The 55,719-nt window shown below is 71.0% G+C and carries 56 protein-coding genes (1 of these 56 cut by a window edge); 33 read left to right on the top strand and 23 right to left on the bottom strand.

The genetic code is table 11. The features are described 5' to 3' along the window. The first annotated feature begins 154 nt into the window (after window positions 1–154). Both ACP7BP_RS20340 and ACP7BP_RS20335 read left to right on the top strand, forming a co-directional pair. On the top strand, window positions 155–1,492 hold the full coding sequence (locus ACP7BP_RS20340; RefSeq protein ID WP_426247364.1) for a DUF2088 domain-containing protein: 1,338 nt from the start codon (window positions 155–157) through the stop codon (window positions 1,490–1,492). After that, window positions 1,489–2,178: a GntR family transcriptional regulator gene (locus tag ACP7BP_RS20335; RefSeq protein WP_426247362.1), complete on the top strand. Its 690-nt coding sequence runs from the start codon at window positions 1,489–1,491 to the stop codon at window positions 2,176–2,178. Before ACP7BP_RS20340 ends, ACP7BP_RS20335 begins: the two co-directional genes overlap by 4 nt. Before the next feature lie 28 nt (window positions 2,179–2,206). Here the strand turns inward: ACP7BP_RS20335 and ACP7BP_RS20330 are convergent, their stop codons facing one another. Next, on the bottom strand, window positions 2,207–3,880 hold the full coding sequence (locus ACP7BP_RS20330; protein WP_426247361.1) for a dihydroxy-acid dehydratase: 1,674 nt from the start codon (window positions 3,878–3,880) through the stop codon (window positions 2,207–2,209). A gap of 95 nt (window positions 3,881–3,975) precedes the next feature. Between ACP7BP_RS20330 and ACP7BP_RS20325 the strand changes: the two genes are divergently transcribed. Then, window positions 3,976–4,653, top strand: coding sequence for a DUF402 domain-containing protein (locus ACP7BP_RS20325; protein ID WP_426247359.1), 678 nt, complete (start codon window positions 3,976–3,978; stop codon window positions 4,651–4,653). On the opposite strand, the gene ACP7BP_RS20320 is transcribed toward ACP7BP_RS20325, so the two are convergent. Genes ACP7BP_RS20320 through ACP7BP_RS20310 form a run of 3 tightly spaced genes read right to left on the bottom strand, consistent with a single transcriptional unit; the run spans window position 4,650 to window position 6,006 of the window. After that, a complete protein-coding gene (locus ACP7BP_RS20320) occupies window positions 4,650–4,979 on the bottom strand; it encodes a MazG nucleotide pyrophosphohydrolase domain-containing protein (protein WP_426247357.1) in 330 nt (109 codons plus the stop codon). The two genes, ACP7BP_RS20325 and ACP7BP_RS20320, sit on opposite strands and share 4 nt — an antisense overlap. Window positions 4,980–4,993: 14 nt before the next feature. Then, window positions 4,994–5,425: an HIT family protein gene (locus ACP7BP_RS20315; protein WP_426247355.1), complete on the bottom strand. Its 432-nt coding sequence runs from the start codon at window positions 5,423–5,425 to the stop codon at window positions 4,994–4,996. Window positions 5,426–5,472: 47 nt separating this feature from the next. Then, window positions 5,473–6,006 (bottom strand): DUF402 domain-containing protein, encoded by a 534-nt coding sequence (locus ACP7BP_RS20310; protein WP_426247353.1) that lies wholly within the window; start codon window positions 6,004–6,006, stop codon window positions 5,473–5,475. A gap of 102 nt (window positions 6,007–6,108) precedes the next feature. On the opposite strand from ACP7BP_RS20310, the gene ACP7BP_RS20305 reads away from it, so the two are divergent. Both ACP7BP_RS20305 and ACP7BP_RS20300 read left to right on the top strand, forming a co-directional pair. Next, a complete protein-coding gene (locus ACP7BP_RS20305; protein WP_426247351.1) occupies window positions 6,109–6,321 on the top strand; it encodes a hypothetical protein in 213 nt (70 codons plus the stop codon). Beyond that, window positions 6,297–6,506 (top strand): hypothetical protein, encoded by a 210-nt coding sequence (locus ACP7BP_RS20300; protein WP_426247349.1) that lies wholly within the window; start codon window positions 6,297–6,299, stop codon window positions 6,504–6,506. The genes ACP7BP_RS20305 and ACP7BP_RS20300 overlap by 25 nt, the downstream gene beginning before the upstream one ends. 189 nt (window positions 6,507–6,695) lie before the next feature. Here the strand turns inward: ACP7BP_RS20300 and ACP7BP_RS20295 are convergent, their stop codons facing one another. From ACP7BP_RS20295 to ACP7BP_RS20280, 4 genes are all read right to left on the bottom strand, one after another. Next, window positions 6,696–7,325: a GNAT family N-acetyltransferase gene (locus tag ACP7BP_RS20295; RefSeq protein WP_426247347.1), complete on the bottom strand. Its 630-nt coding sequence runs from the start codon at window positions 7,323–7,325 to the stop codon at window positions 6,696–6,698. Then, window positions 7,313–7,882, bottom strand: coding sequence for a GrpB family protein (locus tag ACP7BP_RS20290; RefSeq protein WP_426247345.1), 570 nt, complete (start codon window positions 7,880–7,882; stop codon window positions 7,313–7,315). The genes ACP7BP_RS20295 and ACP7BP_RS20290 overlap by 13 nt, the downstream gene beginning before the upstream one ends. 94 nt (window positions 7,883–7,976) lie before the next feature. Then, complete coding sequence (locus ACP7BP_RS20285) at window positions 7,977–8,540, bottom strand: FAD-dependent oxidoreductase (RefSeq protein WP_426247344.1); 564 nt, start codon at window positions 8,538–8,540, stop codon at window positions 7,977–7,979. A gap of 104 nt (window positions 8,541–8,644) precedes the next feature. Next, window positions 8,645–9,361 carry a dienelactone hydrolase family protein gene (locus ACP7BP_RS20280; protein ID WP_426247342.1) on the bottom strand — a complete coding sequence of 239 codons (717 nt, stop codon included), beginning with the start codon at window positions 9,359–9,361 and terminating at the stop codon, window positions 8,645–8,647. An 82-nt stretch (window positions 9,362–9,443) separates the two neighbouring features. Between ACP7BP_RS20280 and ACP7BP_RS20275 the strand changes: the two genes are divergently transcribed. The 6 genes from ACP7BP_RS20275 (at window position 9,444) to ACP7BP_RS20250 (ending at window position 14,301) form a co-directional block, all read left to right on the top strand. After that, the gene (locus ACP7BP_RS20275; protein WP_426247340.1) at window positions 9,444–10,310 is read left to right on the top strand and encodes a LysR family transcriptional regulator; all 867 of its coding nucleotides are present in this window, start codon (window positions 9,444–9,446) and stop codon (window positions 10,308–10,310) included. Window positions 10,311–10,360: 50 nt separating this feature from the next. Beyond that, complete coding sequence (locus ACP7BP_RS20270) at window positions 10,361–10,675, top strand: hypothetical protein (protein WP_426247338.1); 315 nt, start codon at window positions 10,361–10,363, stop codon at window positions 10,673–10,675. Between the two features lie 10 nt (window positions 10,676–10,685). Next, a complete protein-coding gene (locus ACP7BP_RS20265; RefSeq protein ID WP_426247337.1) occupies window positions 10,686–11,891 on the top strand; it encodes a C2 family cysteine protease in 1,206 nt (401 codons plus the stop codon). A gap of 17 nt (window positions 11,892–11,908) precedes the next feature. Beyond that, window positions 11,909–12,292 (top strand): hypothetical protein, encoded by a 384-nt coding sequence (locus tag ACP7BP_RS20260; RefSeq protein ID WP_426247335.1) that lies wholly within the window; start codon window positions 11,909–11,911, stop codon window positions 12,290–12,292. Then, the gene (locus tag ACP7BP_RS20255) at window positions 12,289–12,852 is read left to right on the top strand and encodes a hypothetical protein (RefSeq protein ID WP_426247333.1); all 564 of its coding nucleotides are present in this window, start codon (window positions 12,289–12,291) and stop codon (window positions 12,850–12,852) included. Before ACP7BP_RS20260 ends, ACP7BP_RS20255 begins: the two co-directional genes overlap by 4 nt. Window positions 12,853–12,978: 126 nt before the next feature. Further along, window positions 12,979–14,301 carry a molybdopterin-dependent oxidoreductase gene (locus ACP7BP_RS20250; protein ID WP_426247332.1) on the top strand — a complete coding sequence of 441 codons (1,323 nt, stop codon included), beginning with the start codon at window positions 12,979–12,981 and terminating at the stop codon, window positions 14,299–14,301. Between the two features lie 371 nt (window positions 14,302–14,672). Here the strand turns inward: ACP7BP_RS20250 and ACP7BP_RS20245 are convergent, their stop codons facing one another. Continuing rightward, on the bottom strand, window positions 14,673–16,412 hold the full coding sequence (locus ACP7BP_RS20245) for a sensor histidine kinase (RefSeq protein WP_426247330.1): 1,740 nt from the start codon (window positions 16,410–16,412) through the stop codon (window positions 14,673–14,675). A gap of 205 nt (window positions 16,413–16,617) precedes the next feature. Here ACP7BP_RS20245 and ACP7BP_RS20240 point away from each other — a divergent pair, with 205 nt between their 5' ends. Continuing rightward, the gene (locus tag ACP7BP_RS20240) at window positions 16,618–17,247 is read left to right on the top strand and encodes a hypothetical protein (protein ID WP_426247329.1); all 630 of its coding nucleotides are present in this window, start codon (window positions 16,618–16,620) and stop codon (window positions 17,245–17,247) included. Window positions 17,248–17,406: 159 nt separating this feature from the next. Here the strand turns inward: ACP7BP_RS20240 and ACP7BP_RS20235 are convergent, their stop codons facing one another. Further along, a complete protein-coding gene (locus ACP7BP_RS20235) occupies window positions 17,407–20,076 on the bottom strand; it encodes a M14 family zinc carboxypeptidase (RefSeq protein WP_426247327.1) in 2,670 nt (889 codons plus the stop codon). Window positions 20,077–20,293: 217 nt separating this feature from the next. On the opposite strand from ACP7BP_RS20235, the gene ACP7BP_RS20230 reads away from it, so the two are divergent. Beyond that, window positions 20,294–20,791: an Lrp/AsnC family transcriptional regulator gene (locus tag ACP7BP_RS20230; RefSeq protein WP_426247325.1), complete on the top strand. Its 498-nt coding sequence runs from the start codon at window positions 20,294–20,296 to the stop codon at window positions 20,789–20,791. Window positions 20,792–21,153: 362 nt separating this feature from the next. On the opposite strand, the gene ACP7BP_RS20225 is transcribed toward ACP7BP_RS20230, so the two are convergent. After that, entirely contained in the window at window positions 21,154–21,792 is a 639-nt protein-coding gene (locus ACP7BP_RS20225) for an NAD-dependent epimerase/dehydratase family protein (protein WP_426247323.1), read from the bottom strand. A gap of 354 nt (window positions 21,793–22,146) precedes the next feature. Beyond that, the gene (locus ACP7BP_RS20220) at window positions 22,147–23,262 is read right to left on the bottom strand and encodes a MerR family transcriptional regulator (RefSeq protein ID WP_426247321.1); all 1,116 of its coding nucleotides are present in this window, start codon (window positions 23,260–23,262) and stop codon (window positions 22,147–22,149) included. Between the two features lie 115 nt (window positions 23,263–23,377). On the opposite strand from ACP7BP_RS20220, the gene ACP7BP_RS20215 reads away from it, so the two are divergent. Further along, complete coding sequence (locus ACP7BP_RS20215) at window positions 23,378–23,971, top strand: MOSC domain-containing protein (RefSeq protein ID WP_426247319.1); 594 nt, start codon at window positions 23,378–23,380, stop codon at window positions 23,969–23,971. A gap of 162 nt (window positions 23,972–24,133) precedes the next feature. On the opposite strand, the gene ACP7BP_RS20210 is transcribed toward ACP7BP_RS20215, so the two are convergent. Next, on the bottom strand, window positions 24,134–24,712 hold the full coding sequence (locus ACP7BP_RS20210) for a DinB family protein (RefSeq protein WP_426247317.1): 579 nt from the start codon (window positions 24,710–24,712) through the stop codon (window positions 24,134–24,136). Window positions 24,713–24,899: 187 nt separating this feature from the next. Here ACP7BP_RS20210 and ACP7BP_RS20205 point away from each other — a divergent pair, with 187 nt between their 5' ends. Then, a complete protein-coding gene (locus ACP7BP_RS20205; protein WP_426247315.1) occupies window positions 24,900–25,460 on the top strand; it encodes a hypothetical protein in 561 nt (186 codons plus the stop codon). Window positions 25,461–25,488: 28 nt separating this feature from the next. Here the strand turns inward: ACP7BP_RS20205 and ACP7BP_RS20200 are convergent, their stop codons facing one another. Both ACP7BP_RS20200 and dnaB read right to left on the bottom strand, forming a co-directional pair. Then, on the bottom strand, window positions 25,489–26,310 hold the full coding sequence (locus ACP7BP_RS20200; protein WP_426247534.1) for a hypothetical protein: 822 nt from the start codon (window positions 26,308–26,310) through the stop codon (window positions 25,489–25,491). A gap of 118 nt (window positions 26,311–26,428) precedes the next feature. Beyond that, window positions 26,429–27,829: a replicative DNA helicase gene (gene dnaB / locus ACP7BP_RS20195; RefSeq protein WP_426247532.1), complete on the bottom strand. Its 1,401-nt coding sequence runs from the start codon at window positions 27,827–27,829 to the stop codon at window positions 26,429–26,431. Window positions 27,830–28,389: 560 nt separating this feature from the next. On the opposite strand from dnaB, the gene ACP7BP_RS20190 reads away from it, so the two are divergent. Genes ACP7BP_RS20190 through ACP7BP_RS20180 form a run of 3 tightly spaced genes read left to right on the top strand, consistent with a single transcriptional unit; the run spans window position 28,390 to window position 31,460 of the window. Continuing rightward, complete coding sequence (locus ACP7BP_RS20190; protein ID WP_426247313.1) at window positions 28,390–29,727, top strand: MATE family efflux transporter; 1,338 nt, start codon at window positions 28,390–28,392, stop codon at window positions 29,725–29,727. Between the two features lie 29 nt (window positions 29,728–29,756). After that, window positions 29,757–30,311: a hypothetical protein gene (locus ACP7BP_RS20185; protein ID WP_426247312.1), complete on the top strand. Its 555-nt coding sequence runs from the start codon at window positions 29,757–29,759 to the stop codon at window positions 30,309–30,311. Between the two features lie 27 nt (window positions 30,312–30,338). After that, window positions 30,339–31,460 carry a hypothetical protein gene (locus tag ACP7BP_RS20180; protein WP_426247310.1) on the top strand — a complete coding sequence of 374 codons (1,122 nt, stop codon included), beginning with the start codon at window positions 30,339–30,341 and terminating at the stop codon, window positions 31,458–31,460. Window positions 31,461–31,642: 182 nt separating this feature from the next. Here ACP7BP_RS20180 and rplI read toward each other — a convergent pair whose 3' ends face one another. From rplI to rpsF, 4 genes are all read right to left on the bottom strand, one after another. Beyond that, window positions 31,643–32,089, bottom strand: coding sequence for a 50S ribosomal protein L9 (gene rplI / locus ACP7BP_RS20175; RefSeq protein WP_426247309.1), 447 nt, complete (start codon window positions 32,087–32,089; stop codon window positions 31,643–31,645). 11 nt (window positions 32,090–32,100) lie between these two features. Next, a complete protein-coding gene (gene rpsR, locus ACP7BP_RS20170; RefSeq protein WP_101525917.1) occupies window positions 32,101–32,337 on the bottom strand; it encodes a 30S ribosomal protein S18 in 237 nt (78 codons plus the stop codon). Window positions 32,338–32,463: 126 nt separating this feature from the next. After that, window positions 32,464–33,036: a single-stranded DNA-binding protein gene (locus ACP7BP_RS20165; RefSeq protein WP_426247306.1), complete on the bottom strand. Its 573-nt coding sequence runs from the start codon at window positions 33,034–33,036 to the stop codon at window positions 32,464–32,466. Window positions 33,037–33,126: 90 nt separating this feature from the next. Then, a complete protein-coding gene (gene rpsF, locus ACP7BP_RS20160) occupies window positions 33,127–33,417 on the bottom strand; it encodes a 30S ribosomal protein S6 (RefSeq protein WP_426247304.1) in 291 nt (96 codons plus the stop codon). A gap of 228 nt (window positions 33,418–33,645) precedes the next feature. Between rpsF and ACP7BP_RS20155 the strand changes: the two genes are divergently transcribed. From ACP7BP_RS20155 to ACP7BP_RS20130, 6 genes are all read left to right on the top strand, one after another. Continuing rightward, window positions 33,646–34,554 (top strand): serine/threonine-protein kinase, encoded by a 909-nt coding sequence (locus ACP7BP_RS20155; RefSeq protein WP_426247303.1) that lies wholly within the window; start codon window positions 33,646–33,648, stop codon window positions 34,552–34,554. 76 nt (window positions 34,555–34,630) lie between these two features. Then, a complete protein-coding gene (locus ACP7BP_RS20150) occupies window positions 34,631–35,149 on the top strand; it encodes a SigE family RNA polymerase sigma factor (RefSeq protein WP_426247301.1) in 519 nt (172 codons plus the stop codon). Beyond that, window positions 35,146–36,273, top strand: coding sequence for a hypothetical protein (locus tag ACP7BP_RS20145; RefSeq protein WP_426247299.1), 1,128 nt, complete (start codon window positions 35,146–35,148; stop codon window positions 36,271–36,273). Before ACP7BP_RS20150 ends, ACP7BP_RS20145 begins: the two co-directional genes overlap by 4 nt. A gap of 30 nt (window positions 36,274–36,303) precedes the next feature. Further along, the gene (locus ACP7BP_RS20140; RefSeq protein WP_426247297.1) at window positions 36,304–37,098 is read left to right on the top strand and encodes a deoxyribonuclease IV; all 795 of its coding nucleotides are present in this window, start codon (window positions 36,304–36,306) and stop codon (window positions 37,096–37,098) included. Window positions 37,099–37,229: 131 nt separating this feature from the next. Next, on the top strand, window positions 37,230–38,366 hold the full coding sequence (locus ACP7BP_RS20135; RefSeq protein WP_426247295.1) for a lipid II:glycine glycyltransferase FemX: 1,137 nt from the start codon (window positions 37,230–37,232) through the stop codon (window positions 38,364–38,366). After that, complete coding sequence (locus ACP7BP_RS20130) at window positions 38,363–39,430, top strand: alanine racemase (RefSeq protein ID WP_426247293.1); 1,068 nt, start codon at window positions 38,363–38,365, stop codon at window positions 39,428–39,430. The genes ACP7BP_RS20135 and ACP7BP_RS20130 overlap by 4 nt, the downstream gene beginning before the upstream one ends. Here ACP7BP_RS20130 and ACP7BP_RS20125 read toward each other — a convergent pair. Both ACP7BP_RS20125 and ACP7BP_RS20120 read right to left on the bottom strand, forming a co-directional pair. Continuing rightward, window positions 39,417–40,850: a glycosyltransferase family 87 protein gene (locus ACP7BP_RS20125; RefSeq protein ID WP_426247291.1), complete on the bottom strand. Its 1,434-nt coding sequence runs from the start codon at window positions 40,848–40,850 to the stop codon at window positions 39,417–39,419. The genes ACP7BP_RS20130 and ACP7BP_RS20125 overlap by 14 nt on opposite strands. A gap of 10 nt (window positions 40,851–40,860) precedes the next feature. Beyond that, window positions 40,861–43,101, bottom strand: a complete 2,241-nt coding sequence (locus ACP7BP_RS20120; RefSeq protein WP_426247289.1) for a transglycosylase domain-containing protein — start codon at window positions 43,099–43,101, stop codon at window positions 40,861–40,863. Between the two features lie 82 nt (window positions 43,102–43,183). On the opposite strand from ACP7BP_RS20120, the gene ACP7BP_RS20115 reads away from it, so the two are divergent. The 4 genes from ACP7BP_RS20115 to ACP7BP_RS20100 all read left to right on the top strand — a co-directional run bounded on the left by ACP7BP_RS20115 (window position 43,184) and on the right by ACP7BP_RS20100 (window position 46,252). Continuing rightward, window positions 43,184–43,750, top strand: a complete 567-nt coding sequence (locus tag ACP7BP_RS20115) for a PadR family transcriptional regulator (RefSeq protein ID WP_426247287.1) — start codon at window positions 43,184–43,186, stop codon at window positions 43,748–43,750. 39 nt (window positions 43,751–43,789) lie between these two features. Beyond that, window positions 43,790–44,872 carry an inositol-3-phosphate synthase gene (locus tag ACP7BP_RS20110; protein ID WP_426247285.1) on the top strand — a complete coding sequence of 361 codons (1,083 nt, stop codon included), beginning with the start codon at window positions 43,790–43,792 and terminating at the stop codon, window positions 44,870–44,872. Window positions 44,873–44,981: 109 nt separating this feature from the next. Beyond that, window positions 44,982–45,872: a hypothetical protein gene (locus ACP7BP_RS20105; RefSeq protein WP_426247283.1), complete on the top strand. Its 891-nt coding sequence runs from the start codon at window positions 44,982–44,984 to the stop codon at window positions 45,870–45,872. Next, on the top strand, window positions 45,869–46,252 hold the full coding sequence (locus ACP7BP_RS20100) for a GntR family transcriptional regulator (protein ID WP_426247281.1): 384 nt from the start codon (window positions 45,869–45,871) through the stop codon (window positions 46,250–46,252). The genes ACP7BP_RS20105 and ACP7BP_RS20100 overlap by 4 nt, the downstream gene beginning before the upstream one ends. Window positions 46,253–46,340: 88 nt before the next feature. Here the strand turns inward: ACP7BP_RS20100 and ACP7BP_RS20095 are convergent, their stop codons facing one another. Beyond that, window positions 46,341–46,817 (bottom strand): SRPBCC family protein, encoded by a 477-nt coding sequence (locus ACP7BP_RS20095; RefSeq protein ID WP_426247279.1) that lies wholly within the window; start codon window positions 46,815–46,817, stop codon window positions 46,341–46,343. Window positions 46,818–46,889: 72 nt separating this feature from the next. Then, the gene (locus ACP7BP_RS20090) at window positions 46,890–48,314 is read right to left on the bottom strand and encodes a CCA tRNA nucleotidyltransferase (protein ID WP_426247530.1); all 1,425 of its coding nucleotides are present in this window, start codon (window positions 48,312–48,314) and stop codon (window positions 46,890–46,892) included. Between the two features lie 158 nt (window positions 48,315–48,472). Here ACP7BP_RS20090 and ACP7BP_RS20085 point away from each other — a divergent pair, with 158 nt between their 5' ends. The 5 genes from ACP7BP_RS20085 to ACP7BP_RS20065 all read left to right on the top strand — a co-directional run. Then, window positions 48,473–50,800, top strand: coding sequence for a DUF6049 family protein (locus tag ACP7BP_RS20085; protein ID WP_426247277.1), 2,328 nt, complete (start codon window positions 48,473–48,475; stop codon window positions 50,798–50,800). After that, complete coding sequence (gene murJ, locus ACP7BP_RS20080; RefSeq protein ID WP_426247275.1) at window positions 50,797–52,452, top strand: murein biosynthesis integral membrane protein MurJ; 1,656 nt, start codon at window positions 50,797–50,799, stop codon at window positions 52,450–52,452. The genes ACP7BP_RS20085 and murJ overlap by 4 nt, the downstream gene beginning before the upstream one ends. 56 nt (window positions 52,453–52,508) lie before the next feature. Further along, complete coding sequence (locus tag ACP7BP_RS20075) at window positions 52,509–54,314, top strand: protein kinase domain-containing protein (protein ID WP_426247273.1); 1,806 nt, start codon at window positions 52,509–52,511, stop codon at window positions 54,312–54,314. After that, window positions 54,311–55,000, top strand: coding sequence for an RNA polymerase sigma factor SigM (sigM, locus tag ACP7BP_RS20070; protein ID WP_426247271.1), 690 nt, complete (start codon window positions 54,311–54,313; stop codon window positions 54,998–55,000). The genes ACP7BP_RS20075 and sigM overlap by 4 nt, the downstream gene beginning before the upstream one ends. 72 nt (window positions 55,001–55,072) lie before the next feature. Further along, on the top strand, window positions 55,073–55,719 hold the 5' portion of the coding sequence (locus ACP7BP_RS20065) for a hypothetical protein (RefSeq protein ID WP_426247269.1). Its footprint extends 34 nt past the window's final position; 647 of the gene's 681 nt are visible here — the first part of the coding sequence; the start codon lies at window positions 55,073–55,075; its stop codon lies beyond the right edge, outside the window.

Here is a 55,719-nt window from a genome sequence, read left to right as displayed (position 1 = left end):
CTCGCAGATCCCCGTGGGTGAGCCGACGCTACAACTAAGTAGGATTGTTGACAAGTAGTCTTCTGACAGTCGACGTGTCACCGTGACCGGTCTACGCTGCGGCGACACCGCACGGAATCGACAGGCAATATCGACGGGGAATCGAGGCGTCGCCGTGGGCACCAGTGGAGCTGTGACCGGGCCGGTCCTGGCCGAGAGCGCCGCGCTCTGCGCCCGGATGGCGCCCTGGCGCAGGGTGAGCACCCAGTTCCCACGGCTCGGCCTGGCCGACCCGGCCGGCACCCTGCGCGAGCGGCTCCGCGCTCACCACTTCGAAGGGACCGAGGGAGCCGGGGGGATCTGGCCGGGGGCGACGGTCGCCATCGCGGTGGGCAGCCGCGGCATCTCCGGGCTGCCGGGCCTGGTCCGTGCCGTCGCGGACTTCGTGCGCGAGCGGGGCGCGTCGCCGGTCGTCGTACCCGCGATGGGCAGCCACGGCGGCGGTACGCCGGCCGGGCAGCTCGAGGTGCTGGCGGCGCTCGGGGTGTCCGAGGCGAGCATGGGCTGCCCGGTGCGCGCCGATGCCGGCACCGAGCTCGTGGGCACCGTCGAGGGGATCGACGTCCACCTCTCGCGGTACGTCGTCCGCGAGGTCGACGCGGTGATCCCGGTCGCCCGGGTCAAGCCGCACACCGACTTCCGGGGCCGGGTCGAGAGCGGCGTCCTGAAGATGCTGGCGGTCGGACTCGGCCAGCACGCGGGCGCCGACTCGCTCCACCGGGTGCCGCCGGCGGAGTTCAGCGCCGCTGTCGAGGCGGTCGGGACGTTCGTGCTGGGAGCTGTCGCCGTCCCCCTCAGCGTCGCGGTCGTCGAGGACGCCTACGACCAGGTCGCGATGGTCGAGGTGCTCGGACCCGGTGAGCTGCTCGAGCGCGAGGTCGAGCTCCTGGTCGAGGCGAGGTCGCTGATGCCCCGTCTTCCGTTCGCCGAGGCCGACATCCTGATCGTGCAGGAGCTCGGGAAGAACATCTCCGGCACCGGGATGGACCCCAACATCACCGGCCGCTACTACCGCCCCACTCCCTCCGACGCCTCCGTCGGCCGGGTGGTGACGCTCGAGCTCACCCACGAGACCCACGGCAACGCGTGCGGCGTCGGGATGGCCGACATCGTGACCCGCCGACTCGCCGACGGGATCGACTGGCGGTCGACGTACACGAACGAGGTGGCGGCGCGGATGCTGGAAGGGGCGCGACTGCCCCTGGTCGCCGAGGACGACGAGGACGCGATCGGCATCGCCCTCCACAGCCTGGGGAAGCGCGACCCGGAGGCCGCTCGCATCGCCTGGATCCGCAACACCCTCGCCGCTGCCGAGCTCTGGGTCAGCGAGCCCCTCTGGAACGAGCTGGACGACCGGGACCGCCTGGTCACGCGCGGGGAACCGACACCGCCGTCCTTCGTGAATGGCAGACTGGTGCTTCCTTCGGAGGACGAGCTAGGAAGACGGTCATGAGCCTGATGAACTCACCGAGCGACGGCGAGTTGACGCACATCGACCTGCGGTCGACCGCAGAGCAGATCGCCGAGCAGCTGCGCAGCGCCGTGCTCCACGGGCGACTGGTCGCCGACGAGCAGCTCAGCGAGGCCGAGCTCGCCAGCCGCTTCGGTGTCAGTCGCGGGCCGATCCGGGAGGCCATGCAGCGGCTCATGCAGGAGGGCCTGCTGACCCGGGCCCGCAACCGAGGCGTCTTCGTGGTGGCCTTCGACCAGGCGGACATCCAGGACATCTACGGCGCCCGCTCGGCGATCGAGTGCGCCGCGGCCGAGCGTCTCCTCGCCGGCGGCGCGGATCGCGCGATCCAGCGGCTCAGCGACTGCTACGCCGTGATGCAGGAGGCGGCGCGGGCCGGAGACAAGACCGCGCTCACCAACGCCGACCTGGAGTTCCACTCCGCCCTCGTCGAGGAGTCGGGCAGCGTCCGGCTCCTGCGCATCCAGCGGACCCTGCTGGTCGAGTCCCGGATCTGCATGACGCAGCTCGAGGGCCGCTACACCCAGCCGATGGCCGCCGTCCAGGAGCACGTCGACATCGTCAACGCCATGCGCGAGGGCGATACCGACGTCGTCAAGCAGCTCATCCTGCGCCACATGCAGACCGCGGTCGACCTGCTGACCGATCCCCAGGCCGACGAGGGCTGAGCAGCAGCCGACGTGCTGACGCCGTGAGTCAGCGCGGCAGGACAGCGCCCTCGCAGGCCGGCGCCACGTTGTCGGCGTAGAACTTCAGGTAGCCGCGGGTGACGTTGGGCTCGGGCGCGACGTACGCCGCCCGGCGCCGCTCCAGCTCGTCGGCGCTGACCTCCAGGTCGAGCCGACGTTCGGGCAGGTCGATGATGATCGTGTCGCCGTCCTCCACCAGCCCGATCGGACCGCCGCTGGCCGCCTCGGGGCCGACGTACCCGATGGCCGGGCCGTGCGAGGCGCCGGAGAAGCGCCCGTCGGTGATCAGGGCGACCGACTCGGACAGGCCCATGCCGATGACCGCCGAGGTCGCGCCGAGCATCTCGCGCATGCCCGGCCCACCCTTGGGTCCCTCGTAGCGGATGATGATGGCCGTGCCGGGCTGGATCTCGCCCGCCAGGGTCGCCTCGATGGCGCCCTCCTCGTTGTCGAAGACCCGTGCCGTTCCCTGGAAGCTCCACATCGAGGGCGCGACCCCGGAGGCCTTGACCACGGCGCCGTCGGGCGCCAGGGTGCCGCGGAGGATGAAGATCGCCCCCTCGGGGGCGTGCGCGGTGTCGGGCGACTTCAGCAGCTCCGGGTTGAGGTTCTCGGCAGCCTCCGCGATCTCCCCGGTGGTCTTGCCGGAGACGGTGATCGTCGAGGGGTGGATCAGGTCGCCGAGCTCCTTGAGGACGGCCGGCACGCCGCCGGCCTCGCCGAGCTCGGTGACGCCCCAGGGGCCCGACGGCGCGATCTTGGCCAGGGTCGGGGTGTCGCGGCCGAGGCGGTCGATGTCCTCGAAGCCCAGCTCGATGCCCGCCTCCTTCGCCATCGCGATGAAGTGGAGGACCAGGTTCGTCGAGCCGGAGACCGCCAGGGACACCCGCAGGGCGTTCTCGAAGGCCTCGCGGGTCAGGATGTCGCTCGGGCGGACGTCGTCGCGGATCAGGTCGAGGATCCGCATGCCGGTGTACTTCGCCGCCCGGATCTGGGCGTTCGTGCCACCGGCCAGGGTGCCGCTGCCGGGCAGGGACATCCCCAGCGCCTCGGTGTAGATGCCCGCGGTGTTGCCCGAGGTCATCGTGTCGCCCGCGCCGTTGCCGGGGAAGAGCCGGTCCTCCCACTCGCGGAGCTCTTCCTCGGAGAGGGCACCACGGACGGCCTCGCCGACGCCGTCGTACACCGTCTCGAGGAAGAGCTTCTTGCCGCGGTACTCCCCGTACTTCGTCGGGCCGCAGTAGAGCAGGATGGACGGCAGGTTGAGCCGGGCCGCGGCCATCATCATGCCGGGCGTCGGCTTGTCGCCGCCGGTGAGCAGCACCAGTGCGTCGACGCCGTGGCCCTCGGCCATCAGCTCGACCGAGTCGGCGACGACGTCGCGGCTGGGCAGCACGTAGCGCATGCTGCGCGCCGCGAAGGCCTCGCTGTCGGTGACGTGGAAGGTGTTGAACTCCAGCGGGGTCCCGCCGGCCATCCGCACGCCCGCCTTGACGGCGTCGGCGAGGGTGCGCAGGTGCGCGTTCTCCGGCGAGAAGTCCTGATAGGTGTTCGCGATGAGGACCAGCGGGCGGGCGAGCTCCTCGTCGGTGAAGCCCGCTCCCTTGATCCAGGCGCGCTGCAGGCTGCGCTGGATTCCCTGAAACTGGGCGGTGCTCCGGGGCGTGCTGATCTCCGTCATGGGCGGGATGTTGGCACGCGGACTGTCAGCATGTCAACAATCTGCACTCCCGGCGGAACAAGGACCTCGGCACCGGATCGCCTAGATTCGAGCGCGTGCATGAGCGCTCGCAGCGGCCGTCGGGCAGTCCGCCGTACTGGCCCGCCGGCACGCACGTCATGTGGCGGGAGGGCGACGGGCCGCTCGGCACGGGCGCGACCGTCGTCGACCCCTCGGTGCCGCACTTCGCCCAGCCGGTGACCGTGGTGCGCGACGACGCCGACGCCCTGGTCGTGTGGCTGCCGACCGGGACGCCGGTGCTGCGTGCCGCGCGGGCCGACGGGCTGGGCAAGCGGGACGACCCGATCACGCTCTTCACCGCAGGGCTGGTGCAGGACCGCGGAGTCCACGCCGACTTCCACCAGCTGCGGATCGCGCCCACGGGGCGGCCCTGGTCGGTGTGGGTCTTCTTCAGCGAGGCCACAGCGGCGTTCGCGGGTTGGTACGTCAACCTCGAGAGGCCCCACGTCCGCGACGAGCACGCGGTCTACACCAGCGACCACGTTCTCGATCTGGTCGTCGCGCCGGATCGCTCCCTGGTTCGCAAGGATGAGGACGAGCTCGCGCTGGCTGTGGCGCAGGGCGTCTTCGACGCGGCCGCCGCGGAGTCGATCACGAGGGACGTGGCCAGGGTGGAGGCCCTGGTCGCCGAGTGGGGCTCACCCTTCTGCGACGGCTGGGAGCGTTTCCGGCCCGACCCCGCCTGGCCGGTCCCCGGCCTGGACCCGGGCTAGAAGGTGTCCCGGGCCGCCCCGAGGTGCTCGCTCAGCGAGTCCATCGTGTCGCCGAACGCGGACTCGAGGTCCACGCCGTAGGCGTCAGCGAGGGTGATGACGCTCCACAGGCAGTCGGCGAGCTCGTGGGCGAGCGCACTGTCGAGGTCGTCGCGCGGGCGCACCCCGGCCTTGCCCTGCACGAGCTTGGCGAGGTCTCCGACGTCGCCGAGGAACCCGAGCATGATCTCCTCGGTCGTCCAGGCGCGGCCGTACCTGGACGCCTCCATGTCGGCGTACTGCGCACGCACGGCACGCGCCTTGGCCTGCATCTCCTGGAAGTCCATGCGCCCATCCTCACTCAGATGAGCGTGCGCGGGAGCTCGAGCTCGGCTGCCAGGGCGTCTGCGTACGGCGCGCGCTCCGGGCCGTCGACCCACCTGCTGTGACGGTGCCGCTCGTACAGACCGTCGCCATGGTGCCGGGGGAAGACGTGGACGTGCAGGTGCCAGACATCCTGGTCGCCCGCCGGCTCGTTGTGCTGCCGGATCGAGATGCCGTCGCACGAGTACGCCGTGCGCATCGCGACCGCCACCTCCTGGACCAGGTCCCACACGGCGTGCCCCGCTGCTGAGGGGAGGTCGTAGACGTTCTCGTGGTGAGCGCGCGGGATCACCAGCGCCGCGCCCGGATTGGCCGGCCACCACTTCGGCGAGATGCGCGCGAACGCCAACTCGGTGACCCCGACGACGTCGCCCGGCTGGTTGTGCTCGTCGAAGACTCCACGCTGCATCCGGCAGAAGGGACAGGCGTAGCCCTCCGGTTGGTGGCTCCGCCTGTTCAAGGGGTCCAGCCGTCCCAGCGACTCCACCACCGGGTGTTCGAGTCCAGCAGATCGGTGACCTCGGCGGCCGCGGCGAGGACGCGGCCGACGTCGTCCTGGTCGATGCGCCCCTGGACTCGCTGCCAGTGCAGGTCCGCCACGTCCTTCCACTCTCGCCCGCCGTCGGGACGCACGATCAGATCCAGGCCGTGGTCGTCGGTCTCGAAGCCCTCGGGCCCACGCACGATCGGTGCCTCGAAGTTGATGTACCAGTGCAGGAAGGAGCCATCGGCGTCGAAGAACTTCCAGACCGCGTAGTGATCGCTGGCCCGGTGGAGCTGGAGCACCACGGTCGCCCCCCAGGCGGACTGCGAGCTCCAGGGGTGCGGCCCGAACGGATGCGGCGGGAAGGTGAACGGGGAGCCGGGGTCCAGGCGGACTCCAAGGGTCTCTCCGTCGTCGGAGACCACGGTCACGGGACTCTGCATCCACACCTGGTGGTGCAGCACCTCGAACCGTTGGATCGTCGAACCGGGCTCGTAGACGCTCACGGGCAGCGACACTATCCGGGCCCGCCGGTCGTGGCCGGGACCCGCAGAGGCGCCGGCGCGAGACGGTCCTACCGTTCGCTCGTCGATCGGTGCGCCACCCACTTGAGTGCAAGTCCAAGCGACGCCGCACGGGGGCCTGAGGGGTCGGACCGGAACCGCCACATCCTGGTCGACAGCGTCTTCGACGACCGCGAGCGGATGCCGACCTACTGGGGCGCGGCCACGATCGGGCTGCTGTGGATGATCGGGACCTTCGGCCTGCTGGTCTCCGGGCCGGTCACCTGGTGGCCGTGGTCGGTGCCGACGTCGTGGTGAAGTACGCCGACATCCAGGGAGTCGAGCGGTGGGTGACCCGTCGTACCCGGGACCACGCGTCGATGCCCGGCGACGGTCGGGTCCAGGTGCTGTTCGATCCGCTGCAGCCCGACCGCGACGATCTCGTCTTCGTCTCCTTCCACCGCGACCCCCATCCGACCGAGTGGGTCGGCGGCACGGTCTAGGCTCGGGTCCCGGGGAAGGAGAGCGTCAGTCCACCGATGCAGCGCGCGGGCACCTCAGTGGTGTCAGCACCTTCGGAGGAGGACGCGTGGCCCCCAGGAACAGCACCCAGGACTGGTGGGAACGCCACGGCAGCGCGGCTCGCGAAGCCGCCTCCGAGGTTCCCGCCTGCATGCCGGGGGCACGCCGGGCTATTCCGGCACTCCAGGGTCTGCTCGAGCCGTTCGCCGACGCTGAGTGCGCCAGTCGGCGCGGCTGAGCTCGTAGCCGACCTCGTCGTACTCCGAGTCCAGGAGTCGATCGTCACCGGCCCTCGTCCACGTGGCGGTATGCGTCATTGCGAGCTTCTCGAGCACGCGCCGGGATCGGGTGTTCCCCGACTTCGTGCTGGCGAAGACCCGCTCGATGCCTGGGTCGGCGAAGGCCTGCCCGACCATGGCGCGCGCGCCCTCGGTAGCGAGTCCTCGACCCCAGCCGGCGGTGCACAGCCGGTAGCCGATGCCGGATGTCTCAGGCCGTGGTGCGAACCAGGACGCCGACCACCACCCGACGAACTCCGCGTCCTCGAAGCCGAGCCAGTAGCCCAGGCCCCGTGCCGGGTTGCTCTGACGGGTGAGGCGCTGGCTCCACTCTGCGCGGGTCTCGGTGATGGTCGCGGCCCGGCCGCGGATATGGGTCATCACCGCAGGATCGGAGTTGAGCTGGATGAGCAGCCCGAGATCAGCCTCCTCCACTGGCCGAAGCTCGAGGCGATCGGTCGACAGGGCGGGGAGCGTGCTCTGCTGCGGCTCGTCGGCGCCCATCACGGCTACGGCGACCATCCGACGTCGGTCGCCCAGCGCTCGGCGGCGTCCATCACCAGGTCGCACACAGGGTCCTTCACGTCGTAGTAGGCGGTGACGTCGTCGGGGTGCAGCCGGGCCAGGGCCAGCTTGACCTGGGCGTAGGCAGCGGCAGCGGGGGCCGAGTGGCGCAGGTAGTCGCGGAACAACAGGGCGTAGCGGTGGTTGGGCCGCCCGGTCGCGCGGACGTGCAGGTGGACCGGCCGCCACGACGCTGGGCAGCGGAAGTAGCGCTTCTCCCACGCCGCGGGGTCGCCCTGGTCGCCCGGCGGCACGTGATCGGTGGTGATGTCGGTGGCCGTGGCGCCGAGCTGCTCGAAGCCCGGCACGAGGCGCGGGTCGTCGAGATCGGCAACGCCGACCTGGACGTCGATGATGTCCTTGGCCGCGAGGCCGGGCACCGACGTGGAGCCGATGTGGTCGATGCGGACCACCACCTCGCCCAGTGCGTCATGCAGGAGAGCTTCTACGGCGGCGAACTCGGCCGGCCACTGCTCGTCGTACGGCTGGACGACGATGCGGGGAGTGGCGCTCACGTGGACGATTCTGGCACCGCTTCTCGCTGCTCTCATTCAGCTGGTCCTGCCGCAGCAGCCCAGGCCGGGGATCGCCGGCCTGGGCCCGCGACCGTCACGCGACGATCTTGCCGAACACCTCGTTGAACGTCTCGGTCGAGCTGGGGTGGGTGTAGATGGAGTTCTGCAGCTCGGTCGCGGTGATGCCGTGCCGCATGGCCAGCGCCACCGTGTTGATCAGCTCCTGGGCGTCGATGCTGTGCAGCGCTGCGCCGGGGATCCGGTCCGTCGTGGGGTCGACGACGAACTTCATCAGGCCGTGCGTCTCCTCGACCGTGTACGCGCGCGGCATGGCGACGATGTCTGCGACGTTCTCGCGCGCCACCTTGATGTCGAGACCCTGCGCCCGGGCCTCGGTCTCAGTGAGCCCGACGGTGGCGAGTGGTGGTGTCACGAAGAGGGTGTGCGGCACCGCCACCCGGTCGCCGGTGCTGCGCTTCCCGTCGCCGAGGAGCTGGTCGAGCACGATCCGGGCGTCGTCCAGCGCGATGTAGGTGAACTGCGGTCCCCCGTTGACGTCGCCGACGGCGAAGATGTGCTGCTGGGAGGTCCGCAGGTGCCCGTCGACCTCGACCGCCCCGTCGGGCGCCGTCTGGACTCCGGCGGCGTCAAGCCGCATGTCTTTCGCGGCGAGGTGGGCAAGACGCCGGCTCGCTTCCGACGCGATCAGTTGGCCGGCCGGAGGACCCCCGCCTGAACTCGGCCGGCGCACCCACATGCAGGTCAGCCGCCCAGGTCGAGGTGCGCGAGGATCCGCCGCCAGGCGCGGTCGGCCGCTTCGGCGTCGTACGCCTCGCGGGCCGGTGAGAGGAAGCCGTGGCCGACGCCGGGCAGCAGGAGCGTGTCGTGCCCCTCGGTCGTCAGCGCACGCTGGAGCATCGCCTGCTCTTCGGGCTGGATCAGCCGGTCCTCGCCGCCGACCACGACCAGGAGGCCCCCTTCCACCTTCCCGAGGCTGTCGATCGCGCGGAGGCGCGACGAGATGGGCGGGGTCGTCGACGTCAGCCATCCCGGATACGCCAAGGCGATGCGAGCGAGCGGGAGCTCGACGGCGGCGAGGAAGCCGGCGTACCCGCCGACGCTCAGGCCGAGGAGGCCGCACTCGGAGACGGGTCGGGACAGCAGAGAGGCGGCCGCGCGCACGTCCTCGACCAGCTGATCCGCCGTGAGGGACCCCAGCGCGTCCAATCCGGTGGCTCGACCTGCCTCGCTCTCAGGAAGGACCATCGCCCCGGGGGTGCGATGGAAGAGGTCGGGACAGACGACCTCGGCCCCGGCATCGGCGAGCCGGTCGCAGACCGCCAGCACGTGCGGGGTGAGCCCGAAGAGCTCGGGAAGGACGACGACCGAGGAGCTGTGGTCGCCATCGAGCGGGCCGGTGAGGTAGCACGGGACGGAGTCGGCCACCGCCAGGCGTCGATCAAGGGTTGTCGTGGACACGCTCCCATGCTCCAGGGACCCTGGCCCATCGGTCAAAGACATGGATACGATGACCCCCATAACCTAGGAGGATGGGGCGTCCGTGGAGCTTCGGACCCTGGCGTACGCCGAGGCGGTGGCCCGGCTGGGTGGCTTCACCCGTGCCGCGCGGGAGCTGCACGTGGCGCAGCCCGCGGTCTCGACCCAGATCGCCCAGCTCGAGCGCGAGCTCGGGGTCCGGCTGTTCGTGCGCACTCCCCGCGGAGTGACCACCACCGAAGCCGGCGAGCTTCTCGTTGCGCGCGCGCGCAGGATCCTGACCGAGGCCGCGGCCGTCCATGCCGACATCGACGCCCTCCGCGGGCTCGTGACCGGCCGCCTCAACATCGGAGCAACCCCCCTGTTGGGCGGCGTCGACCTGGCCGGCGCCCTCGCGGCCTTCCGCCGCGCCCATCCCCACGTGGTCGTGAGAACCCACACCGACCTCGTCGACCCGCTCCTCGTCGCGCTGGACTCCGCGCAGCTCGACGTCGTCCTCGGACCGGTCGAGGACCCAGGGGCGGCGCGCCACCAGGTCGACGTACTCGCTGAGGAGTCCGTGGTCCTCGCCTGCCCACCCGGTCTTTCGCCACCACCACGAGACCTGGCCGAGGCGAGCAGCCACGAGTTCGTCTGCCTGCCGGCCACGAGCGGGCTCCGCCGGATCCTCGACCGGGCAGCACACGAGGCGAACGTGACCCTGGCCGTCACCACGGAGGTGGCGACGACGTCCCAGATCCGCGAGTTCGTCGCCGCCGGGCTCGGTGTCGCGCTCCTGGCCGCGAGTGCGGCGCGAGGTCCGGGGCCGGAGATCCGCGTCATCGAGCTCGACCCTCCGGTGCCGCACCCGCCGTTCGCCGCACTCAGACCCACCGGCCGAAGCTCGCCGGCCGCGGATGCCTTCGTCGCCCTGCTTCTAGCCAGCCGTTGAGCGTCGGATCCGCGCCTACGCACAGCGCTGCCCGAGCGCGGAGTTTCGCGATGTCCGACCTGGGGAATGCATCCGGCATGGACATCGAGGTCTCCCCAGCCGGGGTCATCGCCAGCGCGGACGCCGTCGCCGCGGCGGCACAGCAGCTCTCCGCCGGCAGCTCGCCGAGTGCCGCGGGCAACGACGGCTTCATGCTGAGCGGCGCCATCAGCCAGTTCTCCTCCCAGATGCAGCAGACGACCACCCAGGCCGCCGTGGACGCCGGCGCGACCGCCGAGAACCTGGAAGCGTCGGCGAAGCTGATGCGTCGTGTCGACGACGATGTCGAGACCGCGGCGATGTCGCTCTGGTCGCGACTCCAGTGAGGGCCGGGTCATGATCACCGTCAGCCAGCTCGCAGCCTTCGACCCGGCCACGTGGCGGTCGTCGGCCACGTGGTCGCGTTCCCAGGGCAAGACCGCGCAGAAGACCCAGCAGGAGCTGGAGGCGCAGGCGGCCGCCGTGGCCAAGGCCTGGCCCTCAGCCGTGGGTCAGCTCGCCGCCTCGGTGCTGCGCAACCAGGCGGCCAGCCATGGTGAGCTCGCCACGGCGTACGGCGACGGAGCCACCGTGATCGACGACGCCGCCGCCGGGATGGTGGACCTGCGCGCCAAGATCGAGACCGTGCAGAAGACCGTCGCCGGCGAGCCGTACCTGGACGGTCCCGACGACGCGGGCTTCGTGACGTCGACGTTCCCCCTCTCCCTGACGAAGCTGATCGAGTACCTCCAGCACCTGACCCTCGCCCGGCAGCTGACGCTGGCCGCGCGTGAGGTGCTCATGCAGGCGGACGGCCGCGACCGTCAGGCGACCCTCGCGCTGCTGGCGATGATCGGGATCGACCTGCCGCCGACCAACGACGGTCCGATCGACCTCACCGACGAGGGCATCAGGTTGCAGGCAGACCTCAACGGTCAGGACCGCTACGGCGACTGCACCACCTTGTCGACCCTCATCGGGATCGCGCACTCCGACCCGAGCTTCATCCGCGAGCACCTGGTGTGGGATCCGGCCAGCGGCACCTACCAGGTCACGCTCTACCAGGACGGGAAGCCCGTCACGGTGAGCGTCGACCCCTCCACGCTGCCCACGGACGGATCGCAACAGGCTGCGACCAACAAGCCGAGCTGGCTCTCGATCTACGAGCAGGCGATCCAGCAGCAGTTCGGCGACATCCCCAACGGCCAGTTCGAGGACGTGCCGATCGCCCGGATCACCGGTCACGACGTGCCCCTCGGTCCTCCGCCGTCGGCCGACGACATCCGCGCCGGGATGGACAAGGATCCCCCGGCGGTGATCACGGCCGACACCGCGAACGCCCCGAAGCAGCCCGATGACGTCGACCCGGCGAAGCGGGTCGTCCCCGGGCATACGTACGCCGTGACGGGCCTCGACTCCAGCGGCAACGTCGTCCTACAGAACCCGTGGGGCCCCAACGGTGGTTGGCATGATGGCAAGTACTACCCGGGCGAGGTGCACCTGACGCCACAGGAGTACCACCGGTGGTTCAGCAACGGCGCCGTCCTGAACCCGCCCTTCTGAGGACCGAGGAGACCGAGATGCTGAGAGATCCCGAAGTCCAGGAGCTCGCGCGCACGTACGGGCCCATGCTCGACGCCCTCCAACAGGCACTGGACGCCGAGTTCGGGCCGCTGAGCTGGGCGCCCCGCAGCGACCCCGCCGCCGCGACCCGCCACGACGGGAGCAGCGCGCTGCGCGTGGGAGCCATCAACGCGATCGGCGTACCCACCTCCCAGCTGGATCCGCCGGCGATCACCCGGGCCGTCAACCAGGTGCTGGCGCGATGGGACTTCCCGGAGCAGCCGGAGATGACCGGCAGCCCATCGGGAGAGCTCATCTGCGAGGCCGTCGACGACCGGGGAGCCGAGTTCACCCTGCTGATCAAGATGGCCGTCGACGCGTGGGTGGACCAGCCCCTGTGAAGCGTCTGCGATGGCGCGCCGTCGCGGTGCCCGTCGTCGCGGCGGCCGTGATGGTGTCGGGTTGCGGGAATGGAGACGGTGAGGTGAGCGCGGGCTCGGACGATCCATCCCCGGCGCCGACCAGCTCGCCGACTCCGCCCGGTCCGCCGCCGCCGACCGCCTCCTGGCAGCCACAGCCACCTGGACGACCCGTCGAAACCGGCTGGGTCAGGAGAGAGTACGCCGCCACCCTGGATGCCGCCGTCGCCTCCGCCGGTGACGCCCTGAGCTGGCCGGGCCAGGCACAGGTGTCGGCCGAGCGGTTCTCCGGCGTGTGCGTGGTCAAGCTGCAGCGGGTCGGGAGTGGGGCCTTCTCCCCCGACGTCCCTGCCCTCCAGCAGGCCCTCGCCACCGCCGTATCCGCTCAGGGCTTCGCTGACCTGGCCGTGATGAACGACCCCGGGGGCGCGCTAACGTTCGTGGCGCAGGACTCTCGTGACGCGCTCTTCGAGTTCCGCAGCAAGAGCGAGACCACCGTCGCCGTGCGGGTGGTCACCACCGACTCGGAGTGCGACACCTGACACGCACCTGACGGTCCTCCTCACGTTCGCGTGCTCAGCCGGCCGCACCCCTCACGGGCGGCGCAACACACCTGTACGCCCACCTTCCCCCGGCGTAGCGTTGACGGTTTCGAAAAGGAGGTCATCATGACCACGAGACCCATCAGCCGCCGCGACGTCCTGGCGGGTGGAGGAGCCACCCTCGCAGGATTGTCGGTGCTGCAGGTCACGGGCTCGGCCGAGGCGCTGGGCACCGGCAGCGCCGACTCCGTCCCATGGCTGCGCAACCACGGCGACCCACCCGAGACCTACCCCGGAAGTCCCCACGACGACGTGATCCTCTGGGAGGACCAGCCCCCTCCCTTCCCCGGCCCGGGCGTCGGCAACCAGCTGGTGTGGGAGGAGCTCTCGACGCGTCTCACCCCGGCCGACGACTTCTTCTACGTCAGCCACTACAACCATCCCGAGATCGACCCAACCACCTGGCGGCTGGGGATCGACGGGCTCGTCCGGCGTCCCGCGTCCCTGTCTGTGGCCCGCCTCAAGTCGCGACCCCGGAAGCGGGTCGAGTTCACGCTCGAGTGCTCGGGCAACACCGCCTTTCCGTTCTTCACGGGTGCCGTCGGCAACGCGGTGTGGGGCGGCGCATCCCTCGCTTCGGTGCTGAAGGAGGCTGCTCCGTTGGACTCTGCCGCCGAGGTCGTCTTCTGGGGTGCCGACGCCGGCACCGTGACCATCCGCGACAACCCCGGCATCCTCAGCCAGGGCACGACGGGTGCCGAGGCGCCCGTCCAGACGGGTGACGGCCTCGACATCACCATCACCGAGCAGTTCGCTCGCAGCATGACCATGGACGCCGCCATGGCGCCGGGCAACCTGCTCTGCTACGAGATGAACGGCGTACCCCTCCCCATCGAGCACGGATTCCCCGTCCGCCTCATCGCCCCCGGCTGGTACGGCGTGGCCAACGTCAAGTGGCTCTCGCGCATGGAGCTCATCGACCACAGGTTCGCCGGCAGGTTCATGGCCCGTGACTACGTCAGCTTCCGCGAGCGCACCGACCCGGCGGGGAACACCACGTGGACCTTCCAGACCGTCGGCCCCTTCCGGCTGAAGTCAGCGCCGGCCAAGGTCGTGAGGACCACGACAGGACCTCCCGCCCGGTACCGGGTGATCGGCGTCGCCTGGGGTGGGGCCATCGCCCGGGTCGAGGTCTCCATCGACGGCGGGCCGTGGCGCCGGGCGCGGGTGGTCGACTCGCGGTCTCGGGGCGGCTCGGTCCGAGGCCTGGCCTGGAAGTTCTGGACCTACGACTGGGGCAAGGCGCCGAGCGGCCGACACACCGTGACCTCCCGCGCGATCGACACGCACGGCGCGGTGCAACCGGCGCCGACCGACCCGGTCATCACCGAGCGCCGGACGTACTGGGAGGCCAACCAGCACATCACGCGCACGATCGTCCTGCCCTGATCCCGTCGACGACCACCCGCCGTGCGCCCTCCTGGGCGCGTCTCAGGACGGCTGGTCGCCGGGGACGGAGGATCGCCAGAGTCGGTGACGCCGTCCAACCGATGGCGGGGTCGGCTTGTGTCCTACCTGCCTCTGGGTGACGTTCGATGGCCTTATGCACAGCCCGCCGTCGGTGAACGCCGATGGCATCTACGTGATGGCCCTGCCTGACGCCGTAGCGGGTGGGCCGGCGGAGGTAGTAGTCGATCCACGAGCCGTCGAGCTCGACGTCCGTCACGATATAGACCCAGTCGTCCCCGTTGCTCTTGTGCGCGATGGTGCCACCACGCCGACGGCGCGGTGGGGCGCCGCACCCCGGAAGTGGGCTGCCATCACCCTGCGAGCGGGACGCCCAGGCCGGGGGTGGTGTGATCCCGGAGAGCGTGGACCACTGGGATGCGGACCATGAACGTGCTTCCGGCACCGAACTGGCTCTGGACGGTGATGCATCCGCCCATCAGTTCGGAGAGCTCCTTGCAGATCGCCAGGCCCAGCCCGCTGCCGCCGTAGCTTCTGGTCATCGAGCCGTCGACCTGGTTGAAGGACTCGAACACAGACTCTTGGTCCTCGTCGCGGATCCCGATGCCGGTGTCGGTCACGACGAACTCCACAACATCGTCCACACCGCCTTGGTCAACGGCGCTCGCGGGACGCACCACCAACGACACCCGTCCCTGCAACGTGAACTTCAGGGCGTTGTCGAGGAGGTTGGTGAGGACCTGGAACAGCCGGCCGGAGTCGCCGACCACCATTTGAGGCACACGGGGGTCCAGGTCCCACTCGAACCGGATGCCCGCATCGATCGCGCGTGGTGCGTAGACATCGCCTGTATCGGCCACCAGGGCATGGAGGTCGAACGCCGTCGAGGCCAGCTCGAGCTCTCCGGCCTCGATCCGGGAGAAGTCGAGGATTCCCTCGACCAGCGATTTGAGCAGTTTCACTGAGCGGTCCATCTTCGCGAGGAGCATGAGCTGGACGTTGTCCAGCGGCGTGTCCTCCAGGATCTCTGCGGTGGCGAGCACGGTGGTCAGGGGCGTGCGGATCTCGTGGCTCACGTTCGCCAAGAACATCGACTTGGCGCGGGACGCCTCCAGTGCCGCATCACGCGCCGCCACCAACTCGCGGCGGGCGCCCTCCTCGGAGCGGATCAAGCGTGCGGTCCGCACGATGGCGAGCGTGATCAGGACCGCCGTGCCGATGAACAGCCGGCCCGGGTGGTCGTGCTCGCCTCTCAGGTCGCCGATGACCTCGAGTACCGGCGGCACGAACAGAGGACCAACAGCGAGCACGATCTGCGTGGCCAAGCCCGGTGGCGAGTCCACGCCTGCTGCGTCGTCGTCTACCTCGTGGACCCGCCACGCGGCGCGTGCCAACAGGATCGCCCCGACCATCCACGCGACCTCCATTGCCACCTGCGTGCCGCCGTCGGAGGCCTGCAGGTATGCCACGTTGGCGCCCAGCCACAGGCAGACGCCCACCACGAACGAACCGCCGATGGTCGCACGTGATCGCCCGCCCATCAGGACGCGCACCACGAAGGCGAGCAGGACCGCGCCCGCGACGGAGTACATCGCCCACACCGTGCGCACGAGCGGCGACACGCTGTGGTCATGAACGATCGCGTCGACAGCGAGGCTCCAGAAGATCAGTACGCAGACAACCACGATGGTCGCCGCGTCGAGCAGGCGGTCCGCATCGAGGCGCCTGCCGCCTTCCTGGCTGCGGCTCCTGCTGAGCACCACCCACATGGCAGCACACACAGCGATGTAGGCGGCGAACCGGAACGGGTCCGAGATGGACGCATCGGACCTCGCGCCCGTGAGGTCGAGTGAGGACCACAACACATCACCCAGCGCCGACAGGGAGATGCCGGCCGCGATGAGACGCGGCACCAACCGCCGGTCACGCGGTGCTCGTTCGGCGCCTACCCACGCGCCGACGCTGGCGCCGACCAGCACGCCCAAGTAGCAGGTCGCCGAGACGGCGGCGTTGTCCGCACGGGCGAAGACCACAACCGTCGCCACGACGACGAGCCCCACGGCTCCACTCGCCCACCCTGACTTCCCTATCACGCGACGGACGTTACGCAGTCAGCGTTTGCTTTTACCCGCAATGGCGTAATTGGGAGGTCGACCATTCGGCTGCGAGGTCGTGGGTGCGTCCGAGGCCACGTCTCTTGGGCGGATGAGTGATCGCCGATTCAGGCTGCCTCGACTGTGCCGCTGACCGGCCCGGTCGAGGGGCCGCCGCGCCCCGCGCCGTAGGTAGGCTCCACGCATGGGGTGGCGATTCTGGGCGGCAGAGAAGAGCGAGGCCGAGACGAGCCTTGAGGCTCTGCAGGAAGAAGACTCGTCATCCGCCGGGGGCGACGGGATCATGGTGAGCGTGGTCGAGACCCCTGCCGACCGGGCGCCGGGGTCGCCGCTGTCCTGCCTCAACGAGGGTGACCCCGTCCACGTCGGCGACCGCGTCCAGCTCGCGACCTCGTTCGGGGTCCAGGAGACGAGCATCGTCTCGATCACCTGCGAGGGCGCGCCGTCCGTCACGCTCCGCTACGACGAGCGCGGCGAGATCGTCCTCGACAGCACCACCGACCTCAGCGACGTCTACCGGACCTCCTGCCTGATGGACCCCAACACCTCCGACGCCGTCCCGGACGGGGGGTTCCTCCTGCAGGTGCACACCGCCGAGCAGCGCGACAAGGACGTCTACGTCGTCGGCCGGGCTTCTGGTCGAGTGACTCAGGGCCGCACCGCGGTCGTCTCCCCCTGGACCGACCCCCGCGAGCGCTTCGCCAAGGTCAAGGAGGTCGAGGAGCTGCCCGACGGCCGGATCGGCGTCCTGCTGGCCAAGCGCGATGCGTCCACGTTCGAGTTCGGCGACGAGGTCCAGTACTTCGCGGTGTGAATCTGCGAACGTCCCGACGGTGAGTACGCCGGTGAGTACGCCGCCCTCTGGCGCGCTTGGACCCCTGACCGCCACACCGATTCGTTGCGACCTCACAGGTAGCCTCGCGCGGGCACGGGGCCGACGAGTCGGTGTGGGGCAGCGGGGACGGTCGGCGCGTCAGCCGGCCTCGCCCAGGCGGGTGGCGAGCTCCGCGGCACTGACCGGGGTGCCGGCGCCGTTGTAGATCGCGTTGGTGACCACGGTCCAGGCCGCGCGCGGCCAGGTGCGGAAGGTGATGTGGCCGCCCGCGATGGTCGCCTGCCCCTCGCCGACGTCGAACGTCGCGACGTTGGCCGCGCCGGCCAGGGTCCCGCTGCCCAGCGCGTAGCCGCTGGCGAGCAGGTCGTCCCCGGCCGGGTAGGACGCGGCGACCTCGCCAGGACCGGTGAGGCGGAACGCCGGGTCGTTGTTGAACCAGACCGGCCAGCTCGCCGGCATGCCCCAGGCCGCCGGGACGGCCGTCCGGAAGGACTGCTTGAGCAGCGCACCGGGCACGTTGAGCACCGAGCGATCGGTCGAGGCGACGTTCTCGACCGGCAGCGCGAGCGCGTCCTTGGCGGTCATCGACGCCGAGCCGAGCGCGACGAGGTTGCCGCCGCCCTCGACGAAGGCCCGCAGCCGGGCCGGTGCGTCGGGGACGCCGCGCGCCCAGTGGAACTCCTCGGGGTAGCGCGAGGGATCGAGGCCCTCGGTGAGGGTGCGGGTCGAGACACCGGGGGCGAGCACGACGGTGTCGAACTGGGCGAGGTCGGCGTAGTCGTCGGCCTCGACCACCTCGTAGTCGACGCCCCACTGCTCGAGCATCCACATCATCCAGCCGCCCGGCATGTTGTTGGCGCCGCGCACCAGGCCGACCTTGGTGGTCGCGGCCAGCTCGATCGCCCGGGTCTTCGGGAGCTTGAGGGCGGCGTAGACAGGCAGCCCGGTCTCGGCGCTGATCGTGGTCAGCGCCTTGCGGGCCGCCGGCGTCGCGGCCACCATCAGCGCGCCCGGCGGCAGGGTGCGGCCCACGACCGGCGTACGCCCCTCGGCGCGGAACATCGGCACCCCGAGGTGCTCGAGCGCGGTGATGACCTTGCCGAGACCGTACGACGTCGGGCTGAGCACGTAGGCGCCAGAGGCTCCCGGGTTGGGCGGCGCCGGCGTCGCGACCGGGCCGACCTCCTCGACCACCGTGGTGGCCACGTCGATCGCCTCGTCAACCGCGTCGACGTCGACGCCCATCAACAGACCGAGATTGTCGGTGGTCTCGCTGTAGGGGAGGATCAGCGGGCAGGTCGCACACTTGCGGGCGCTGTCGGGGTAGGCGTCGACGCGCAGCAGCTGGTCGACCCAGCGGCCCAGTGGCTGGTCGGTGCGCAGGATCCAGGAGCCCTTCGGGTAGCGGGTGCCGGCGACGGTGAAGGCCCGGTCGGCCTTCAGGATCTCGGCGTTGCCGCGGTCGAAGATCGACAGCATGTCCATGACGGCGTACGGGTCGCGCTGCTGCGCCGACACGACGTAGGCCGCCGGGCCGGCGTCGTAGGTCTCGCTGTTGGCGTTGCTGCGGTAGAGGTTGTTGTAGAGCCACTCCATCGGGTCGCTGGCAACGGTGTCCATGCCGGAGTACGCCGCCACCTCGCCGTACTGGACCATCTGCTTGAACGTCCACGTCTTGGAGTCGTAGGGCAGCGGCGAGCGGAGCGTTGCGGTGGCCGGCTCGAGGATCTTGTCCGAGGTCACCGTGTAGGCCAGGTCGCGGGCCGAGGCGATCTCGGTGAGCCAGGTGCTGGTGCCCTGGAAGGTGCTGTACCCCATGACGTCGGCGTTCCACATGATGCCGTAGGCGTCGTCGGTCTTGGCGCCCTTCTTGCCGGCCGCCACGAGGTCGCTGTTGGCCTCCTGGCCGATGCTGTTGGCCGAGGCGACGGTCAGCGGGTCGAGGACGGGCGACATCGGCTCGTCCCACGGCGGGGACCAGATGCGGGGGCTGTCCGTGCCGGCCTGGTGCATGTAGTGCTGGGCGACCGGCCGGTACTTCTGCTCCAGGGCCACCCGGATCTTGGACTCGACCTGGGTCATCATGAACCAGTCGCGATTGTTGTCGTGGCCGACGTACTTCTGGTAGAGGTCCGGGAAGACCCGCGCGTAGCCGGTGCCCGCGGTCTCATTGAAGTAGTTGATCACCCGGTTGTGGCCGTCGGGGTTCTGCGACGGCACCATCAGCACCACCATGTTGTCCAGCCACCGCCGGGTGACGTCGGAGTCCTCGGTGGCCATCCGGTAGACGACGTCCATCAGCGCCTGGGTGCTGCTGACCTCGGTCGAGTGGATGCCGGCCTCGACGTAGTAGACCGGCTTGCTGGTGGCGGCCAGCTGGCGGGCGTAGTCGTCGCGCTCCATGCCGGCCTGCTCCGCCTCGGCGGTCATCTTCGCCGGGTCGCTGAGCCGGGCGTTGATGTCGAGGATCTCGTCGAGGCGGGCGAGATTCTCCGCGGAGCTGATCCGCAGGATGGGGAAGTCCTCGCCCTCCGTGGTCTCGCCCACCACCTCGTACTCGATCTCGGGCGAGGCCTCCGCGACCTGCTGGAGGTAGTCCTTGATGGGCGCGAACGCCGCCAGCTTGCCCTCGTCTCCCATCGCGAAGCCGAAGAACTCGGCGGGGGTCGGTACGTCGACGCGCGGCTCAGAGCTGGTGGGTGCGACCTGCCCGGGCGGCGCCGCACTGCCGGCCTGGAAGAGGCCGACACCGCTGATGGTGACTGCGGCGGCGGTGAGGAGCGACGTGGTGACCCTGTGCAGGCGCATGGGGGACTTCCTTTCCAGGACGACCGAGGCGCCCTGCCCGAGGCCTGCCATCCTCCGGCGGCGCCGCGCAGCGGTCAATGCGCGTCTCGCGGCGGCGCCCGATCAGAGACGGTTGCCCCGACCGCGGGGGTGCGTGCGCGCGCATCGTCCACCGCGAGGGCCCTGACGACTGCCGGCGCTGGACGATCTGCCGGGCCGGCCTGGCATCCTGGCCGCGATGACCACCGAGCCCTTCCCGCAGGTCGACGACGTCGACCGGGCGATCCTGGAGTCCCTGGCGCGAGACGCGCGCGCCTCCATCAGCGCGGTCGCGGAGGAGGTGCACGTCTCTCGCGCCAACGCCTACGCCCGGGTGCAGCGACTGGTCGAGTCGGGTGTCATCGACGCCTTCACCGTGCGCGTCCCGCCGGCCGCCGTCGGGATCGGCGCGTCGGCGTACATCGGCCTCAACATCGCGCAGGACTCCTGGCGCGAGGTGCGGGAGGCCCTCTCCAAGGTCGAGGGCATCGACCACGTGGCTCTGTGCTCGGGTGATGTCGACGTCCTGGTGCTGGCGCGGACCCCGGACATCGCGACGCTGCGCGACCTGGTGCTGGAGGGCATCCGGTCGATCCCCGGCGTGCTGACGACCAGGACCAGCATCATCCTCGACGAGCTCGACAACCCCGGCCTGCCCGGCCGGGCGCTGGCGGACGGCGGCCTGGTCGGAGGCTGAGCCGGCGGGTTGTCATCCATCGAGCGGTAGTCGTCCGATAAGGCCATCGACCGGACGCCGGAGGGGGAGACCCGGTCGCCCACTCACTCAGTTGGATCCAGAGGTCAGCCCGTCGACGAAGTGGTCGATGAAGAGTCGCGCCACCAGGTCTCCCCTTGACCCGGTGTCGGACTTGGCGAAGATCAGGCCGAGACCGATGTGGAGATGACGCCGGCGAGCCCGATCAGGAGCGTCTTGGTGAGCCCGAGCCGATCGCCGAGCGTTCCGGCGATGAGGAGAAAGCCCGTTGGGTGAGGGGAACAGTGCCGGTGGAAGGCCGGGCTCCAGCCCTCGAGAGGCACGGCTCTGCCCGACGGTCGACGTCAGTCGGTGATGGTGACGGTGCCTGAAGGCGACTCGAGCAGTTCGACCGTGCGCTGGGCGGCACGATCGATATGCACACGCGGCTCGGCTGGCACGGCATCCGGGTTGTAGGTGCCGGGTCCGTAGAACTGCCCGTAGCTCAGCACGACTCCCCCTTCGGCGAGTACGGAGGTCTCCAGCTGCTTCACGGCCAGCGCGTCGGGTCCGTCGGGGAGTTCCCACGCGACCGTCTGAGCGAGGACCTTCGGGCTCCCGGCGGCACGGGAGGCGTCGATGATGTTGGCGTTGCCCTCGGTTCGGATGCGGGCGTTGAGGTCGCCGAACTCAGCGATCCTGTTGACGTCGTCGGGCAGGTCGGTGAGCTCATTGAGGATGATGTCGGGAGCGAACGCGACGACGGCCGAGATCAGCGCGTCCCGATCGAAGACATCGACGACGACGGGTTCGGCGCCGAGCTCGGCGATCCTTTCCGCCTTGGCGGCGGAGCGCGTCATGCCGGCGACCGTGTGGCCGGCGTTGACGAGGAGGGGGATGAGGCGCTGGCCGATGACGCCGGAGGCGCCGGCGAGGAAGATTCTGGACATGGTGTTGCCTTTCGATCGTGTGGTTTCGATGGCCCGGGCGGTGCCGGGGCTCACGCGTGGCCCGCGATCCGTGCGCGCCTGGTCGAGGAGGCTGATGAGGGCGGGGCGCATCGTGAGCCCGTGAGCAGACGACCGCGGGGATCTCCCGACACTATGCACAAAGAGGCCTTGTCACGAGCACCATTCAACCTCTGTGATTCCAGACCACTTTGGGTGCCTGAACGAGGGACAGCCGGAGCGTGCCGGGCAGGGGCGGCTCAGGGTAGACCTGCAGCGAAGACTGACGAACTCGACGCGGGCTACCTTGACGGATCCAGCCTCACGGCCAGCGCTCGTCACGGTACGAGTATCGCGACTTGAGGGGCTCGCTCCTGCGCGAGGCTCGGCTGGGTGCCCGCGTTCCCGGCCTCAGGCCACCAGCAGGCGGAGGCCGAGGTCGGCCGCGTCGAGTCCGTCGAGGTCGTGGTTGCGCTCGGCCCAACGGCCCGAGTCAAGGTCGTCGCGCAGGCCGCTGACGACCCGCTGCTCGGCATCCGGCCCGACCCTTGTCCACACCGACATCGCCCGCCGTACGTGCTCTTCCAGGTAGGCGTGCGGCCGGCGCCAGTAGGCCTCGAACAGGCCGTCCGCGCAGTCCCACGGGACGAGCACCGGCTCTGCGGCGGCCCCGATCGGCCCAGTCAGCTCGGAAAGCGTCGGCCAGTCCGCGAAGAGGCCGGCGAACTCGGGCAGGTAGTCGCGGGTCAGCCAGAACCGGCGCCGCTGTGTGGCCTCGCTCGCGTCGAACGTGAGGACGACCACGCGGCGGGCCACCCGTCGCAGCTCGCGCAGCCCGGCGATCGGGTCCTGCCAGTGATGGACCGTGGAGACGGCCATCGCGGCGTCGAACGACTGGTCCGCGAAGGGGAGCCGCTCGGCCACGGCGTCCACGCACGGCGCCGCGCCCGTGGGGCGCTGCGCCCGCATCACCGCCGATGGCTCCACCGCGGTCACCTGGCGGTCCGAGGGCTCGTACGAGCCGGTGCCGGCTCCGACGTTCAGCACGGTCCGGGCATCCCCGAGCGCGTCCCAGATGCTCGCGGCGATGTGCGGGTCGGTGTGCCGCGTGGCGGTGTACGCGCCACCGATCACCTCATACAGACGCGGCCCGATCATCTCCAGCTGCTCCTTCGGCGTCATCCGCTGTCCCCTCGCTCGGGCCTCGAGCTCCCTGTCGATAGCCGCCACCAGGGCATCGGCGCGATGGCGCTGATCCAGCAGCAGGCCGCGCAGCCGGTGCAAGTGCGCGATCGCGTCGGTGGTCGGGTCGCCGACCAGGTCGGCGACCTCCAGCAGGCCGAAGCCCAGCCGCCGGTAGGCCAGCACCTCCCGCAGCCGCTCCACGTCGCGCGCTGAGTAGGCCCGGTAGCCGGCGGCGGTGCGGGCTGACGGCTGGGCCAGGCCGATCTCGTCGTAGTGGTGCAGCGTGCGGACGCTCACCCCGGCCAGCTCGGCCACGCGTCCCACCGTCAGGTACTCCTCCATGCCCCGACTCTGCGCCATGACGCTACGTGAGGGTCAAGCGCCGCGCCCCCAGAACGCCGGCTCGCAAGTCTGAGTCCAGAGCAAGACCCCGATGGCTCGTGGGAGGATCGGAGCCATGGCCGCCCACGTGGTCTCTGTCAGTCGCGACGAGACCCACCGGTTCAGCAAGGAGCCGTGCGCTTCGATCACCCTGGTCGAAGGCATGGGGGTCGCCGGTGACGCCCACGCCGGCGCAGTTGTCCAGCATCGGTCTCGCGTGCGCCGCGGCCCGGATCAGCCGAACCTGCGTCAGGTGCACCTCATCCACGACGAGATCCTCGACGAGGCGCGAGCCGCGGGACACAACGTCGGACCAGGAAGCCTCGGCGAGAACATCCTGACCCGCGGACTCGACCTGCTCTCACTGGCCACTGGCACCCGGCTACTGATCGGTGGCACCGTCCTGCGAGTCACCGGGCTGCGCAACCCGTGCCGTCAGATCAACCGATACTCGGCGGGACTGCTCAAGATCGTCCTCACCCGCGACGACAGTGTTGCCGCGAGCTCTGCCGGGACGCTCCGCGCATCCGTAGCCAGGGAGTCATTCGACGGCGTGGTGCGGAAGGCGGGTGTCATGGCCGTCGTCGACCGGGGCGGAGAGGTGCGGCCGGGCGACTCCATCAAGGTCCGCCTGCCTGACGAGCCACACCGCCCGTTGGCTCCCGTGTGAGTCCCCCGCACACCAGCGATCCACGACACCGGTGATTGGTGTGCGATGCCGGGTGGCGCCGGAACCGGCGGCAGAGCGCATCGCCGCACTCCGATCTGCTCACGGCCATCCGACGGCCGTACGGCGGCGCCGGCGGTGGTCAGCCTGAGCTCGCGATCCAGGTCAACCGGCTGACCTGGCGGCCGCCTCGATCTCCTCGCACCGCTCCGTCCAGAAGGCTGCGTCGTGCGGCTTCACGGCCATGGCCTCCGCGTCGGTGCCGACCGCTCCGTCGAGCTGCTCGCGCAGGATGTCGGCATGACCGGCGTGCCGACTGGTCTCGGCAAGCAGGTGGACCAGGACGTTGAACAGGGGCACCTCGGCGTCCTGCCACCAGGCGACGCGGCCCGTCGCATCGAGAGCGAGGGCGTACACCGTCGCGTCGCTGTGGTTCCACACGCGTCGGTAGCGGTCGACGATGTCGCTGCGCGACTCCTGCTCAGTCGCCCACATGTCGGCGAGTCGCTCGGCCTCGACGTCCCATCGAGGCAGGGGTTCGGGAAAGGGACGGTCGAAGACCTCGCCCAGGTACCTGGCCTCCCAGGTCGCCAGGTGCTTGACGAGGCCCAGCAGGTTGGTCCCGGTGACGGTGAGCGGGCGACGGACGTCGTACTCGGAGAGCCCGTCGAGCTTGGCGAGCACCGCCTCCCGCTGGTGCTTCAGGTAGCCGTACAGGTTGGCCTTCGCAGCGTCGTCGATCATGGGACAGCACCCTGCCACGAGCGCCACCAGGTGGCAGCAGATCGCGGGCCCAGGGCTGGTCGACGGCGTGGGGAGTAGCGTGCCCCCACTCTCCGCCGGCGAGACCCGCGCGGGGGGACCTCTCACGATTCCGAAGGAGCGCGACAGTGACGTGGCCGCATTGCATTCACCGCCCTGGCAGGGTCCGTTGAGCGAGCGGGACGTCTCGGTCGAAGCGCAGGTGGCGGATCTCGCCTCGAGGGGCTTGCCGATGGCGCCAGGTGCAAGCATCGACGACCTGATCACTCTCGCCGGTGGTCGCGAACGCCTGGAGGCAGAGCCATACCTCCTGCTTTTGTCGGTCGCAGGCGCTTCTCAGCTCCAGCAGGAAGACGCTCGAGCAGTCCTACCGACCGGACAGGTCGATCTCGAGTGTGTCGAGGACGACGACAGCTACCCCCGCGTGGTGCGCTACATCGCCTCGGCGGCCGGCACGTCCGACCGCCTGGACGTCGTCACCTCGTCCCTGGGCGCTGACGCGGGAACCTGCACGATTTCAGTCCGGTTCGACGGTACGTCGCGGCTTTTCGAGGCAGACGTGCGGGGTGACTGGGCCGACAGCATGACCCTCTGCGAGATAGCGGAGCTGCTGTCTCCGTCCGGCTACGAGCCGGCCTTCTTCTATCCTGCGGGCGCCCTGGGCATCGCATGGGTGCCCGATGGACAAGCAGAGGCGTTGGAGTCCTTCTTGCGGCGGTACGCAGATTGAGCGCCTAAGTCCCCACGGCCTCATCAGCTCACGCCGACGTGCGGATTCCCGGCTCCTCCGTCGGCTGACCAGGGTCGGTCAGCGTGTCCAGGTCGAGCAGCCGTACGTTGCCCTGGTCATGCCGCGCCGCGAGAGACCAGATCGTCGTGTCGTAGTCGGCACCCGGCAAGCGCACGACTGCCTCGTCCGCGACGTGGAAGTGCCCGTGCACCAGCAGCCGTGGCTGAACGCCCAAGACCGCTCGAGTGACCTTCTCGATGCCTTCGTCGGCGTACGCCAAGATGTCCTCGGGCCAGTCGAGAGGGTTGCCGGCGATGATGTCGGCGACGGCTGCGGTGCAGTAGGGCGGGCCAGGGCTGTCGTGGGTGAGCATGATCTCTGCGTGACCACCCGCGATCGTTGCCTCCACGTGCTCCTCGCGGATCACCTCGGACGGCCACCAGTCGATGCCCTCGGTCAGCATGTCGCGGTTCACTGACGGCGCACTCCCGAGAGCGACGAACGAACGGCCTCCCATCTCCCAGCGATGCCCTCGCGGCAGCATCGTGACGTGTTCGGTCACTTCGATTGGTCTCGGGCTGCCGTCCTCCGCCTGCCAACGCGGGTCGGCCCACATCGCGTCGAGCCGGGCCCAATTCTCATGGTTTCCGGTGATGCAGAGCAGTTCGATCCCGTACCCGGCACAGATCGACTCGATAGCGGCGAGGTACGCCTCAGGGTCTGGCCCGTACCCGAACCGGAGGTCGCCCAACTGGCAGGCCACGCCCACGTCACCACGCTCGCCGAGCAGTCGGAGACAGTCGACAGCCGCTGTCTGGTCGCCCTCCAGGTCGCCGATCAGTCCGATCATCACGCCGGCGAGCATGCCAGACACACGAATCGACCCTTGGTCGCCGGATGGGGATCCTCCCGCGGGGCGAGGTAGGCAAAGTCAAAGGTCGCTGCATCTCGACAAGCAAGGCACGTGGTCAGTGCGCCATATCCACGAAGCGCGAGTAATGACCCTGGAAGGCGACGGTGAGGTCGCGGGTGGGGCCGTTGCGGTGCTTGGCCACGATCAGGTCGGCCTCGCCGGGTCGGGTCGACTCCTTCTCGTAGACGTCGTCGCGGTGGAGCAGGATGACCATGTCGGCGTCCTGCTCGAGCGAGCCGGACTCACGCAGGTCGCTCATCATTGGGCGCTTGTCACCACGCTGCTCGGGGCCACGGTTGAGCTGGGACAGCGCGATGATCGGCACGCTCAGCTCCTTGGCGAGCAGCTTGATCTGGCGGGAGAACTCCGACACCTCGAGCTGGCGGGACTCGACCTTCTTGCCCGACGACATCAGCTGCATGTAGTCGATGACGATCAGCCTCAGGTCGTGGCGCTGCTTGAGGCGGCGGGCCTTCGCCCGGATCTCCATCATCGTCATGTTCGGGGAGTCGTCGATGAACATCGGCGCGCTCGAGACCTCGCCCATCTTCTTGGCGAGCTTGTCCCAGTCGTCCTCGTTCATGTTGCCGTTGCGGATGTGGTTGAGCGGCACCTTCGCCTCGGCCGACAGCAGTCGCATGGTGATCTCGGAGCGCGTCATCTCGAGGGAGAAGAACACGCTGGTCATGTTGTTCTGGATCGAGGCTGCGCGGCACAGGTCCAGGGCCAAAGTCGACTTTCCCATGGCCGGCCTCGCCGCGACGATGATCATCTGGCCGGCGTGGAGACCGTTGGTGAGGTCGTCGAGGTCGGCGAAGCCGGTGGGCACGCCGTACAGCCCCGCCTCGCGGTTGCCGATGGCCTCGATCTCGTCGAGGACGCCGTTCATGATGTCGCTCAGCGGGGCGTAGTCCTCGGCCGTACGGCGGTCGGTGATCTTGTAGACCTCGGCCTGCGCCTGGTCGACGACGTCGTCGACCTGCCCCTCGCCGGCGTAGCCGATCTGGACGATCTTGGTGCCTGCGTCGACCAGCCGGCGCAGGATCGCCTTCTCGCGCACGATCTCGCCGTAGTAGGCGGCGTTGGCGGCGATCGGGACGTTGGCCGAGAGCGTGTGGAGGTACGGCGCGCCGCCCACCCGCTGCAGCTCGCCGCGCCGCTGCAGCTCGGCGGCGACGGTGACCGGGTCGGCGGGCTCGCCGCGGCCGTAGAGGTCGATGATCGCGTCGTGGATGATCTCGTGGGCCGGGCGGTAGAAGTCGACGCCGCGGACCACCTCGGACACGTCGGCGATGGCATCCTTGGAGAGCAGCATCGAGCCGAGCACGCTCTGCTCGGCGGCGGGGTCCTGCGGAGGAGTGCGGTCGCCCGGCCGGGACGTGGCCTCGCCCGGAGCAAAGGGTGAGGGACCATCACCCCAGTGGTCGTCGTACGAGCCTGGGGGTGAGCCGTGCAGGTCGTCCTCGGTGATGCTCAACGCTTCTCCCTGATGTCGGCTCCCCATGTCGGCCGCAGACACGGCCCGAACGTCGGCAGGGTGGCGGCGGTTGCCGTCTCCCCGCAGGCTAGAACCGGGCACCGACACTTCCCGAGTCCTCGAACCGGCCGTCCTGAAACAGCGCGGTTCGTCATGTTGACCGTCCGGACCGTACGTCGCGGGCACCCCCGGTCGATAGCGCCCCATCCACAGGGCCTGGGGATAACCGCGTCCAATCCGTGGACGACACCCGCTTCTGTGTGCACCCGCTGGGGACAGGCCTGTGGACAACCTGGCCATCGCAGCCGGTCGACCCGCTCTGACCTGCGCAGACTCCGTCCTCAGGGTGTGGAGGAGAAGAACTCTCCAGAATGTCCGCTTCATCTTCTCGACATGTGGGCTTCACCGGTTGCTTTGTCGACATGCCGTCCGGCGGGCCGGTGGCCAACAGGTTGGCCCGAATCATGCACAGGCCGACAGCAGTCCACATGTAGGGATCACTATTGGTCGCTGACCATTACTGATCGTAGAGTCGTGCCATGACCGGCCAGCTCGCCCCCAGCCGGGGGAAGGAGATCGTCCGGCTCGCCGTGCCGGCGTTCCTCGCCCTGGTCGCCGAGCCGATGTTCCTGCTGGCCGACGCCGCGATCATCGGTCACCTCGGCACCAGTGAGCTCGCCGGGCTCGGCGTCGCGGCGGCGGTGCTCCAGACGCTCGTCGGGCTCTGCGTCTTCCTGGCCTACGGCACCACCGCCAGCGTCGCGCGGAGGCTCGGCGCCGGCGACGTCCGGGGTGCTCTCGGCCAGGGCGTCGACGGACTCTGGCTCGCGGTCATCATCGGCGTCCCGGTGACGGTTCTCGGGATCCTGCTCACCACCCCGCTCGTGGAGGCGTTCGGCGCCGACACCGGGACCTCGGGCCACGCCGCGACGTACCTGCGGCTGGCCCTCCTCGGCACCACCCCGCTCCTGCTCATGCTCGCCGCGACCGGGGTGCTCCGCGGGCTCCAGGACACTCGCACCCCGCTCGTCGTCGCCGTCGCCGGCAACGGGATCAACATCGTGCTCAACCTGCTCCTCGTGTACGGCGTCGGCAGCTTCGTGGGTATCGGCATCGCCGGCTCGGCCATCGGCACCGTGCTCGCCCAGGTCGCGTCCGCCGCCGCGCTCGTCTGGGTGGTGGTGCGCGCCGCCCGGCGCGAGAGCGCCCCGCTCTCCCCCGACCGGCCCGGCATCACCGCTGCGGCCCGCGCGGCCGTGCCGCTCGTCGTACGCACCCTCACGCTGCGCGCGGCCCTGCTCGTCACGACGTACGCCGTCGTGGTGGCCGGTGGCGGAGACGCGACCGAGCTGGCCACCCACCAGCTCGCCTTCACGATCTGGACCTTCCTGGCCTTCGCCCTGGACGCCCTGGCGATCGCGGCCCAGGCCATCACGGGCCGCTACCTCGGCGCCGGCGACGTGGTCGGCACCAGGGAGGTGACCGTGCAGATGATCCGCTGGGGCATCGGCGCCGGGGTGGTCTGCGGGGTGCTCCTGGCAGCCGGCAGCCCGCTCCTCGGGCCGCTGTTCAGCGACGACCCGAAGGTGCACGACCTGCTCGTGCCGGTGCTCGTCATCGCCGCGCTGGGGCAACCGGTCGCCGGGGTCGTCTTCGTGCTCGACGGCGTGCTCATCGGCGCCGGTGACGGCCGCTACCTCGCCTGGGCCGGCGTGGTCGTGCTGGCGTTCACCGCCCCGGCGATCCTGGTCACCGCGTTCCTCACCCATTCGCTGGTGTGGGTGTGGGTGGCGTTCACCGTGGTGTTCATGGGTGGCCGGTGCTGGCTGCTCGTCCGGCGCGCCCGTGACGACGTATGGCTGGTGACCGGCGCCTGAGCGCCCGCCGCGCTGACTAGTCTCGCGTCGTGAAGCCGCTGCAGTCCGTCGCCATGGGGCTGGTGGTCGTGGCGCTCAGCGCCCGCGTACACGGGTACGACGCGCTGCCCGACCCCGTCGGCTGGCTGCTGGTGATCGGCGGACTGCGTCAGCTGCCCGACACCTACCGGCAGCGCCAGACGACGGGGCGGCTGGCCGGGATGGCGCTGGCCGTCTCGGTGGTGCTGTGGGTCCCGGCGACCGGGGCGTGGCTCGACGACCACGACGCGGCGCTGCGCTGGGCGGTCAACCTGCCGCAGGCGCTGGTGCTCGCGTGGCTCGGCCACACGCTGGCCGGGCACGCCGCGGTGGCCGACCCCCGGGCGGCGCGCTGGCTGCGCACCGCCGCCACCCTGGTCGCGGCGACCGCCGTCGCGCCGGTGCTGGTGTTCGGCGGCGGGCTCGACGCGCTCGAGGACCCGTCGTACGTGCTCGCGGCACTGGCGCTGCTGCTGCTCATCTGGCTGCTGTTCGCCTACTCCGGGCGGGCCTGGGCGTCCCGGGACGCGAGAGAGCCCTCGACCTCCCCGGATACCGCTCAGTAGGGTTGCCGTCGAGCCTCAGGGGGACCCATGAATCCAGTACGCCGATCGGTCGCTGCGCTCGTCGCGCTCGGCCTCGCCGCCGCCGTACCTTCGTTCGTCGGTGCGGCACCCGCCACGGCGGACCCGGGCTGCCTCAGTGAGGCGCACCCGGTCATCCTCCTTGTCCCGACCGACGGGTGCGACGACGACACCCCGCCGGACACCACGCTGGCGCCCGCGACGGCGCCCAACGCCGCCGGGTGGGTCAGTGCCTCCTCGATGTCCTTCACGTTCGCCCAGGCTGCTGTCGGCGCGGACGCGGGTCCGTGGACGTTCGAGTGCAAGCTGGCCGGACCGGCGCAGGCCCACGACTGGCGGGCGTGCACCAGCCCGGCGTCGTACTCCAACCTCATCGACTCGGGCGCCGGTGGCTACACCTTCTCGGTGCGGGCCATCGACGACCCCGACCGGTTGCTCAACCCAGGCGCGCTGCTGCCGCTCCCGGACGTGCCCGACCTCGACGCCACCCCCGCCCAGGTGGTGTGGGGCCAGGACACCAAGGCGCCGCGGGCGTTCGTGACACCCGAGGCCTACGACGAGGAGACGCCGGACTTCCCGGTCGTCGGCGGACGCAGCGTGCTGGTGCGCCTCAACGCCAGTGAGAAGGGCGCGTCCTTCACGTGCACCGACGGCGGCGAGACCATTGCGTGCAACGCCGGTGCGCACACCTTCACCGACCTCGCCTCCGGCGCCCACTCGATCGTGGCCCGGGCGGTCGACGCTGCGGGCAACACCAGCGCCGAGAGCGAGCCCTTCCGCTTCACGGTGCCCACCGACCTCGAGGCCTCACGCGGGTGGAAGCGCCGCGCGGCGAAGGGCTACCTCGACGGCGACCTGGTCACCACGAGGAAGCGCGGCGCCAGGCTCGTGCTGCCCGGGCAGAAGACGATCAAGGAGATCCGCGTGTACGCCGCCACCGGGCCGCGGATGGGCGCGATCCGGGTCCGAGTCGGCCACGGCGCGTGGCGCACCGTGAAGCTGGCCGGGCCGGCCGCCGTACGCAAGGAGCTCGTCGTCATCTCTCGCTTCGAGGGGACCCGCAAGGGCAAGGTGACGCTGGAGACCACCACGCGCAAGCGGGTCCGGCTGGACGCGGTCGTCGTCCGCTGACGCTGCCTGAGGTCGAGCCTCACGGGGCGTTCGTGCGCTTCTTGAGGGTTGCAACCCCCGGGAAGCGTCGGGATACCCGGGTACCCGGGTATCCCGACCGGGTATCCCGACAGCGACCACCCCCGACGCACAACGGCCCGCCACCCCCGAAGGGGCAGCGGGCCGAGCGTGGTGCTGAGGGATCAGGCGGGGATGACGTTGAGGGCCACCGTGGCGGACACCTCGTCGTCCAGCTTGACCGAGACCTCGTGGTTGCCGAGCGCCTTGATCGGGTTGCCGACCACGATGGTCCGCTTGTCGACCGGCTCGCCCGAGGCGTCGGTCAGGGCGGAGGCGATGTCGGCCGAGGTGACGGCGCCGAACAGGCGGCCGCTCTCGCCCGCGCGCACCTTGAGCGCGACCGGGTTGGCCTCGAGCTTGGCCTTGATCTGCACGGCGTGGTCACGGTCACGGACCGCACGCGAGGTGCGTGCGGCGGTAATCGAGTCGACCGTCTTCTCGGCGCCACGGGTCCAGCGGATCGCCACGCCACGCGGGACGAGGTAGTTGCGGCCGTAGCCGTCCTTGACCTCGACCACGTCGCCGGCGGCACCGAGCCCGGTCACTTCCTGGGTCAGAATGAGCTTCATCTCGACTCCTCTCAGCGACCGGTGGACGTGTAGGGCAGCAGTGCGACCTCGCGGGCGTTCTTCACTGCCATGGCGACGTCGCGCTGGTGCTGGACGCAGTTGCCGGTGACCCGACGCGCGCGGATCTTGCCGCGGTCGGAGATGAACTTGCGGAGCAGGGTGGTGTCCTTGTAGTCGACACCGGTCGCCTTCTCCTTGCAGAACTGGCAAACCTTCTTCTTGGGCTTGCGAATCACTGCCTTGGCCATTGTGGTGCTTCCCTTCTAGAAGCCCGGCTCCGGTTGGTTACGGAGACGGAATGGTTGGGGTGTATTCGGAAATGGAGTGGAGCTGGTTCGAGGCAGGCGCAGAGCGCCTTCCTCAGACCCGACGGATCAGAACGGGGGCTCGTCGGACGAGCCGACGCCCGGGGCACCCCACGGGTCGCCCTGCTGGCCGCCCGCGTTGCCACCCTGAGGAGCGGCCTGGTTGCCGCCGAAGCCGCCCTGGGATCCGCCACCCTGCGGTGCCGGAGTGGCCCACGGGTCCTCGGCGCCGCCGCCGCCCTGACCGCCGCCGGAGTATCCCCCGCCGCCGCCCTGACGGGTGGTGCGGGTGACCTTGGCGGTGGCGTACTTCAGCGAGGGGCCGACCTCGTCGACGTCGAGCTCGTAGACCGTGCGCTTCTCGCCCTCACGGGTCTCGTAGCTGCGCTGCTTGAGACGGCCCTGGACGACGACCCGCATCCCCTTCTGGAGGGACTCGGCGACGTTCTCCGCGGCCTGGCGCCAGATGGCACAGGAGAGGAACAGGCCCTCTCCGTCCTTCCACTCGTTCGTGTTCTTGTCGAACGTGCGCGGCGTCGACGCGATCCGGAAGTTCGCCACGGCCGCACCCGAGGGGGTGAAGCGCAGCTCCGGGTCGTCGACCAGGTTGCCGACCACGGTGATGACGGTCTCGCCTGCCATGTCAGGTGTCCTATCTGATGCTCGGGTGTCTGCCGGTGGTCATCGTCGCCGAGCCCACCGACAAGTGAAAGAGGTCTTCCACAACCAGGCTCAGCGAGGGCCGGGCTTGATGACCTTCGTGCGCAGGATGGACTCGTTGAGCGTGAGCTGGCGGTCGAACTCCTTGACCGTGGCCGGCTCGGCCTGCAGTGAGATGACGGCGTAGATGCCCTCGGCGTTCTTCTTGACCTCGTAGGCCAGGCGACGACGTCCCCAGACGTCGACGCTCTCGACGGTGCCACCATCCTTGCGGATGACGTTGAGGTACTTGTCGAGCGACGGCTCGATGGTGCGCTCTTCAAGGCTGGGGTCGAGGATGACCATTACTTCATAGGCACGCAAAGCGGTCTCCACCTCCTCTGGACTCGGCGGCCACGGTCTCTCCGTGGCAGGAGGGCTTGCGTTCACGGCGTACGGCGCGAGGCCGGGGCCGTGCTCCGATGTCACGCACCACACGGATGGGCGGGACACAAGAAGGCCCAAGGCTAACAGCGCACCCCGCGGACCGTGGAATCGAAGCCTGTGGACGACGCCGGCGGGGATCCACGGGGCTGGCTAGCGTTCGGGAGCATGCTCCGGACCCGCCCTCCCGAGACCCTCGTCGCCGGTCGGTACGCCCTGCTCGACCAGATCGGCGCCGGGGGGATGGGCTCGGTCTGGCGCGCACGCGACGGCCGCACCGGCCGACTCGTCGCCGCGAAGGTGCTCGGTCACCACAGCGACGCGTTGCTGGTGCGGTTCGTCCGTGAGCAGGCTGTGCGCATCCGGCACCCGCACGTCCTGGCCCCGACGGGGTGGGTCGCCGAGGACGACCTGGTCGTCATCGTGATGGACCTGGTGACCGGGGGCTCGGTGCAGTCCCTGATCAGCGAGCACGGCCCGCTGCCCGAGGGGTACGTCGCCCGCGTGCTCGAGCAGACGCTGCGCGGCCTGGCCGCGGTGCACGCCGCCGGTGTCGTGCACCGCGACGTCAAGCCCGCCAACCTGCTGCTCGAGCCCACTCGCGACGGCACCCCCCATGTCCGGCTCGCCGACTTCGGCGTCGCCGCGGTGCTGACCGGCGACCGGTTCACCAGCGCGCCGGGCGCCATCGGCACCGACGGCTTCATGGCGCCCGAGCAAGGGCTCGGCGGGGCGCCCGATCCCCGTCAGGACCTCTACTCCGTCGGGGCCGTCGGGCTCTACCTCCTCACCGGGGTCCATCCGAGCCGCACGCCGCAGATCCCCTCCAGTCGGCTGCGTCCCCTCCTCGAGTGGCTCCTCGCTCCCGAGCCGGAGCACCGGCTCGCCAGCGCCGACGAGGCGCTGCGCCTCCTGCAGCGCCTCGCCCCGGCGTACGACGGTGGGCCGGCGGCACCCGACCGGCTCGGCCCGGCCCCCGACGAGGCCCGGGTCCCGCTGGGGGCCCGGCTGCAGGTCGCGGCGTTCGGGGCGGTCACCGTGGCCTGTGCGGTCGTGGTGGTGCTCCTGCTCCGCTGACCCAACCGACCGACCACTCGTGGCATCTCTCCGGGTGACCACGGACCGATCGAGACATCCACCCAGGAGAGCCACCATGTCCCGACCACCGGACGACGACGAGTTCGCCGAGCTCGTCCACGCTGCGTGGCCCTCGCTCTACCGCACGGCCTTCCTGCTGATCGGCGACCGCTCGGAGGCGGAGGACCTCGTGCAGACGGCTCTGGCCAAGACGTACGCCGCCTGGGGGTCGGTCCGCAGCGTGGAGGCCGCGCCGGCGTACGCCCGAGCGGTGCTGCACAACACCGCCGCCTCGTGGTTCCGCAAGCGCTCGTGGCGCAACGAGCGGCCGACCGAGACGCTGCCGGAGACGGCGATCGAGACCGATCCCAGCGACCGACCGGCGGTGCTCGCGGCCCTGGGGCAGCTCCCCAAGCGCCAGCGAGCCGTCGTGGTGCTCCGCTACTACGAGGACCTCAGCGTCGCCGACACGGCGCGTGCCCTCGGCTGCTCCGAGGGCACCGTCAAGAGCCAGACCTTCGACGCGCTGTCTCGGCTGCGCACCATCCTCGGCGACGCCGTCGTCGCCGACGCACTCACCCAGGACCTGCCATGACCGAGCGACTCTCCCAGCTCATGCACGACGAGGCACGAGGCCTCGACATCCCGGCCCCTCCCGCGGCGGCGATCGTGACCCGCGGCCGGCGCACGCGCCGTCGCCGGCGGGCGGTCACCGGTGCGGCAGCGCTGGCCGTCGTCGCTGTCGTCGCCGGTGGTGCCATCGTCGCCGGCCGGCTCGGCGACGACACGGTGCGGGACCTCGCTCCGGCGGGTGCACCCGGCGCCGGTGCCACGTTCGCCCTCGGAGACACCGTCTACCTCGACGGCGGCGCGCTGCGGGCCACCATCGACGACTTGGCCGTCAAGTCGCTCTACTACACCTCCGCAGGGATCCTCGTGCGGCACGGTGAGAACGACGCCAGTGACGGCGGCGGGCCGCAGCGCTTCAGCCTGGTGACGCCCACGGGCGAGGTCCGGCCGGTCAGCGTCGTGACCGAGGGGACGGTGCCGGGCGTCGACGCCGACCAGCCCTACCTCGCCTACGCCGAGATCATCGACGGGACCGTCGAGGTCGTCGTACACGACGTCGCCACCGACGAGGAGGTCGCCCGCGTGCCGGTGAACGACGACTACGAGGGCGGCTGGAACGCGCCGCCGGTCGCGATCGAGGGCGACCTCGTGTACGTCGGCACCGACAGCGCGACCTCCGTGGTCGACTGGCGCACCGGTGAGGTGACCACGACCGACCGCGTCGACGGACCGTTCGTGCAGGTGTCGGGTGGCCGTTCGGTCGTGCGGAGGGCCGACGACCACGCCGTCGTGCTCGACGTCGCGACCGGCGAACTGCTGGACATGATCGAGTACGCCACCGACTACGCGGAGGTGGACCTGTCGCCAGACGGCCGCTATGCCCTGGTCACCCAGGAGTACGACGACCCGGGTAAGGAGCCGACCGGCACCACGGTCCGCACCATCGGCAGCGGAGCCGAGGTCACCCTCGGCGGGGCGTCGTACGGCTGGGGCTGGACGGCCGACGGCGACCTGTTCCGGCTCACCGGTGACGGGGTGCAGGTCTGCGCGGCCGACACGGGCGAGTGCGACACCGGGCACCTCCCGGACGGCCTCGACCCCGGCCAGGCCGCGGAGGTCAAGCTGGGTGGACGGCTCTACGAGTCCTGATCTGTCGGCGGTGGTTCCTAGACTGGCGCCATGAGCATCACCATCGGAGCCCACGTCGACCAGACCGACCCGATCGCCGAGGCGCGCGCCCGCGACACCACGCTCGTCCAGTTCTTCCTGGGCGACCCGCAGGGCTACAAGGGCCCCGAGGTGCGGTACGCCGGCGGCGCGGCGGGACTGCGCGCCGACGCCGAGGCCGCCGGGATCGACCTCTACGTCCACGCTCCCTACATCGTCAACGTCGCGACCACCAACAACCGGATCCGCATCCCCAGCCGCAAGCTGCTCCAGCAGCACGTCGACGCCGCAGCGGAGATCGGCGCCAAGGGGCTGATCGTCCACGGCGGGCACGTCAACAAGGACGACGACCCGAGCGTCGGCTTCGACAACTGGCGCAAGGCCGTCGCGGCCACCGACCTCAAGCTGCCGCTGCTCATCGAGAACACCGCCGGCGGCGACAACGCGATGACCCGCTACCTCGAGCGCATCGCCGGGGTGTGGTCGGCGATCGAGGGCACCGACGGCGCCGACCTGGTCGGGTTCTGCCTCGACACCTGCCACGCGCACGCGGGCGGCAACCCGCTGGAGACGATCGTCGAGGACGTCCTCAAGATCACCGGCCGCATCGATCTCGTGCACTGCAACGACAGCCGCGACGAGTTCGACTCCGGCGCCGACCGGCACGCCAACTTCGGCGCCGGCAAGATCGATCCGGACCTGCTGGCCGCCGTGGTCCGCGACGCGGGCGCACCCGTGGTCTGCGAGACGCCGGGTGGCGCCAACGAGCACTCGGCCGACTTCGCCTGGCTCCGCGAGCGACTCTGAGGTTTGCGGGCCTCAAGGCTCGGGTAGATCGCCTGCAACACGGGCGAACAGGGGCTCGACAGGGACGGGGGTCTCGTCGAGCCCCTGTTGTGGCTCCTGCTCCAGTCGCCCGGCCGGGTAGCCTCGGCCCCGTGTCACCCTCCCCCCTGAGCTCCCCCTTGTCCCTGCGCTCGGCCACCGCCGCCGAGCACCTGGAGTTCCTCGCTCGCCAGGACTCCGCGAGCTTCCTGCAGACCCCCGCCTGGGCGGCGGTGAAGCCCGAGTGGCGCAGCGAGTCGGTCGTCTGGGAGCGCGACGGGCAGACCGTCGGCTCGGCGCTCGTGCTCTACCGCCAGCTGCCCCGGCTCAAGAGGTACCTCGCCTACCTGCCCGAGGGCCCGGTCATCGACTGGGAGAGCGACGACCTCGCCGCCTGGCTCGCCCCGTTGGCGGCGCACCTGAAGAAGCAGGGCGCGTTCGGCGTACGCATGGGCCCGCCGGTGGTCACCCGGCGCTGGAGCGCCGCGCAGGTCAAGGAGGGCATCGCCGATCCCGCCGTACGCCGCCTCGACGACGTGCCTCCGCTCGAGCGCGGCCAGACCGGCGCCCGCGTCGTCTCCCAGCTCCACGAGCTCGGCTGGCGCCCGCAGTCCGTCGCGGGCGGTTTCGCGGCCGGCCAGCCGCAGTACAACTTCCACGTCCCGCTCGCGGGACGCACGGAGGACGACGTCCTCAAGGCGATGAACCAGCAGTGGCGCCGCAACATCAAGAAGGCCGCGAAGGAGGGCGTCGAGGTCGCCCGCGGCGGCGCGGAGGACCTGAAGGCCTTCCACGACCTCTACGTGCACACCGCCGAGCGCGACGGCTTCACACCGCGACCGCTGTCGTACTTCACCACGATGTACGACGCCCTCTCGGCGGAGGCCGGCGACCGGATCGTCGTGCACCTGGCCCGGCACGAGGCCGACCTGGTCGCGGCGACCATCGCGATCCGGGTGGGCACCCATGCGTGGTACTCCTACGGGGCCTCCTCCACCGAGAAGCGCGACGTCCGCGGTTCCAACGCCGTCCAGTGGGCGATGATGCAGGACGCCATCTCGGCGGGCTGCGCCGTCTACGACCTGCGCGGCATCACCGACACCCTCGACGCCGAGGACCCGCACGTCGGGCTGATCCAGTTCAAGGTCGGCACCGGCGGCGAGGCCGTCGAGTACGCCGGGGAGTGGGACCTGCCGCTCAACAAGCCCCTCTACAAGGCCTTCGAGGCCTACATGAAGAGGCGCGGATGAGCCTCACCCTGAGCGTCGACGGCGACCGCTGGCGCCGTCACCTCCGCGACGTCGCCGAGCACACGCCCGGACTCGTGCCCGTCGCGAAGGGCAACGGCTACGGCTTCGGCAACGGTCGGCTGGCCCGCAAGGCGCAGTGGCTGTGCGAGCTGGGCCTGGGCGTCGACACGCTCGCGGTCGGCACCTACGTCGAGCTCGGCGGGGTCGCCACCCGGTTCAGCGGCGACCTGCTGGTGCTCACCCCGTGGCGCCCCTTCGGGCCGGCGCTCGAGGTCGACCCCGCCATCGCGTCCCGGGTGGTGCACACCGTCAGCCGGCCCGCCGACCTGGCGGCCCTGCGCGCCCGCGACCCCCGGGCCCGCTACGTGCTCGAGCTCGCCACCTCGATGCGGCGGCACGGCATGTCCGGGCGCGAGCTGCGCACCCTCGACCTCGAGACCCAGCGGGCGGGGGGCGGACTGTCCGGCATCGCCCTGCACCTGCCGCTGGCCCAGGGCTCCCACCTCGGGGAGGTCCGGCGGCTGCTCAACGACATCGTCGGCTCCGGGCTCGCCACCCGCACCGTCTGGGTCAGCCACCTCACCGCCGACGAGCTGGACACGCTGCGCACCTCCTACGCCGACTTCACGATCCGTCCACGCGTCGGCACCGGGCTGTGGCTCGGCGACCGCGGAGCCCTGCGGGTGACCGCGACCGTCCTCGACGTGCACCCGCTCGAGCGCGGCGACTCGTTCGGCTACCGCAGCCGCACGGCGCCCAAGTCGGGCCACCTGCTCGTGGTGTCGGGAGGTACGGCGCACGGCATCGGCCTCGAGGCCCCCACCGGGGAGTCGTCGCTGAAGGCCCGGGCGGCCACGCTGGCCCGGGGCGGTCTCGACGCCGTCGGGTTCGTGCGGTCGCCGTACTCCATCGACGGCAAGCAGCGGCTCTTCGCCGAGCCCCCGCACATGCAGGCCTCCCTGCTGTTCGTGCCCTCGGGCGCTCGGGTGCCCCAGGTCGGCGACCAGATCGACGTGCGGGTGCGCTACACGGCCACGACGTTCGACGTCGTCACGATCGACTGAGCAGCCGCCCCGACGGGCGGGCGGACCACCCGAGCTCCCGCCGGTCCCCGACCGGGTCGTGCTGCGGGCGCAGGATGTCGCGGGCCACCACCGCCACCAGGTAGAGCTCGGCCGCCATCCGCAGCAGGATCGCCAGCCAGTAGAACCCGGCGTCCCCGCCGCCGGCGGGCGCGAGGTACTCGCCGAGGTACCACCACACGCACGCGAAGTAGAGGACCTCACCGGCCTGCCAGATCAGCAGGTCGCGCCAGCGCGGGCTGGCCAGCACCGCCAGGGGCAGCAGCCACAGGACGTACTGCGGCGAGTAGACCTTGTTGACCAGCAGGAAGCCCGCCACGATCAGCAGGCCGAGCTGCGCCAGGCGCGGCGTCACCGGCGCAGCCAGCCCGAGCAGCAGCACCCCGACGCACCACGCGCCGAAGAACAGCCACGACACCTTGTTGATGAGGTCGGGCTGCATGGTGTGGTCGAGCGCCTGCTGCATCAGCAGCCAGATCGAGCCGAGGTCGGCTCCCCGCTCGGAGTTGAACGTCCAGAAGACCTTCCACTGCGCGGGGCCGGAGAGGTACGCCGGGGCGTTGGCGAGGACCCACGCCGCGACCGCTGCGCCGGCCACCCGCGCGAACGTCAGCAGTGCGTCGGAGTCGCGGTCCGGGCCGCGCGAGCGCACTCGCCCCAGGCAGATGACGAAGATCCCGCCCAGCAGGAACAACGGGTAGAGCTTGGCCGCGGCACCCAGCCCGATGAGCACCCCGGTGAGCACGGGTCGGTTCCGCGACCAGGCCCACAGCGCCCCGGCCACCAGCGTCACCGCCAGGAGGTCCCAGTTGATCAGGGCCGTGAGCGCCAGCGTCGGGGCGACGGCGAATCCCGCCGCGTCCCAGGGCCGGCGTCTGTGCACGCCGGCCAGGAACCACGTGGCCAGCAGTGCCAGCAGCGCGAAGCCCACCGCGTTGACCGCCGTGTAGAGCCGGGCCTCGGTCGCGACGTCGCGGCCGCTCCCGCCCGGCGCGATGGCGCGGGTCACCTCGGCGGTGGCCCACGCCCAGTAGGAGATCCCGACGGGGTACTCCATAACCTCGAACTGCGCTCGCACCACCGGGTCGTCGGAGTAGGGCCAGTGCCCGTCGGCCAGCCCGCGCCCGTAGTAGAGCGGCGGCAGGTCGGAGTAGCACATGTGGTTGTAGTTCTCGGCGCCGTTCTGCCACACCGAGTTGGCGCACGACGCCTTCTGCGCCATGCCGACGGCGAAGCACAGCGCGGTCAGCAGCAGCAGCACACCGACCGGCGACCAGAACCGCGACGGGGCGCCGTGCGTGCCCATCGGCCCACCCACCGACTCCGACACCCCGGCCACGACGGGGTCGTCGAGCGTCGGGTGGACCCGCTGCTCGAACTCCTCGCCCGAGGCCTTCCCCATCACCGTGTGCTTACGACGGCGGGGGGGTGGTCGGCGGCACCGGCGGCGGCGGGACCGGCGGGGGAGGCGTCGTCGGCGGCACCGGCGGCACGGGCGGCGGCGGGACCGGCGGCGTCGGGACCGGCGGCGTCGGAGTCGGTGTGGGGGTGGGAGTGGGCGTCGGCTTCGGCGGCTTGGGCGGCTTCTTCGTCGGCTTGTGGGTCGGCGGCGGGGGCGGCGGCACGTAGGGCTCGTGACCCTCGGAGGGCGCCTCGCCGTCGACGAAGACCGGCTCGGGGAAGTCCTCGACGTCCATGCCCTCGGTGGCCTGCTGCATGATCGCGGTCCAGGTGTCCGCGGGGTAGTCGGCGCCGAAGTACGACGGCAGCCAGCCGTCGAGCTGGTCGTCGCCGTCGCCGCGTATGTACATCACGGCCGCCGCGAGCTGCGGGGTGTAGCCGGCGAACCAGGCCGAGGACACCGCGCCCTTGTCGTTGGTCGCCGTACCCGTCTTGCCGGCCGCGGGCCGGCCGAGCGCCAGCGCGGCCTGGCCGGTGCCGTTCTGCACCACCTGCTGCATGGCGTACGACGTGTCGGCAGCGATGTCCTCGTCGACCGCGGGGCGGGTCTTCTCCGGACGGTTGTAGAGCACCTCGCCGTCCTTGCCGACGACCTTCTCGATCACGTGCGCGTCGGCACGCTCGCCGCCGTTGGCGATGGTGGCGTAGGCGTTGGCCATGTTGATCGGGCTCACGCGGCCGCGACCCAGGGTGATCAAGGTGTCGTCGGGCATGAAGTCCGTCGAGCGCATCGGGATGCCCGGGAACTTGCTGGAGGGCTTGTTGCCCGGGATGCCGAGGGCACGCGCCATGTCGTAGATCGACTCGGGCCCGTTGTCCATCGAGGCGGACATGTCGACGAAGGCGGTGTTGATGGACTGCTCGGCTGCACTGATCAGGTCGACCGACGAGCCGTAGTCGTTGCCGAGCCCGTCGGAGCCGACGCCCTCGTTGTTGACGGTCAGGCCGTCCGGGAACTCGTAGGGCGAGTTGCCCTCGAAGGAGTCGTTGAGGCTGAAGCCCTGCTTGATCGCCGCAGCGATGGTGAGCGGCTTGATCGTCGACCCCGCCATGCCGCCGGTCGCGGCCCAGTTGATCTGGGAGTCGAGGTAGTCCTGCCCGGCGTAGAACCCGCGCACCGCGCCGGTGCCCGGCTCGACCAGCGCCGCACCGATGTGCAGCTGCTTGTCGCCGAAGCCCTCCGGGCGCTGGGCGAGTACGCCGTCCTTCGCGGCGGCCATGGCCGCGGGCGTGAACGTCGTGGTGACCCGTAGGCCGTCGCCGTCGATCTGCTCGTCGGTGAACTGCAGGCGCTTCAGCTCGTCGCGCACCAGCTGCAACATGTGGCCCTTCTGGCCGCCGAGCTGGCTCTCCACCTTGATCTTCGGGAACTTCGGGAGCCGCTTGGCCGCCTTCTCGGCCTCCTCGGACGAGATCTTGTCCATGTCGGCCATGCCGCCCAAGGTGTACTCGTAGCGCACCCGCAGGGCCTCCTTGGCGTCCTTCCCGTTGGCCGGGTCGAGGTTGCTCGGGTTGTTCAGCACGCTGGCCAGCACCGCCGACTCGCGGAGGTTGAGCTTGGCGGCGGGCTTGTCGAAGAAGGCCTGCGCCGCGGCCTGGATGCCGTAGGCGCCGCGGCCGAAGTAGATCGTGTTGAGGTAGCCCTCGAGGATCTCCTGCTTGCTCACCTCGCGCTGGATCTTCAGCGACAGGATCGCCTCAGTGATCTTGCGCTGGAGGCTGCGCTCGCTGGTGAGGTAGAGGATCTTGACGTACTGCTGGGTGATCGTCGACGCGCCCTGGGTGCTGCCGCCGCTGGCGTTGGAGAACGCCGCTCGCAGGATGCCCTTGGGATCGATGCCCTTGTCGGTGTAGAACGACCGGTTCTCTGCGGCGATCACCGCGTCCTTGACCGTGTCGGGCATCTCGTCGAGCGGGATGGAGTCGCGGTTCTGGTTGGCGAAGCGGCCCAGCTCGCTCTTGCCGTCGGCGTAGTAGACGAAGCTGGTCTGGGTCTCGAAGTCCTCGTTGGGGTCCGGGATGTCGATCGCCTGGTAGAGCGCGACGAAGGTGCCGGCCCCGAGGAGAGCGCCGACGAGCACGACCACCAGCAGCCACTTGAGGATGCGTCGCACCCGGGTGCCGCGCGCGACCGGTTGCTTCTTGGGGCGCTTGGTCACGGGGGGGCCGTCGGCTCGGCGCTTAGGACTCACGGCGGTAAGGGTAATCAACGCCGGATGCCCCGCTGTCATCCCGCGGTTTCAGGTGGCGCGGATATATCGCTACGATAGGTCTGTGGCACGTCGCGCAGAAACCATCGAGCTCGCAGTCCTCGGACTGCTGCACGAGGGACCCATGCACGGATACGAGCTGCGCAAGCGCCTGAACCTCATGCTCGGCTGGGGTCGGGTGCTGTCCTACGGGTCGCTCTACCCGACCTTGAAGAAGATGCTGCGCGCCGACCTCATCGAGGAGGCCACGGGCGACCCCGCCCCGGTCACCCGTCGGCCGCGCATCGTCTACGAGGTCACCGAGGCCGGGCACCGGGAGTTCGAGCGGCTGATGGCCGAGGTCGGGCCCACCGCGTGGGAGGACGACAACTTCGGCATCCGGTTCGCCTTCTTCGGTCGCACCGACATGGAGATCCGGCTGCGCGTGCTTGAGGGCCGTCGTACCCGACTCCAGGAGCGTCTCGACCGGGTGCAGACCGACCTGGCCCGCACGCAGAAGGAAGTCGACCGGTACGCCATCGAGCTGCAGCGTCACGGGGTCGAGTCGGTCGAGCGGGAAGTTCGCTGGCTGTCCGACCTGATCAATGCGGAGCGGGCCACCCCCGCGCCTGCACCAGAGCACACCGAATAGCACCAAGTTCAACGACTCACGGAGATGAAGGAGACCCTCATGGGTTCGGTACGAGTGGCAATCGTGGGAGTAGGCAACTGCGCCACATCCCTGATCCAGGGCGTGGAGTACTACAAGGACGCCGACCCCGAGGGCTCCGTCCCGGGTCTCATGCACGTCAAGTTCGGTGACTACCACGTCTCCGACGTGCAGTTCGTCGCCGCGTTCGACGTCGATGACAAGAAGGTCGGCAAGGACCTTTCCGAGGCCATCAACGCCTCGGAGAACAACACCATCAAGATCGCGGACGTCCCCACCCTCGGGATCGAGGTGCAGCGCGGCCCGACGATGGACGGTCTCGGCAAGTACTACCGCGAGACCATCGAGGAGTCGGCGGCCGAGCCGGTCGACATCGTGCAGGCGCTCAAGGACGCCAAGGCCGACGTGCTCGTCTCCTACCTGCCGGTGGGCTCCGAGCAGGCCGACAAGTTCTACGCCCAGTGCGCGATCGACGCCGGCGTGGGCTTCGTCAACGCGCTGCCCGTCTTCATCGCCTCCGACCCCGTGTGGGCCAAGAAGTTCGAGGACGCGGGCGTGCCGATCGTCGGCGACGACATCAAGAGCCAGGTCGGCGCGACCATCACCCACCGGGTGATGGCCAAGCTGTTCGAGGACCGCGGCGTCGCGCTCGACCGCACCTACCAGCTCAACGTCGGCGGCAACATGGACTTCAAGAACATGCTCGAGCGTGAGCGTCTGGAGTCCAAGAAGGTCTCCAAGACCCAGGCGGTGACCTCCAACCTCAAGGGCGAGCTCGCCGACAAGGTCAGCGACCGCAACGTGCACATCGGCCCGTCCGACTACGTCGCGTGGCTCGACGACCGCAAGTGGGCCTACGTGCGCCTCGAGGGTCGCGCCTTCGGTGACGTGCCGCTGAACCTCGAGTACAAGCTCGAGGTCTGGGACTCCCCCAACTCGGCCGGCATCATCATCGACGCCGTCCGCGCCGCGAAGATCGCCCTCGACCGCGGCATCGGCGGCCCGATCATCCCCGCGTCGACGTACCTCATGAAGTCGCCCCCGGTGCAGATGCCCGACGACATCGGTCGCCTGGAGCTGGAGAAGTTCATCCGCGGGGAGTGACCCGCTTCTAGCTTCACCTCACGAGCCCGGTTTGTGTCGAACGCTTGACACAAACCGGGCTCGTCTGCATCCTCACCTTTGTATCAATGTCTTGACACAAGGGTGGATCGTGTTCGGTATCGGTCTGATCGAGCTCCTCGTGCTGGGTCTGCTCCCGGTGGTGTTCGTCGTCGTCATGCTGACTGTGCTGCTGGCGTTCGCCCGCCGGGACGTGGAGACGGGCCGCGAGTGGCTGGCCGTCGTGGCGATCCGGATCCTCGGTGGAGCCGTGGGACTGGCGGCCGCCGTCACCTCGACGTACACGCTCGACCTGGGCCGCGGACTGCTGCTCGCCCCGGCGACCGTGGGCTTGGGCGTCATGCTCGGCGTCGCGGTCGGGGAGACGGTCGTCCGGCCTCGGCGTACGTCGGGACCGCGGAGCGCGTCGCTCGAGCCACGACGGGTGTGGGCCTTCCTGCCTCGTCCGCTGGCCTGGACCGTAGCGGTGCAGGCCACCGTCCTCGTGGCGACTCTGGTGCTCACCACCGCCACCGCGACTGCTGACGACCTGGGCCGGGCCGGTCGCAGCCTGACCTGCCACGACGTCGGCGCGGGCTTCTCGGCAACTCCCTATCCGGGCAGCTTCTACAGCTACCCACTGCTGGGGATCCTGGCCCTGGTGACGGTGGTCGGCGTGTGGGCGGCCCGCGCCGTCGTGCGGCGCCCTCGCGGCTTCGCGCCCTCCGAGTACGGCGACGACTCCCTGCGCACTCGCTCGCTCACCGTCATCGTGGCGGCGGTGGGGCTGTCCCTCGCCGCGACGCACGTCGGTGTGGCGGTGACCGCGCTGGCTGCGGTGTCCGAGGCCGGCGGCAGCGCGTGCGGGACCGGGTGGACGTCGGCGTTCGACATCGCCCTGCTGGTCAGCGTGCCCTTCGCGCTGGTGGTGGCCGTCTGGTGTGGCGTGCGGCTGCTGCTCAACGACCGGCTGGGCGCCCCCGAGCGCGTCGCCGTGCGATGAGCGCTCTCGTCACCGTCGACCCCGCCGACCCGACGCCGCCCTACGAGCAGGTACGACGCCAGCTCGCCGACCTGATCGGCGTCGGCGGGCTCACTGCTGGCGACCGGGTGCCGCCGCTGCGGCAGCTGGCCGGCGATCTCGGGCTCGCCGTCGGCACGGTCGCTCGCGCGTACCGCGAGCTGGAGGCGGCCGGCTTGCTGGAGACGCGCCGTGGCGGCGGCACCCGGGTCGCCCGGACCGCAGGCGTCGCTGGCACCTCCGCCGATGCCGCGACAGGTCAGCGGGTCGACGACCTCGCCGCGGCGTACGTGCTGAGGGCGCGGGCGCTCGGGGCTGATGACGGGGTGATCGAGGAGGCGGTGCGCCGACAGCTCGACTGAGGTTCGCGGGCGAGTCTCAGGGTTTGTGGCCTGTGCAGGGGTCACGAACCCTGGGAGTCACCGGATATCCGGTGACTCCGGGCCGCCCTCAGCCCTCCGCCGCGACCTTGACCCGAGCCAGGGTCGCCCGCATGCCCTGCCGCAGCTCCTCGCCGTACGTCTCCTGGCCGCCGAACGCGATGGCGATGAGGCGGCGCGAGATGGCGCCGATCCCGTCGGGCGCCTGGCGGCGCTGGGTGATCCGGGTGCCGCCGGACCCGTCCGCCTCGATCGGCTCGAGGGTGAACGACCAGACCATCTGGTTGTCGGTGATCCGGAACGCGATCTCGCGGTGCGGCTCGAAGCGCACCACCCTCGAACGGGTCGGCCACACCAGGGGGCCGCGGCGGTTGATGTTGACCAGCGCGGTGCCCAGCTGGATCGGCCCGGAGCTGCGCTTGATGCTCCTCACGACCTGCGGGCTCCACTCGGCGAGCCGCGGCAGGTCGGAGACCAGCGCCCAGACCCGCTCGACCGGGGCGGCCACCTCGATCGTCTCCTCGAGAAGGGCAGGTTCATCGCTCATGGGGCAGCACGCTACGGGTAGCGCCGGGTGGGCTCGGAGTCGGCGTCGGCCGGCTGGTCTGCGGACCAGCCGCTAGCGCGAGGCCCACCACTCGAGCAGCGCGGCGCGTACGACGTCGGGGTCCTGGGGCCCGTGGTCCATCCGCAGCTCCAGCAGGAACCGGTAGGCCTCGCCCACGTCCCGGCCGGGCCCGATTCCGAGGACCTCCATGATCTGGGTGCCGTCCAGGTCGGGCCGGATCGAGGCGAGCTCCTCCTCCTCCGACAGCCGGGCGACGCGCTCCTCCAGCTCGTCGTAGGTGCGGCGCAGCCGCTCGGCCTTGCGCTGGTTGCGCGTCGTGCAGTCGGCGCGGGTGAGGATGTGCAGGCGCTCGAGCTGGTCGCCGGCGTCGCGGACGTAGCGGCGTACGGCGGAGTCGGTCCACTCCCCCGAGCCGTAGCCGTGGAAGCGCAGGTGCAGCTCGACCAGCTTCGCCACCGCGGCGATCTCGTCGTTGGAGAAGCGCAGCGCCTTCATCCGCCGACGCGTGATCTTGGCGCCGACTACGTCGTGGTGGTGGAAGGTCACGGTGCCGTCGCCGGCGAAGCGGCGGGTGCGCGGCTTGCCGACGTCGTGCATCAGGGCGGCGAAGCGGCCCACGAAGTCGGGCGGCGCGTCCGGTCCGCCCCGGGCGGTCTCCAGGTCGATCGCCTGCTCGAGCACGGTCAGGGTGTGCTCGTAGACGTCCTTGTGCCGGTGGTGCTCGTCCCGCTCGAGCGCCAGCGCCGGCAGCTCCGGCAGGACGATGGCGGCCAGCCCGGTCTCGACCAGCAGGGTCAGCCCTCGCCGGGGGTACGGCGCGCAGACCAGCTTCACGAGCTCGTCGCGCACCCGCTCCGCGGAGATGATGGAGATGCGGTCGGCCATCGCGGTCATCGCCGCGACCACCTCCGGTGCCACGTCGAAGCCCAGCTGGGCGGCGAACCTGGCCGCGCGCATCATCCGCAGCGGGTCGTCGGAGAAGGAGTCCTCGGGCCGGCCAGGGGTGCGCAGCACGCGCTCGGCGAGGTCGGCGATGCCGCCGTACGGGTCCTCGAAGAGACGGCCAGGGACGGTCACCGCCATCGCGTTGACGGTGAAGTCGCGCCGGCCCAGGTCGCCGGCGAGCGAGTCGCCGAAGGCGACCTCGGGCTTGCGCGAGGACGGGTCGTAGCTCTCGGCGCGGTACGTCGTGATCTCGACCTGCCAGGGCCCCTTGCGGCAGCCGATGGTGCCGAAGTCCCGGCCCATGTCCCACACGGCGTCCGCCCAGCCCGACACCAGCCGCTCGGTCACCTCGGGCAGGGCCGACGTGGTGAAGTCGAGGTCGTTCTGGAGGCGGCCGAGCATCGCGTCGCGCACGGGCCCGCCGACCAGGGCCAGCTGCTCGCCCGCAGCCTCGAACCGACCCCCGAGCTCGTCGATGACCGAGCCGATCCGGTCGAGCTCGCGGGCCACCGACTGCTGCACCTCGACCATCGAGAGCGGAGCGGGGCGCACGCCGTCCCGGGCAGGGGTTTCGGGGCGTGGTGCGGTGGCGTCGGGCACGACAGGGCAGTCTACGAAAGGAGCGCGGGCAGACCGGCATCCGTGCGGCCCTCCGCCTCCGGCCGGGCAAGCCGCACTACAGTCGGGGGGTGTTTCGCCCCCCATCGCTGACGGCTGCCCTTGCGGGTGTCCTGGCGGCGGCGACCTGTCTGATGGGTGCGGTGCCGGCGGCGAACGCGATCACCGGCCCAGGTCGCGACGACCGGGCCTCCGGCGTCGGGACCGCCAAGATCACCAAGACCACCGGGGCCGCCGGGGCCACCAGGGCCACCAGGGCCGCCAAGGCCGGCGGGCAGGCGGAGGACGCCACCGCTCCGCTCGACATCAAGATCGCCACCCTCAGCCCGTCGGTCGTCGAGGCCGACACCGACGTGACGATCACCGGCACCGTCACGAACACCACCACCGAGACCTGGACCGGCGTCAACGTGCAGGCGTTCCGCTCGACCACGCCGATCACCGACGCGGCGACCCTGGCCACGGCCGCCGAGTCCGAGCCCGACAAGTACGTCGGGGACCGGATCATCGAGGCGGGGACGTTCGAGACGATCGAGAGCCTCGAGCCCGGTGACGAGGCACCGTTCACGGCGACCGTGCCGCGCGCCGACCTCGGTGTCGAGGCGGGGGTCTACTGGATCGGCGTGCACGCCCTCGGCGACTCGCCCAGCGCCCCCAGCGACGGCCGGGCCGACGGCCGCGCCCGCACCTTCATCCCGCTCCTCCCCGAGGGTGCTCGCCCGATCGACGCCGCGCTCGTGCTGCCGCTGCGCGCGACGGTGCACCACGACCCCGACGGCCGGGTCTCCAACCCCGCGCAGTGGGCCCGCCGGCTGGGTCCGCGCGGCCGCCTCACCAACGTGCTGCGCGCCGGCCAGAGCGCGGGCACCCACCCGGTCACCTGGCTGGTCGACCCCGCCGTCGTGCAAGCGGTGACGGCACTGGAGGACGGCAACCCGCCGCTGAGCCTCTCGCCGCTGCCGGGCAGCGAGGAGACGGAGGCGCCCGAGGCCGAGTCGCCCTCGGCCACCGAGTCCCCCGCTCCGCCCACGGCCACCGAGCCCCCGGCCGAGCAGGACCTGTCGCCCGAGAACGCCGCCGCCGCGGCCGCCGCGACCACCTGGCTCGACCTCTTCCAGCAGGCGATGGCGACCCGACCCATCCTGACCCTGCCGTACGGCGACCTCGACATGTCGGCCGCGGCCCGGCACGCACCCGAGGTCTACGACCTGGCGATGGATCGGTCGGCCGACGTGATGACCGGGCTCGACGTGGCCGCCAGCCCCGCCCTCGCCCCACCCACCGGCTACCTGAGCCCGGAGGCGATCGCCCGGGCCCCCCGCGAGTCGCTGGTCCTCCTCTCGGATGCGGCGGTCGCCAGCGCCGGGGGGACGGCACCGTCCGCGGGCACGCTGCTGGACCACCAGATCGCGATGACGTCGTCGGGCGCGGCCGCCGGCGGACCCGGTCCGGAGTCGCCCAGCTCGCCGATCGCCGTACGCCAGCGGCTGCTCAGCGAGGCCGCCGTGAGGATGGTCACTGGAGACCGGACGCCGATCATCGTCGTGCCGCCGCCGACCTGGGACCCCGCTGACGCCGACGAGCTCTACGACAGCTTCGCCGAGGGTGTGCTGCGGATCCGTGAGCTCTCCGACGTGGTGGCCGACCGCTCGGTCCCCCTGGCCGACGACGCGCTCAGCTATCCCGACGACGAGCTCGCCGACGAGCTCCCGGCGAGCAGCTTCGAGAGCGCCCGGTCGCTGATGGCTGACGGCCTGGTCCTCTCCGGCGTGCTAGACGCCACGGCCGGCATCGGCTACCAGGTCGGCAACATCGCGCTCACCGACCTCTCCTACTTCTCCCGCCGCAACCCGATGAGCTCCCGGCTGGCCACCGAGCGCTCGGCCGGCGGCATCGCCGATATCCTCGGGAAGGTGACCATCGACGGCCCGCCCGCCGTCACCCTGTCCAGCGACGAAGGCGGCTTCGGAGCGACCATCGCCAACGCGCTCACGGAGGCCGTGACCGTGCGCGTGGCCGCGACCACCGACGGGGGCATGGAGCTCACCGGACCGGAGACGATCACCCTGGCCCCGCGCTCCCGCAGCCGGATCCTGTTCGCCGCGACCGCGACCCGGCAGGGCATCCACACCGTGACCCTGCGGGTCACCGACGTCGAGGGGGAGCCGCTCGGCTCCGCCACGACGTTCTCGGTGCGGACCGCGCAGGTCAGCCTGCTGATCTGGCTGATCATGGGCGCCGGCGCGGCCATGCTCTTCGGGGCCATCGCGGTCCGGCTCGTCCGCCGCCTGCGCGGGCACCCGGAGTCGAGCGACGGCTCCGGGGACGAACCCGTGCACGAGCCGGGCGGCGAGGCCCCCCCGTCCGCCTCGGTCAAGCGCGAGCCGACGACCAGATGAGCGGCCAGACGAACAGCACCGACGCGGGGATCCTCTCCTCCAGCGCGGTGATGGCCGCCGGCACCACCGTGTCCCGGCTCTCCGGCTACGTCCGCTCGATCCTGCTCGTGGCGGCGCTGGGCAACGCGCTGCACGCCGACGTGTTCACCATCGCCAACACGGTGCCGAACATGCTCTACATCCTGTTGGCCGGTGGTGTCTTCAACGCCGTGCTCGTGCCGCAGCTGGTCAGGTCCATGAAGGACGACCCCGACGGTGGTGAGGCCTACGCCAACCGGGTCATCACCCTGGCCGCGGTGTTCCTCGGCGTGGTCACCGTCGTGCTGGTGGTCGCCGCACCGCTGGTCATGTCGGTGCTCCTCGACTCGTCGTACTCCGAGCCCGGGCTGGCCGAGCAGCGCCAGTCGGCCATCGACTTCGCCCGGTTCTGCCTGCCGCAGGTGTTCTTCTACGGGATGTTCGTGCTGGTCGGGCAGGTCCTCAACTCGCGCGGCCGCTTCGGCCCGATGATGTGGGCGCCGATCGCCAACAACGTCATCTCGGTGGGCGTGCTGGCGGTCTACCTCCTCGTCTTCGGCCCGGCGTCCGGCGCCGAGAGGACCGGCGCGTTCACCAGCGGCCAGGAGCTGCTGCTCGGTCTCGGAGCGACCGCTGGGATCGTCGCCCAGCTGCTGATCCTGGCGCCCTATCTCAAGAAGGCCGGCTTCACCTACCGGCCGCGCTTCGACTTCCGCGGCACCGGCCTGGGCCACACGCTCCGGCTGGGCATCTGGACCGTGCTGTTCGTGATCGTCAACCAGGCGGCCTACACCGTGGTGATCCGGCTCGCCTCCGGCGGCCCCGCGGAGAGCACCGACGGCACCGGCGTGACCGTCTACTCCAGCTCGTTCCTGCTCGTGATGGTGCCCCACGCGATCCTCACGGTCTCGCTCGCCACCGCGATCCTGCCCCGGCTCTCCGCGCAGGCGCGCGACACCGAGTACGCCGCCCTGGCCGGCACCCTGGCCGGCACGCTGCGCACCGCGCTGGCCGTCGTGCTGCCCTTTGCGGCGCTGCTGCCGATCGTCGCGCCCGAGGTGGCCGCGGTGGTGTTCAGCTTCGGGGCCGGTGCCTCCAACGTGGAGAACTTCGTCCCCACGCTCTCGCTCTTCGGGATCGGGCTGGTGGTGTTCACGGTCCACTACCTGATGCTGCGCGGGTTCTACGCCCTCGAGCAGACCCGCACGGTCTTCTTCATCCAGTGCGCGGTCGCCCTGGTGAACATCGCCGTCGCCGTCCTGCTCGTGGGGCGCACCAGCGCCGCCGACACCACGCCTGCGCTGACCCTGGCGTACGCCGCGGCGTACCTCGTCGGGGCCTGCCTGAGCTACTCCGTGCTCGGCCGTCGCCTCGGCGGGCTGCACACCCCGAGGCTCGCCCGGTTCGCCGTGCGGCTGGTGCTGGCCGTGCTCGTCTCCACGGCGGCGGCCCTAGCCGTCGCCCTACTCCTCCCGGGATGGGGCGAGCAGCCGGGCCGGCTGACCGCCCTGTGGCGAGGCACGGCCATCGGCCTCGTGGACCTCGGGGTGCTGCTGCTGATGGCCCGCGCCCTGCGCCTGCGCGAGATCACCTCGGTCGTGGACACGGTCCGAGGGCGCGTCTCCCGGAGCTGAGTCCGGCCTACGATGAGCCCCATCCAGGGTCCGACTGCGAGGGGAGGGGCTGGCTGATGACCGGCTCGATCCGCGCGGGAGACGTGCTCGCGCACCGCTACCGGCTCGACGACCTGTTGAGCGAGAGCGGCGACGGTCGCTTCTGGCATGCCCACGACACCCTGCTGACGCGGCCGGTCGCCGTGCACATCATCACCAGCACCGACGAGCGCGCCCCCGAGCTGCTGGAGGCGGCCCGCAGGTCGGCCACCCTCGTCGACCGGCGGATCCTGCGCGTGCTCGACGCCCGCGACTCCGACGGCCACGTCTACGTCGTCAACGAGTGGGGATCGGGCGCTTCCCTCGACATCACGCTCGCCGGCGACGGCCCGATGTCGCCCCGCGACGCCGCCTGGCTGGTGGCCGAGGTCGCCGACACGATCGCCCGGGCCCACGAGGCCGGCCAGGCGCACGGGCGACTCGCGCCGGAGAACGTCCTGGTCGACCACAACGGCGAGGTCAAGATCATCGGCTTCGCCGTCGACGCCGCACTGCACGGCCTGCCGCCGGGGCGCCGCAGCGCCGACGTGCAGGACCTCGCCGGACTCCTGTACGCCGCCCTGACCGGCCGCTGGGCCGGCATCTCGTCGTCCAGGGTGCCGCCCGCGCCGCACGAGAACGGGGCCCTGCTGCGTCCCCGGCGGGTGCGCGCCGGCATCCCCCGGGTGCTCGACGGCCTCTGCGACGAGGTGCTCAACCCGTACTCCGCCACCAACGCCAGCCGGCCCGACCACGACCTGTCGACCGCGCGGGGGCTGGCCGACGCGCTGACCGAGTTCGTCGGCGACGCGCCGCCTCGCGAGCCGCACCGCGGCCATCCCGACACCGAGCCGGCCATCGGGTCGACCCGGACGGTGCCGGCATCGACACCCGCACCGACCTCGCCGGCCCAGGTGGACATGCCCACCCAGGCCGGCCTGCCCGCCTTCGAGCCGGACGACCCGGACGACGACGTCAGCTGGCTGGCGCCCCGGGGCGAGCGTCCGGCACCGCCCCCCGCCTTCACCCAGCCACCCGACCGGCCGCTGTTCGCGCCCGACCCGCCCCGCGGCGAGCCCGCTCGCCGGCCCCGTCCCGGCGTCACCACGCAGGCGGGCCCGAGCGCACCTTCCACCGACGAGTCGCGCTCGCACACCGGCAGCGGCTTCTGGCCGTGGGCCTCGGCGACGAGCACCGGGTCGGGGTCGATGCCCCCGGTGAGCGACCCCGACGACGAGATCCCCGGCCGCAGCTGGCTGCGGCTGGCCATGGTCATCGGCCTGGCCGCCCTGCTCGTGGTCGCCGTCGTCGCGGCGCTGCAGCTGCGCAACACCGGCGAGGACCCGGCCGACGACGACCCGGGCGAGGACGCACGCGATCGGCCGCGCGCCGTACCCCTCACCGGGGTCGTCGCCCAGGACTTCGACCCTCAGGGCGACCCGCCCTTCGACGAGCACCCCGAGCTGGTGCCGCTCGCCGTCGACGGCGACGCCGCGACGGCGTGGGAGACCAACACCTACACCCAGAACCTCGGCCCGGCCGGCCTGAAGACCGGCGTCGGACTGGTGCTCGACCTGGGTTCGGCCAAGGGGGTGCGCTCGGTGCGGCTCACCCTCCTGGGCGGGCCCACCACCGCTCAGGTGTTCCGCACCGCCGAGGTGCCGGAGACCGTCGACGGTCTGGAGCCCGCCGCCGAGGGCAGCACCAGCGCCGACGACCCCAGTCTGTCCCTGCGGCTGCCCGACGACGCCGCCGACCAGTACGTCGTCGTGTGGCTCACGTCTCTGCCGCCGGTCGAAGGCGGGTTCCGCGGCCAGGTCGCCGAGGTGGTGGTGGCCGGGTGAACCCCGCCTCGGGCGGTCCCGACGGGGTGCCCACCGACGCGGAGCTGATGCGCGCCCACGTCGCGGGCGACCCCGACGCGTTCGGCACCCTCTTCGGCCGGCACCGCGACCGGCTGTGGGCGGTGGCGCTGCGCACGATGGGCAACCCCGACGACGCGGCGGACGGGCTCCAGGACGGGCTCATCGCGGCGTACCGCCGTGCCGGCTCCTTCCGCGGCGAGGCCGCGGTCACCACCTGGCTGCACCGCGTCGTCGTCAACGCGTGCCTCGACCGGCTCCGCGCGTCGAAGGTGCGGGCCGCGCAGCCGCTGGCCGACGACGTGGACGAGTACGCCGACCGCGGCTCCCTGGCCACCGCCGCCACCGAGCTCGACCCGGCTGAGATCGTGGTCGCCGGCGAGCGCCGGCGCCGGGTGCTCGACGCGCTCGCCACCCTGGCTCCCGAGCAGCGGGCGGCGCTGGTGCTGGTCGACATGGAGGGCTACTCGGTGGCTGAGGCGGCCGGGATCCTGGGGTGCGCCGAAGGTACGGTGAAGTCGCGCTGCTCACGTGGTCGGGCCCGCTTGGCGCCGTTGCTCGGTGCCCTGCTCGAGACCTCCGCGCCGGCCGTGCCCGGGAACCCCGACGCGCAGCCACCCGTCCGATCTGCTGAGCACCGCCCCGACGCGCCACGCGGCCCGCCCTGAGGCGCCGGCCATCCACTCCGAGCAGCCAGCGCCCGATCCAGCCCAGCCCAGCCCCAGGAGGTGAACCCGCCCGTGACCGACGACCTGCCCGAACTCACTCCAGCCGAGACCGAGCGGGTACGCCGCCTGCTCGCCGAGGCCCGGCACACCGACCCGATGCCGGCCGCCGTCGCCGAGCGCCTCGACCGCACCCTGGCCACCCTCACCCACCAGCAGCGCGAGCTCGAGACCCGCACGGTGACGTCCCTGGCGGCCCGTCGGCGTCGCCGTTCGACCCAGCTCCTGGTCGCGGCCGTGGCAGTAGTTGCGGTCGCGGTCGGTGCGGGCGTCGGCCAGCTGGTCTCCGGGATGGACCCCGGCACCGTCGGCGCCTCGGGCGGCGACTCGGGCTCTGCGGGCTCCGCCGCCGACCAGGGGGCCGTGCCCGAGCAGTCCGCCGGGACGGGTGCCGGGCAGGACGACCAGCAATCCCGTGCGGAGGCGGCGCCGCCGCGGGTCGATGACGGCACCTTCGAGACCGACGCCGCCGCCGCCAGGAAGTCCCTGGCGGCGGCCGAGAGCTCCGTCGACTCCCTCCACGACCTGGACTGCGACCGGTTGGGCTGGGGTCCGGGCCAGCGGGTGGTGGTGGTCTACCACGGCGACTTCGCAGCCCTGGTGTTCCGCCCGGCGGCCCGCGGCACCCAGGTCGTCGATCTGTTCGCCTGCGACGGGGACGT

The organism is Nocardioides sp. LHG3406-4, assembly GCF_049897745.1.
GTDB lineage: Bacteria > Actinomycetota > Actinomycetes > Propionibacteriales > Nocardioidaceae > Nocardioides.
Note: the sequence above shows the minus strand (reverse complement) of the source record. Positions and strands in the feature narration are given on the sequence as shown.

Excerpts from the sequence above, each read along its gene's own strand:
- ACP7BP_RS20335 (WP_426247362.1), top strand. The coding sequence starts at position 1,489 with ATGAGCCTGATGAACTCACCGAGCGACGGCGAGTTGACGCACATCGAC.
- ACP7BP_RS20330 (WP_426247361.1), bottom strand. The coding sequence starts at position 3,880 with ATGACGGAGATCAGCACGCCCCGGAGCACCGCCCAGTTTCAGGGAATC.
- ACP7BP_RS20320 (WP_426247357.1), bottom strand. The coding sequence starts at position 4,979 with ATGGACTTCCAGGAGATGCAGGCCAAGGCGCGTGCCGTGCGTGCGCAG.
- ACP7BP_RS20315 (WP_426247355.1), bottom strand. The coding sequence starts at position 5,425 with ATGCAGCGTGGAGTCTTCGACGAGCACAACCAGCCGGGCGACGTCGTC.
- ACP7BP_RS20295 (WP_426247347.1), bottom strand. The coding sequence starts at position 7,325 with ATGGTCGCCGTAGCCGTGATGGGCGCCGACGAGCCGCAGCAGAGCACG.
- ACP7BP_RS20285 (WP_426247344.1), bottom strand. The coding sequence starts at position 8,540 with ATGCGGCTTGACGCCGCCGGAGTCCAGACGGCGCCCGACGGGGCGGTC.
- ACP7BP_RS20270 (WP_426247338.1), top strand. The coding sequence starts at position 10,361 with ATGTCCGACCTGGGGAATGCATCCGGCATGGACATCGAGGTCTCCCCA.
- ACP7BP_RS20265 (WP_426247337.1), top strand. The coding sequence starts at position 10,686 with ATGATCACCGTCAGCCAGCTCGCAGCCTTCGACCCGGCCACGTGGCGG.
- ACP7BP_RS20260 (WP_426247335.1), top strand. The coding sequence starts at position 11,909 with ATGCTGAGAGATCCCGAAGTCCAGGAGCTCGCGCGCACGTACGGGCCC.
- ACP7BP_RS20250 (WP_426247332.1), top strand. The coding sequence starts at position 12,979 with ATGACCACGAGACCCATCAGCCGCCGCGACGTCCTGGCGGGTGGAGGA.
- ACP7BP_RS20240 (WP_426247329.1), top strand. The coding sequence starts at position 16,618 with ATGGGGTGGCGATTCTGGGCGGCAGAGAAGAGCGAGGCCGAGACGAGC.
- ACP7BP_RS20235 (WP_426247327.1), bottom strand. The coding sequence starts at position 20,076 with ATGCGCCTGCACAGGGTCACCACGTCGCTCCTCACCGCCGCCGCAGTC.
- ACP7BP_RS20230 (WP_426247325.1), top strand. The coding sequence starts at position 20,294 with ATGACCACCGAGCCCTTCCCGCAGGTCGACGACGTCGACCGGGCGATC.
- ACP7BP_RS20220 (WP_426247321.1), bottom strand. The coding sequence starts at position 23,262 with ATGGAGGAGTACCTGACGGTGGGACGCGTGGCCGAGCTGGCCGGGGTG.
- ACP7BP_RS20215 (WP_426247319.1), top strand. The coding sequence starts at position 23,378 with ATGGCCGCCCACGTGGTCTCTGTCAGTCGCGACGAGACCCACCGGTTC.
- ACP7BP_RS20210 (WP_426247317.1), bottom strand. The coding sequence starts at position 24,712 with ATGATCGACGACGCTGCGAAGGCCAACCTGTACGGCTACCTGAAGCAC.
- ACP7BP_RS20200 (WP_426247534.1), bottom strand. The coding sequence starts at position 26,310 with ATGATCGGACTGATCGGCGACCTGGAGGGCGACCAGACAGCGGCTGTC.
- ACP7BP_RS20190 (WP_426247313.1), top strand. The coding sequence starts at position 28,390 with ATGACCGGCCAGCTCGCCCCCAGCCGGGGGAAGGAGATCGTCCGGCTC.
- ACP7BP_RS20180 (WP_426247310.1), top strand. The coding sequence starts at position 30,339 with ATGAATCCAGTACGCCGATCGGTCGCTGCGCTCGTCGCGCTCGGCCTC.
- rplI (WP_426247309.1), bottom strand. The coding sequence starts at position 32,089 with ATGAAGCTCATTCTGACCCAGGAAGTGACCGGGCTCGGTGCCGCCGGC.
- rpsR (WP_101525917.1), bottom strand. The coding sequence starts at position 32,337 with ATGGCCAAGGCAGTGATTCGCAAGCCCAAGAAGAAGGTTTGCCAGTTC.
- ACP7BP_RS20165 (WP_426247306.1), bottom strand. The coding sequence starts at position 33,036 with ATGGCAGGCGAGACCGTCATCACCGTGGTCGGCAACCTGGTCGACGAC.
- ACP7BP_RS20155 (WP_426247303.1), top strand. The coding sequence starts at position 33,646 with ATGCTCCGGACCCGCCCTCCCGAGACCCTCGTCGCCGGTCGGTACGCC.
- ACP7BP_RS20150 (WP_426247301.1), top strand. The coding sequence starts at position 34,631 with ATGTCCCGACCACCGGACGACGACGAGTTCGCCGAGCTCGTCCACGCT.
- ACP7BP_RS20145 (WP_426247299.1), top strand. The coding sequence starts at position 35,146 with ATGACCGAGCGACTCTCCCAGCTCATGCACGACGAGGCACGAGGCCTC.
- ACP7BP_RS20140 (WP_426247297.1), top strand. The coding sequence starts at position 36,304 with ATGAGCATCACCATCGGAGCCCACGTCGACCAGACCGACCCGATCGCC.
- ACP7BP_RS20130 (WP_426247293.1), top strand. The coding sequence starts at position 38,363 with ATGAGCCTCACCCTGAGCGTCGACGGCGACCGCTGGCGCCGTCACCTC.
- ACP7BP_RS20125 (WP_426247291.1), bottom strand. The coding sequence starts at position 40,850 with ATGGGGAAGGCCTCGGGCGAGGAGTTCGAGCAGCGGGTCCACCCGACG.
- ACP7BP_RS20110 (WP_426247285.1), top strand. The coding sequence starts at position 43,790 with ATGGGTTCGGTACGAGTGGCAATCGTGGGAGTAGGCAACTGCGCCACA.
- ACP7BP_RS20100 (WP_426247281.1), top strand. The coding sequence starts at position 45,869 with ATGAGCGCTCTCGTCACCGTCGACCCCGCCGACCCGACGCCGCCCTAC.
- ACP7BP_RS20095 (WP_426247279.1), bottom strand. The coding sequence starts at position 46,817 with ATGAGCGATGAACCTGCCCTTCTCGAGGAGACGATCGAGGTGGCCGCC.
- ACP7BP_RS20090 (WP_426247530.1), bottom strand. The coding sequence starts at position 48,314 with ATGGTCGAGGTGCAGCAGTCGGTGGCCCGCGAGCTCGACCGGATCGGC.
- murJ (WP_426247275.1), top strand. The coding sequence starts at position 50,797 with ATGAGCGGCCAGACGAACAGCACCGACGCGGGGATCCTCTCCTCCAGC.
- ACP7BP_RS20075 (WP_426247273.1), top strand. The coding sequence starts at position 52,509 with ATGACCGGCTCGATCCGCGCGGGAGACGTGCTCGCGCACCGCTACCGG.